The following is a 57671-nucleotide window of genomic DNA, read 5'->3' as shown; positions in this document are numbered from 1 at the left end:
TGTAAAAGCCGGACTTGTTTCTTATACGATGATCATCGTTGTAGCTTTAACTGCAATCTCATCTTTTCTCGTTCCATCAAACGATATGAGTTCAGCAGTTCGCATCCTTCGTTTTCCATTAATGATTCTTGCTGCTATATTCGGATATGTCGGAATATCATTCGGTCTAATTATAACTTTCGTTCATTTATGTCAGTTACATTCATTTCATACACCATATCTTTCTCCCATTGCCCCAATGCGGATAAAAGATATGAAAGATTCTTTTGTAAGATTCCCAATTTGGTCATTTTGGGAACGACCTCATGATCCAAAGCCGAAAAAAATGCAACGACAACATGTAACGAGAGAGGATGAGAACGGTGACAAACACGCAAAGTAAAATTTCACTTGTTCAATTTACTTTTTTCGTTATTCAATGCCAAATCGGGGTTGGTATCCTTTCTCTACCAAATCGTCTTCACCCGATAGCGAAAGGTGGTGGCTGGATTTCTGTTCTCATCGCTGGGCTTGCCATTCAACTTATCATTTTACTTATGTGGCTTTTCTTAAAACGATTTCCTGATGCTGATATGTATGAAAGTGTTTGTATGCTATTTGGTAATAAATTTGGAAAACTATTAGGTTTTGCTTATGTTTTTTATTTTACCCTTATCGGTATGACGGTTATGTTAAATGCTTGTAATGTCATTAAAGTTTGGATATTACAAGCAACTCCTTGGTCTGCCATTCTCATACTATTTACAATAGCTTGTTGCTATGTAGCCTATAACACATTTAAAGTCATCGTACGGTTTTATGTCATGGCTTCTATTCTTATTTTCCCAATGGCACTGTTAATTGGACTTGGACTCTCACGGGCTGACTTTTCTTATATTTTTCCCATTACAGAAGCTGGATGGTGGAATATTATTCAAGCATCCAAAGAAACAATTACAGCTATGTATGGTTTTGAAATTATTCTTATCGCTTTCCCAAAAGTAAATGGGACTGCTGTGGCAAAACTAAAGGCAATTTCTATCGCTAATGGATTTGTGACTCTCTTTTATACTTTTACTGTTTGGATTTGCTTTATCGTATTTAGTCCAAAGCAAGTTGAGCTTATTCCAGAACCAGTTGCTTACTTATTGCGCTCTTTACATATCGGGATTATAGACCGAACTGATTTACTATTCATACCAATTTGGATGATAACAGTTGTAGCTTCTATTGCTAGTTATTATTGCGCTGCTTCTATCGGAATTGGACATATATTCAATCTTGCTAATCATAAACAAGCTGTTCCAATCGTTGGAATTATTGCGTTTAGTGTAGCCTTATTTATAGATACACCTGAAGAATTAAAAGTAATTTCAACTTTCACTGATAAGTTCACCTATATTTTCATCGTAGTCCTCCCTCTTTTATTTCTACTTTATTCAGTAATAAGAAAGAAGAAAGGAGAACAGTATGTTCAAAAAAAGGGTTAAATTATTTTTTATATTATGTACTAGTTCATTCCTTTCTGGCTGTTGGGATCAAGAACCATTAAGAGAAGCGAGATTAGCTTATAGTATTGGATATGATATTACGGAAGAGAATAAACTACAGCAAACGCTTGAACTCGTAAAAAGTTCAAGCGGAGAGCAATCTTCATTCGAGAATGAAATACATTCAGCAAACGGGTATAACATACGGGATACAAGCGATGCCCTAAAAAAAAATGTGACTGGTAATATTCGCTACTTCAAATATGGTGTTCAATTACTAGGAACCAAAATTCTAAAAAAGGGTATACTACCCTATTTAGATGTCAGCTTTCGGGACCCCACAAACCCAACTGCTTTAGTAAAACTTATTGCAGTAGAGGGTGAAACATCCGAGATACTAGAAAAAAAGAAAGTAGGAAATTTACTAATTGGAGATTTTCTAAAGAAAAAAGTGAAAAGCTTAGAAGATATGAGTGTATTTCCAAAAGAAACTTTAGAAACAGCTGCTACAAAAATGTTAGATCCCGGTAAAGACTTTACCCTCCCTTCTATAAAAATAAAAGGAAAAGAAGTAATTACAAACGGGTTAGCTTTATTTAACAATGATAAATTAACTGGGCATTTACCTTTGAAACAATCTGTTTTATTCGTATTATTAACCGGAAAAATGGGAACAAGCGCTCGTATAACCCAAAAACTTACTAGCGATGAATCAGAGAAAACATCTGATTATTTAACAATGGAAATTAGCAATCGAAAGTTAAAACGAGACTTAAAAATAACAACAGATAAAAAAGGAAATGTTTATGCTCACATTAAGCTCCAACTAAAAGTAATAGCACTTGAAGCCCCAAGAGATAATATTTATAAAATGGGAGAACGAAAAAAACTAAATAAAGACTTATCGAAACAACTTACGAAAGAAGCGAAAAAAATAACAAACAAACTACAAAAAGCAAATTGTGATGCTTTCGGTATTGGAAGACATCTTATCGCATATCATCCTGACTTATGGAAGAAAAAAAATTGGAATAAAGATTATGCAAAAGTAAAATTCAAACCAGAAGTAGACGTAAATATTTTGTATAGTGGTGTCTTAAAATAAAAAGGTTGTATGCCGCGTGGGCATACAACCTTTTATTTCGTATATCGATATATAATTGATTCATATGGTCTTAAGTTAAGTTTTGTAATATCCTTGCTGGAATCTTTATAATTCGACAGTAGTACTTCTTGTTTCATTCCATCTAATTGAACATGGGCTGGTACAGAATACGTTATTTCTTCTCCATAGAAGTTATTAATAATAAGTAATACTTCATTATTTACAGTACGTGTATATGCCCAAATCTTAGGGTGATTTTCATCTAAAATAGCATATTCTCCTTCTGTAATAACATCGTAAGTTTTTCTAAGTTCAATTAACTTTTTATAATGATAAAATACAGACTCCTCATCTTGTAATGCTTTCTCTACGTTTATTTCTTTAAAGGTTTCAGCTACTGAAATCCAAGGGGTACTTGTTGTAAAACCACTATTCACCTCTTCATTCCACTGCATCGGAGTACGAGAATTGTCACGAGATTTTTGTTTTAAAATCCCTATAATCTCTTCTTTTAATAAGCCTTCTTCCTGCTTTATATCATATATATTTAACGATTCCACATCCCGATACTGCTCGATGGATTCGAATTTAGGATTCGTCATACCTATTTCTTCTCCTTGATAAATGTAAGGCGTTCCTTGCAGCATGTGCATAGCTGTCGCTAACATTTTCGCAGATTCATTTCGGTACTTCCCATCATCACCGAAGCGTGACACGATGCGAGGCTGGTCATGGTTACACCAGAATAATGCATTCCATCCCCCGCCCTTTTGCATTTCAATTTGCCAGTTAGACATAATTTCTTTTAATTTAATAAAATCAAAATCAGCTTTCGTCCACTTATCACCATTCGGATAATCTACTTTCAAATGATGGAAACTAAACGTCATACTCAGTTCATTGCGCTCAGGGTTTGAGTATTTAATACAATTATCAATTGTCGTCGATGACATTTCTCCAACTGTAATTACCTCTTTCTCTTCAAATACATTTCTATTCATCTCTTGTAAATATTCATGAACACGCGGACCATCCGTATAATATTTACGTCCATCACTTGTCGCGGTACTTCCGTCATCGCTTAAGAAACGTTGGTCTTTTGAAATTAAGTTAATAACATCAAGGCGGAATCCAGTTACCCCTTTATCAAGCCAAAAGCGCATCATATCGTACACTTCTTCACGAAGCTTTTCATTTTCCCAATTTAAATCTGCCTGTGTCTCATCAAATAAATGTAAAAAATATTGCTTAGTCTTTTCATCGTACTTCCAAGCGGATCCACCAAACTTAGACTGCCAATTATTTTTTTCATCACGCCAAATGTAATAATTGCGATATGGACTATTTTTATCTTCTTTTGCTTCCTTAAACCACTTATGCTCCGTCGAACTATGGTTTACAACGATATCAAGCATAATTTCAATGTCACGTTCTTTCGCTTTTTCTAGAAGCTCTTCAAACTCTTCCATCGTTCCGTAAGATGGATCAATGCTATAATAATCACTTACATCGTACCCATTATCATTTTGTGGTGATTGGTATATCGGTGTTAACCAAATATAATCCACTCCGAGTTTTTTTAAATAATCTAGTTTCTCTGTAACCCCTTTTATATCACCGGTTTCTTTATTGTAATAACTATTAAAGCTCTTCGGATAAATTTGATAGACTACACTTTTATGCCAATCCTTCATGTTTAACTTCCTCCTACTTCTGTTTAACTCTTTTCGCAAATAACCATGTTAACGTAAATGGGATTACAACTGCGATAATCATTCCTACAATAAACATTGGAATCGATTTCGGAATGATCGAAATAAATGCTGGCAATCCGCCAATTCCGATAGCAGGTGCTAATACACCATTTAATGTAATGAATATCGCTGCCACAGCAGATCCTATAATTGCTGCATAAAACGGAAACTTATTTCGTAAATTCACACCAAACATCGCTGGCTCTGTAATACCGAAGTACGCGGAAATTGCTGATGTCGATGCCATACTTTTATCATTTTGATTTTTAGAAATCCAGAACATTGCAAGTGCCGCACTACCTTGCGCAATGTTAGAAAGAGCGATCATCGGCCAAATAAATGTACCGCCGTGTTGTGCAATCAATTGTAGATCAATAGCAATAAACATATGATGCATACCTGTAATTACAAGTGGTGCATACAATGCTCCAAATAATACTGCTCCAACTACTGGTACTGTTTCATATACGCCTACTAATCCAGCTGTTAATAAATCTCCGATATGACGTGTAACTGGACCGATAATTCCTAATGCTAATACACCTGTTACAACGATTGTTGTAATTGGTACAACTAATAATTGAATTGCATTTGGTACATGTTTCTTTAAGAAAATCTCTACTTTACTCAATACAAATGCTGCTACTAACACCGGTAAAATTTGACCTTGATATCCTACCTTTTCAATTTGGAACAATCCTAAAATATTGAAGTACTCAATCTTTTGACCCTCTAAACCAGTCGCTGCTTTTCCATAATCCCAGGCGTTTAATAAGGCCGGATGCACAAGCATTAAGCCCATAACAATACCTAGTATTGGACTACCACCAAAACGCTTCGTTGCTGACCAACCGACAAGTGCTGGTAAGAATACGAATGCTGTATTGGCCATCATATTAATTAAATCCCAAAGCCCACCTAAATTCGGATAAACATCTAATAAATTTTTACCATCAAAAAATAAGTCCTTTGCCCCTAATAAATTGTTAATCCCCATTAGTAAACCAGCTGTTACGATTGCTGGTAATATCGGCATAAATACATCTGAAAATACTTTTACAAACTTTTGAGCTGGATTTAACTTTTGATTTCCAGAATCTTTCACGTCAGCCACTGTCGCTTCCTTCATACCTGCAAGCGTTATCAATTCAGCGTAAACACGATCTACATCCCCTGGACCAATTACAATTTGAAATATCCCAGCATTATGAAACGCCCCCTTTACTAATGAAACAGACTGTAATTTACCATTATCTATTTTACTTTCATCTTTTAAAGCGATACGGAGCCTCGTTACACAGTGCGCAGCTTGTTCAATATTGTCTTTCCCACCAATATACTGCAACACTTCCTCTGCTGTTTTACGATAGTCTTTCCCCATATTCCCGTCCCTCTTTTCTTTTTTTGATACCGTTTACACTTACATATTAACTCGTATATATAAGTTAGTCAACACTCGTATATACGAGTTGATGTTTTTTTTATAAAAAAAGATGAAACGTTATTTCGTTTCACCTCTTTACTTTCTTCGCGCCACATCCGAAAAGTGAAAAATATCTAAGCGGTGACGTGATTCCGTATATTCGAACTGACTCCCATCATATAAATGAGTAAAGTTTTTCACAACGACAACATAATCTGTGCCATTTAAATCTAAATACTTTCGGTCATCATCTGTACACGGCTGCACTTCAATTACCCTCTGCGAATAACTAATATGTAGCCCTAATTCTTTCTCAATGTATTTATAAATTGATGCCATTGCAATTTCTCTCGTTAATCCTGGAATAAACTCAGATACAAAATGATTTATATCTAAAATTACTTTTTCTCCATCAATATTTCGTACACGTTTAATATGATCTATTTCTGTTTTTTCTTTCACGTTTAATAATTTTGCAACCTCTTTTGTCGCTTCTTCTTTCTCCATTTCCACGACTTCTGTAATACAATGACGTCCTAGACGCTCATTTTCTTCTTGAAAACTTACAATGCCACCGAAGTTAAACTCAATATTTTTTCGCTTTAATACAAAAACACCTTTTCCATGAATTTTTTGCACATATCCACGCTCTTGTAATAAATCTACTGCTTTTCTTACAGTACCTCGGCTTGCCTCATACTGCTTCATTAATTCTGTTTCTGATGGGATTTTGCATCCCTCTTTTAAGTGCTTATTATCAATAGACTTACTGATTTCTATATAAATTTGCTCATACTTACTCATCATCTACAATAGCCCCTTGTCACCTTCTGATTCTATATGTATTATACCATGCTACACTCTTCTGCCAATCTCTCACTTATTTTCCAGTACAAGAAAAATATAGGTAAATATTTAATCTCTAAAACGTATTTTTATAAAAGTTTTTATATTTTTCTTTTCATTCAAAAAAACATGTAGTATACTAACTTCAAAATCAGAGGAGAAAGGGAGCAAAGAACTATGCTTACTTATACAACAATTGTAGTTACATTTGCACAAAAACATCATCATCATACGTAACCCTTGAAACCTAGCGGAAAATTTACGCGTAGGTACAAGGGTTATTCCCGTTGTACCTACGCTTTGGCGAAGAGCCATGTAGGTATTTTTTATCTACATGGCTCTTTTTTTATTGCCAAAAAGCTAGTAAAAAATGATGTTTAAGCAAATCTTACTACAAAGGAGTTAACAAAAATGGAAACGAAAAAATGGGGATTATGGGTTTTAACAGCTTTTGTTATCGGGAATATGGTTGGCGGTGGCGTATTTATGCTCCCAGCAAATTTAGCACAAGTATCAGGTCCAATGGGTTCTACACTCGCATGGAGTATTACAGGACTTGGCGTATTTATGATTGCACTCGTATTTGGAAATTTAGCAATTCGAAAACCAGAATTAAAAGCAGGACCACAAAGTTACGCTCAAGCGATGTTTCCTTCAAAAAAAGCAGGTAAAGTTGCAGGGTATAGTATGGCGTGGGGATATTGGGCTGCGAACTGGGCAGCAACAGCATCTGTTATTATTTCCTTTGCTGGATATTTATCAACATTTTTTCCAGTTTTACAAAGTAAGCAAATTCTCTTTTCAATAAATGGATTTTCACTAGAACTAGGAAAAGGGTTAACTTTTTTAGTATGTAGCCTTATGTTATGGGGAATTCAATATATTCTTTCTCAAAATATTGATCGAGCTGGAAATATGAATCTTCTTGCTACCATTGCAAAAATTATCGGATTTACAATGTTTATTGTGATTACATTATTCATTTTCAACGCCTCTAATTTCGGAGACGGTCAAACATTTATGAATGAAGCTGGACAATCCATCTCGTTAGGTGGACAAATCAATTCAGCTGCTATTGCAACACTTTGGGCGTTTATCGGCATCGAATCAGCAGTTATGCTTTCTAACCGCGCAAAATCACAGCGTGATGTAAAAAAAGCTACAATTTTCGGCCTAATTATTGCTCTTATTATTTACATGTCAATTACTTTACTTACAATGGGAGCTCTCTCGCAAGAAGCTTTAAAAGAGTCTCAAAAACCATTAGTAGACGCATTAAATTTAGCAATCGGCAATAAAGGCGCATATATAATGGCGTTACTAGCACTTGTATCTTTATTTGGATCTACTGTTGGCTGGATTGTTGTTAGTTCAGAAGTACCTTACCAGGCTGCCAAAAATGGACTTTTCCCTAAGTTTTTCAGTAAAACAAATAAAAAGGGTAGTCCTTCAAAATCATTATTTATTACAAATATGATGACACAAATCTTCTTATTCTCAACGATTTCTGGCACTGTTTCAGAAGCATATAATTTCGCTATCGTTGTAGCAACATTAGCTTATTTAATTCCATACCTTGTTTCTACTCTGTACCAATTTAAATTGGTTATTACAGGAGAAACGTATGATATAATGCCAGGATCTCGAATAAAAGACGGGGTTATTACTACATTAGCATTTGTATACTCTATTTGGGTTATCAAAACGGGAACTGCTGATTTAAAAACGTTCTTCTTAGGAATTGGATTGTTTATATTAGGTCTTATTCTTTATCCCGTATTAATGAAAAACTCACAAAAAACGAATTAAAAAAAGAGAAGCTTTTAGCTTCTCTTTTCTATTAAAAATCCGTAATTAACTTTTCTTTTAACTCTCCTACGGATAAAGGTTTTGCATAATAAAATCCTTGTACATAGTCACAGCCCATGGATTGTAATAAACTTTCTTGTTCTACCGTTTCTACCCCTTCAGCAACTACTGCTAAATTTAAACTATGGGCAATTTCAATAACAGATTTTACAATCGTTCTTTCTGGCTGTGCATGATCATAATGAAATTCACGAATAAAATTACGATCAATTTTTACGATATCAAGTGGCAATTGTTTTAAATAATACAATGAGGAATAGCCAGTTCCAAAATCGTCTAAAGCAATTAATACGCCCATACTTCTTAATTCTTGTAATGTAGCGATAATATAATCAAAATGGCGAACAGCAATACTTTCCGTTATTTCTAAAATTAAACGATTCGGAGGAAAACCAGTTCTCCTTAAGATGCTACGTACAGACAAAATAAAACGCTTCTGCATTAATTGTTGTATGGATAAATTCACAGATAACCTTAATCCTTCTTGGTAATCCGGTAATGTTTTAAACAGGCGACACGATTTTTCTAATACCCAATCTCCTAATTTTATAATAAGTCCAGATTCTTCAGCTACTGGAATAAATTCGCTTGGTGAAATAGGCCCTTCTTCTGTCATACAGCGCACTAAAGCCTCAATGCCAGTATATTTCTTCGTTTTCAAATCAATGATAGGTTGTAATACTACATCTAATTCTTCATCACGAATTGCCTTTTGCAAAGCAAACTCGATTTTCATTCTACGATTTATTTTTGCACGTAACTCATCTGTAAAGAAACACGCCGCATTTCTTCCCTGTTCTTTCGCACTATACATAGCTAAATCCGAATTTTTCAATAGTGTTTCCACGTCTTGTCCATCTTGTGGATATGAACAAAGTCCTAGACTAGCTGAAATGTATACTTCATGACCTTCAAGCATAAATGGTGCCTGAAAACATGACAATACCGATGTCGCTAACTGCCGCATCTCATCTTGTGTATGTTCATTTGTTAACAGCACAAATTCGTCGCCACCTAGCCTAGCCAGAACATCCTTCTCTCCTAACACATAATGCAACCGTGAAGCAACTTCGCTTAAAAGTAAATCTCCTATCATATGACCTAACGTATCATTTACTAATTTAAAACGATCTAAGTCAAAGTATATTATGCCAAATTCCTTTTTCCCTGCAATCAGTTCATTAACAGTCGTTATTAGCTGTAATCGGTTCGGTAAACTCGTTAAAGCATCATGATATGCAAGTTCCCTATAACGGCTTTCACTCAATCGTAATCTCTGTTCTGCTTCTTTTCTACTACTAATGTCATTTCGGATCGCGATAAATTGATACGGCTCTCCTTTTTCGTTTAAAAATGGAACAATTGTGGTTTTAACCCAATAATATGTACCATCTTTTGCTTGATTTTGGATTTCACCTCTCCATACTTTCCCATTCAAAATACGCTTCCATAAGTTTTGAAAAAAAGTTTTCGGATGATATCCTGAATTTAAAATACGATGATCTTTTCCTATTAACTCTTCTCTTTTATATTTGGAGATTTCACAAAACTTATCATTTACATATGTAATAAGACCTTTTCGGTCTGTAATTGCAACAATTGAAGACTCATCTAATGCTAACTTTAAATCTCGCAATGAAGAGTCATATAATGCATGACCTCTTTGTTCTAGCATGCGCATCTCTCCTTGCTTCCTATCTAACTAAAACACAACTTGTTTCTTTTCATAGAAATAGAGATATTTCATTTTCTAATAATAACCCTTTACATACATCACATTTTGAATTATGCCGATTAAAATAACATAATATTATTTGTAAAAAAAAGCAATATAATACCGTTCCAATTATAATTAGTAGCTTCTCATCTCCCTAATTAGCTTGCCTTATTATACCGCATTCCTTTAACTTGCTCTATGCAACCCTTGTTCCTACTCATTCCACTCGCGTCTAACCTCTATGCTTTTTAATAGCAAAATAGACATTAGAACATACTATATAACTATTCACGAATAATAATATAAAAGTTTAAATTGGTATATATGTTTTTGAATTACAATAATAAAATATTAACATATTTTTACCTTTATTTTGGAAGTATTTTATAAATAAATATAGTATTAAACAAAAAAGAGGATAACCTCTTTTTTGTTTAATACTGATATGGTATTTGCTGATAACCTGGGTATGGAACTGGATATGGTGCTGGATATGTTACTGGGTACGGTGCTGGATAATAACCTCCACTTGCTGCACCCGTTAATGCACCTGCTGTAAGCCCACCTAACATACCTCCCGCAAAACTTCCTGGGAAAAATCCGCCGCCCCATGAGCCGCCTCCACCCCAGCCCCATCCACCACCGTGATGATGATGATGATGGTGATGATCATAATGGTTGTGTCCTCCATGATGATTATGTCCGCCATTATGATGGTGTCCTCCATGATGATTGCGATAATACACTCCGTTATTTTCTATATAATTCATTATTCACCTCTCCCTTTCAATTTCCTCACTTTAATATTGTATGAATAATACGGATCTTGTTGGTAATCTGGATAATAAGCATAATTCGAGTAATATGGATAACCATATCCGCCATGACCAAATCCTCCAATTGGACGACCATACATTTTATTCATCCCTTTTGCTATATAAAGTGAAATTTTAATCGGCGCGGGCTTTGTCCCTCCCCCACTGATTATTAGCCCAAATCAATCGGGCATTTATGGACAATCATTTCCCGCCTAACTTCCTTGCACTCATCGAATTTTGAGATGGGATTTTTACTACCCAGCAAATAACGGGATAACAACGTAACAATATACTGTATGTAGGACAAATGCGGAAAGTATAGGACAAATGTCTATATTTTGTAAAAAAAACAAAACACTTTATAATAAGGATGTCAGATTATATCTTCTATTTAAGAAGTCTATATTTAAGAAAGATTAGAGGAATTATATAGAAATGAAGAAACCTATCGTTCAATTATTATTAATATTTACAATCGTATCTATCGTTCTTTTCCTATTAAATACATCGGTTATTTCGTTATATACGTTTGTCGGTGCTCTATGGTCCATCACAATCGTAGGAATTTCATTCGTTATTTTTATAGAAAATAGATCTCCCCAAAGTACTTTAGCTTGGTTTTTAGTATTAGCACTTCTTCCCGTTGTAGGTGTACTTTTATACTCTATTTTCGGGCGTAGCCGTTGGAGAAGAAAAAAACATCTCCATCGTTCAGAAGAACAAAGAAAATTATTCCGCGAAATATTAGAAGGAAGACGACTAGAATTATCACTCACAGTCCCATTACATGAACGTTCCATACATTTAACAGAAGTCGTACAAAAATTTGGAGGCGGGCCTGCCGCAGATAGAACGACGACAAAACTTTTAACAAACGGCGATCAAACCTTTTCAGAAATTTTGCAAGCAATCGAGAATGCAAAACATCACATACATATTCAATACTATATTTATAAATCTGATGAGATTGGTACAAAAGTACGAGATGCTTTAATACAAAAGGCAAGCGAGGGTGTTATTGTACGCTTCCTTTATGATGGACTCGGAAGTAATACGTTAAGACGACGATTTTTACAACCTATGAAAAAAGCTGGAATTGAAATTGTCGAATTTGACCCTATTTTTTCAGCTTGGTTACTGGAGACAGTTAATTATCGTAATCATCGTAAAATCGTCATTGTAGATGGAGAAATTGGTTTTACCGGAGGGCTTAACGTAGGTGATGAATATCTTGGTCGCTCAAAAAAATTCCCTGTTTGGCGTGATAGTCATTTAAAAATAGAAGGAAAAGCATTGTATAAATTACAAGCCATCTTTCTAGAAGATTGGCTTTATGCGTCTAGTGGATTGAATACTTATTCTTGGGATCAATTTATGAATAGACAATACTTCCCAGGAAAAGAAATTCTGGATGCAACAGGTGCGGTGCAAATTGTAGCAAGTGGACCAAGCTCAGATGATAAAAGCATTCGTAATACATTACTAGCTGTTATGGGCTCAGCCAAAAAATCTATTTGGATCGCTACACCATACTTTATTCCGGATCAAGAAACTTTAACATTATTACGCTTAAGTGCAATATCTGGCATAGATGTACGCATTTTATATCCTGGTAAGAGTGATAGTATTATTAGCGATCAAGCATCTCAATCCTATTTCACTCCACTTTTAAAAGCCGGTGCTTCTATTTACAGTTATAAAGATGGATTTATGCACGCAAAGATTGTACTCGTTGACGATAAAATTGCAACAATCGGAACAGCAAATATGGATGTACGTAGCTTTGAATTAAATTATGAAATTATTAGCGTACTCTATGAATCGGAAACCGTTCATGATATTAAACGCGATTTTGAAGAAGACTTTAAACACTCTACTGAAATTAAATGGAACTCATTCCAAAAAAGAAGTATCAAAAAAAGAATATTAGAGTCCTTTATGCGACTGATTTCTCCTTTACTATAAGCAATCAATGTGATATTGATTGCTTTTTCTTTTATATTTCCCCCTTCTCCTTTTCTTTGCATACCATATTAAAACAAGTTATCATAAGATGTATTACTTTATGAAAATAATGTTAGGTGGGAAATACATGTTAGAACAATTTCATATACATTCTGATTTAAAACAGCAGCTTTCTACAATTCATGAAAAGAATAAACAAGAAGCTGGTGAAAATGCTCATTTAATCGGTACTAAAATATATAAAGCATCTGATAACAGCATTATCGAAGATGCTATTACGGCACTTCTTCTTGGCAAAAATATTCTATTAAAAGGACCAACTGGTAGTGGTAAAACGGTACTAGCGGAAACTCTTTCTTCTTTATTCCAAAAACCAATGCATAGCATTAACTGTTCTGTCGATTTAGATGTGGAAGGTATTTTAGGATACAACACATTACAAACGAAAGACGGGGCATCTGAAGTTACGTTCGTTAACGGTCCTCTTATGAAAGCAATGAAGAACGGTCACTTCCTATATATTGATGAAATCAATATGGCAAAACCTGAAACGTTACCACTTCTTCACGGTGCACTAGATTACCGTAAAATGATTACAAACCCATTTACACAAGAAGTTGTATACGGTGATGACGAATATCGCGTAATTGCTGCGATTAACGAAGGTTACGTTGGGACAAGTGAACTAAACGAAGCATTAAAAAACCGTTTTGTTATTATTGAAGTTCCTTATATTCAAGGTGACACATTAAAAGAACTATTACTATCTGAATCAAAATTAAATGATGTTGCAACAATTGAAAAGTTCGTTGCATTTGCAAGCGACCTTATGCCTTTAGCTCGTGATGGCCGTGTAAGTGAAGAAGCAGCAAGTATTCGTGGTATTATCGACGCATGCGATTTAGGTGTATATATTCCTGTTATGCGCGCTATTGAGCGAAGCATTATTGCGAAATTAAATGATGAAACAGAACAAATGACTGTCCGTGAATTAGCAGAAAGTTATTTCTTTGAGGGATAATTCATGAGACAAATTTTTAGTGACAAAAAAATTGATGCGTCGCTGTTTCTACAAATGGAAAACTTAATGTATGCCCTTCTAAAAGAAGACGATGCCTATCTTGAATATGGCTATAAAGCATACTACGACGAAATTGAAAAAAAGGTTGTCATTAGTCACTTTTGGGATGATCGAAAAGAAGAAGATACAGTAATCGGATTAAAAAGCGAAGTGTTCTTAAAAGCACTTGGTAATAAACATTACTCGGACATGGCTTTAATTCGTTCTTACGCGATTGAATTACAAGAATCGCCCCTAAAGAAGTTCTTAACACAATTATTTGTTCTATTAGAAGATTTACGTGTCGAGGAAATCGTAAAAAACTTACGACCTGGCACGAAACATATTTTTAAACGCCGAAAAGAAATGTACCGCAATTACTTCGGCTCACAAAATGAAATAAACCGCGTTCGTAACTATCACGGTGATCGTCTATTTTGTCTATGTTACCTTTCATTAACGAGCGATAAATATGAAATGTTTACTAATGAATATTTCGAGCAAATTGAAGTAATTTTGCATGAGACATTCCAAGCCCGTAATACGGAAGATATTATGTATATCGTTGAGAAAATTCGCTACCGCTTAGAGGAGCTTCTTGAAAATGATATGCTTAACAATTATTTCGGACATGCTCCGCTTTATTTATCTGTCATTGCAGATGAAAAGAACTGCCGCGTTGAAGATTTAGCAAATGATGATACACAGCTCATAGATGACGATGACAATAAAAACAAAATGGATGAAAGCTTCTCCACATGGCATCGTGAAAATAAAAATAACGAAAACGAGAACTTTTTACGCTTTGAATTAGAAAGCGGAACAAAAACAAACATGATGGGTGATACTGCTCGTGAATCAGAAGATGGCGATCAAGCACTTGGTTCTGTACAAGGTACTTCTCAAAAAAGTACACAATCCAACTTTGATGGTGCTGATACAGAAGAAGCAAGAGCTTCACACGCTTCTAGCCAAAGCGAGGGTGCATATGGTAAGTATAATGTAGGTGCCTCTCATACATTTAAAGAAGCTCGCAAATCAAATCCTGACGAGAAAAAAGATTACCAAGCTATCAAATCAGTCGTTAATAAAGATGTAAAAGAATTAAAGAAAATTATCGAAAAAACGATTGAAAATAAAACGAATGCAAATAGTGATAAATACTACGGAAGACTTCGGAAGAAATTCCTTCGTATTTATACTGAAAAGCAGCCGCGCATGTTTTATAAAAAAGGACAAGAATCGCAAGAGCTCGACGTTGCATTCCAACTATTAGTGGATTGTTCTGGTTCTATGTATAACAAAATGGAAGAAACGAAGAAGAGTGTTGTCTTATTCCATGAAGCGTTGAAATCTTTAAAAATCCCGCACGCTATTAGCGGATTTTGGGAAGATGCTTCTAGTGCTAAACCTGAAGATAAACCGAACGTTATCCATGAGGTTGTAAATTACAAAAACTCAACGTTACCAAACGTTGGTCCAGAAATTATGCAACTTCGTGAAGAAGAAGATAACCGCGACGGATATATTATTCGTATCGTTTCTGAAAAGCTTGCGAAAAGACCAGAAAAACATAAATTTCTATTAGTCTTCACAGACGGTGAACCTTCTGCCCTAGACTATCAACAAGACGGAATTTTAGATACGCATGAAGCTGTGAAACTCGCTCGTAAAAGTGGTATGGAAGTAATCGGTATCTTCATCGAAGAAGGCGAAGTGAAAGAAGCAACTTATCAATTAATGAAAAACATTTATAATCATCACTTCTTAGTTGCAAATCATGCTGAAGATTTACGATTGAAGATTAAACCATTGCTGAAAAAACTATTACTGAAGACGATTGAATAGAAAAAGGAGCCTTTTGGCTCCTTTTTCTCGTTCAATTACTTTTTTTCTGGTTGAAACTTGTATGGAATAGCTACTTCTAACAATGACTCGAATCCTCCATCGTAGAATGGGAATCGTTCAGTTGCGATTGTTCGCTCCACCCACTCTATCGCAGAAATTTCTCCCTCATCTTCTGCATGTACCTCGCCCGTTAGTACTTTCGCTCGAAATGTAAAAAGTAGTGCGTGATTCCCGGATTCTTCAAAGAATTTTTCATTGATTGCAACAAGTCCACCTGCCATAGCAGTTAAACCTGTCTCTTCTTTTACTTCCCTTACTAGAGCTTCCTCTAACGTCTCACGCTTTTCAACAGCCCCGCCTGGCAATGACCAAACGTTTTGTTCTACATTATGTACCATTAATATTTTATCTGTTTCTTCGTCATGTATTAGTGCATATACGACATCAACTCTTTGCATGTTATTTTCACCCTCTCAAAAAGAATGAAGAGCCGATTCCTAAGAATCGACCCTTCCTATTAATTCATCACTAACTCAGCTGTGAGCTTTTTTTTTAACTTAGCCAACATGTCCGTTGTCATTTTGTCTAAATCGTATTCTGCTTTAAAGCCCCACTCTTTCATTGCTGCTGTTGCATCAATAGAGTTTGGCCAGCTATCAGCGATTGTTTGACGAGCTGGATCTACTGCGTAATCCATTGTAAACGTCGGGATGTGTTTACGAATTGATGCTGCAATTTGCTCTGGCTCGAAGCTCATTGCTGTAATGTTGAACGCATTTCTATGCACTAGCTTACTTGAATCAGCTTCCATTAATGAAATGATCGCTTGTAAAGCATCTGGCATATACATCATATCCATGTACGTTCCTTCAGCAATGTATGAGGTGTATGCACCTTTTTTAATCGCCTCATAATAAATTTCAACTGCATAGTCAGTTGTTCCGCCTCCTGGAGGAGCTACGTAAGAAATTAAGCCTGGGAAACGTACACCGCGCGTATCAACGCCAAACTTTTGATGATAATAATCACATAGTAATTCTCCTGCTACTTTGTTTACCCCATACATCGTAGTAGGACGCTGAATTGTATCTTGTGGCGTATTATCTTTCGGCGTTGATGGACCGAATGCACCGATAGAACTTGGCGTGAAAAACTTACAGTTTAATTCACGAGCTGCTTCTAATGCATTTACAAGTCCACCCATATTTAAATTCCAAGCAAATAACGGATTTTTTTCTGCTGTTGCTGAAAGTAAAGCTGCTAAATGAATAATTGTATCTACTTCATTACGCTTTGCAATATCATGTAGTTTTTGCCCATCTGTTACATCTAACGTTTCAAATGGACCAGACGTTACTACTTCACTATCTGTTTCACGAATATCTGTTGCAATAACGTTTGATGCGCCGTATACATCACGAAGTTTCATTACTAGTTCAGAACCAATTTGCCCTAAAGAACCGGTTACTAGAATTTTTTTCATTTTCCCCACTCCTCATTTGCAAGCTATTCAAAAGATGTCGTTACTTAAATGATGCCCATTTCTTTCCCTACTTTTTCATATTTAAGAATTGCTTCATCTAGCATTTCCTTCGTATGAGCTGCTGTAGGCATATTACGAACGCGTCCTGTTCCTTTAGCTACAGTTGGGAACACGATAGATTTTGCGTATACGCCTTCTTCATTTAGACGTCTACTAAATTCTTGTGTTAATACTTCATCACCAATAATACAAGGTGTAATTGGCGTTTCACTTTCTCCGATGTTAAAGCCAAGTTCTTTTAACCCTTGTTTTAAATAGCGACCATTTTCCCATAAACGATCGTGTAACTCTGTGCTTTCCATTAAGATTTCAATTGATCTCATGCAAGCTGCTGCATCAGCTGGTGTTAATGCTGTAGAGAATAAGAATGGACGTGAACGAACTTTTAACCAATCAATTAAGTTTTGTTTCCCTGCTACATATCCACCAATTACCCCAATTGCTTTTGATAATGTACCAATTTGGAAATCAACTCTATCAGAAAGACCGAAGTGCTTCACAGTACCTGCACCTTTTCCAAGTACCCCTGAACCATGTGCATCATCTACATATGTCATTAAATCTAGCTCTTCTGCAATCTCAACAATTTCTGGTAATTTTGCAATATCTCCATCCATTGAGAAAACACCGTCTGTAATAACCATTAATTTATTGTAAAGACCTGATTCTTTCGCCGCGATTGCTTTTTGGCGTAAATCTTCCATATCAGAATGTTTATAAACGATGATTTTCGCTCTTGATAGACGACTACCATCAATAATAGATGCATGATTTAATTCATCTGAAAGAATCGCATCATTTTTATCCATAACAGCTGAAATCGCTGCCATATTACAATTAAATCCTGATTGATAAGCAATTGCTGCTTCTGTATGTTTAAACTTTGCAATTATTTCTTCTAATTTAATATGCAAATCTAAAGTACCGTTAATTGTACGAACAGCTCCTGCTCCAACACCGTACTTATGAATTGCACCAATCGCTGCTTCTTGTAAGCGATTATCAGTCGCTAATCCAAGATAGTTGTTTGAAGATAAGTTAATATATTCTTTGCCGCCAATTGTAATAATCGGTCCATTTGGACTTTCAAGCGGATCAATTACGTTATAAAGCCCCTTTGATTTTAAATCCTCTAAATTTTCTTCTAAAAATTTCGCAAGTGTTTTACTAGACATCGTGAAGCCTCCCATCGTTCATGTAAGCGGATTATTATCTTAATAGTTCTAATAATCCCTCTACTAGCTTAACACGTTTTCAGAATTTATTATAGAAAAATAGTTTAAAGAAACCGCTTACAAATTTTAATTATATATGATTCATTACAAGAAATCTATCATTTACATTCCATATTTGATAGAATTAAAAAAATATTTAGGGAGGCTTCAAACATGGCATTTACAGAATCCGATGTATATAATAACGAAGCTTTTTTTGAGCAATATATGAAACGAAGATACCGCGAAAATAGCCCCAATGAATCCATTGAAAAGCCAGCATTCTTTCAACTCATTGGTGATGTAAAAGGAAAACAAATTCTCGATTTAGGTTGTGGCGATGCTAAGTTTGGCGAGGAATTATTAGAAAACGGATGCCACTCTTACACCGGCATTGAAGGCTCTCAGCTTATGTATGAAAAAGCTAAAAAACAACTAGAAAATAAAAATGGATCTGTTCATTTGATAAACCTCAAAGATTATACATACTCCCCATCTACTTTTGATTTAGTCACATCTAGACTCGCTTTACATTATATTGAACATCTTCATATCATTTTTCAAAATGTGTACAAAACTTTAAAAACAAATGGAACCTTCATCTTTAGCGTTCAACATCCTGTTATTACCTCTTCATTTGAAAGCTTGCAAACGAGTGGTAAAAGAACGAACTGGTTCGTCGATGATTATTTTAAACTAGGTAAACGGGTTGAACCATGGATTGACCAAGAAGTTATTAAATATCATCGTACAACGGAAGAGTATTTCACATTATTACAGCAAGCCGGATTTACCATTATAAATCTAAAAGAAGCTACACCAAATCAAACCTATTTTCAAAGTGAAGAGGAATATGAACAACGTTTACGAATTCCCCTCTTTCTATTATTTTCTTGTAAAAAATAAAAAGACGATGAATCCCCATCGTCTTTTTTCGTTATCTCATTGCTTGAGCAACTTCTTTAACTAATCGTCTTCCTCTTCCGTGCGGGATACATAGTGGTGTTCCAAACAACGGATCCGTACTGATTTGACACTCCATACGGAATACATCCCGAACTAACTTCTGGTCAATAACTTCTTCTGGTTTACCTTGTGCATATATTCGTTTATCTTGAATAGCTACAATGTTGTCTGCATAACGGCATGCCAAATTCAAATCGTGTAATACCATAACAATTGTTCGTTGCTCTGTTTCATTTAATTCAAATAATAAATCTAGCACTTCAATTTGGTGAGTCATATCTAAATATGTAGTTGGCTCATCTAGTAAAATAATGTCTGTATCTTGTGCAAGCGTCATTGCAATCCAAGCACGTTGACGTTGCCCACCTGAAAGAGCATGCACATCCCGTTCAGCAAATTCTGTCATACCTGTTGCTGCAAGTGCCTTCTGTACCATTTCCTCGTCTTTTTCTGACCATTGCTTTAACCAAGTTTGATATGGATAACGTCCTTGCTTTACAAGTTGCAATACTGTAAGCCCTTCTGGTGCTTGGGGTCCTTGCGGTAAGATTGCCATTTGACGAGCAATTTGCTTCGTTTGCATACTTTGTAACGCTTGATTATCTAACAAAATATTACCATTTGTTGGCTTTAATAATCTAGCTAGTGAACGTAATAAAGTTGATTTTCCACAACCGTTAGAACCGATGAAGATTGTAATTTCACCTTTTGGAATTTCTAAATCCAACTCCTCGATAATAATTGTTTCACCATAGGACAGCGTCAAACGTTTTGTCTCCAATGCTTTTTGCATATTCATCTCCCTTTATGAATTCCGACTTTTATAAAGTAAATAAATAAAATAAGGTGCACCAATTGCTGATGTAAATACCCCTGCTGGAATTTCAAGTGGTGTGAAAATTGTGCGCCCAATTAAATCCGCAGCGAGTACTAAAATTGCACCGACAATAGCTGCAACTGGGAGTAATGCACCGTATAAAGAACCAACTAATCTTCGCGAAATATGAGGTGCCATTAAACCAACAAACCCAATCCCTCCGGCAAAGGCAACCGCCCCACCAATTAAAGCTGTACTAAGTAATAACATAAATACACGCGACTTCGTTAAAGGAACACCAAGTCCTACCGCTATATCATCCCCTAGCTCTTGTGCATTTAAATGTCTAGCAGCGATAAAAGATATTACCGTTAAAATGAGAACCCAAGGCGCAAGTACCATCACATTTTGCCATGAAGAGCCGTAAACAGTACCTGTAATCCATACATTTGCTTGGCTCGCTTGATAAATTGGTGCTAGTAACATAAATAACGTTGTTGCCGCTTTCGTTAACGCCCAAAATCCAACACCAATTAAAACAAGACTAATCGGTGATAAGCCATCATTTTTCCATGCAAATAAATATACAAAAAGCGCTACAATCGTCGCTCCAGCAAAAGCTGCGAGCGGCATATAATGAATGCTTACTGTTAGCGCATTGTTTTTATCACTAAATATAGCTAAAAAGAGTACAACTGCTACGCTTGCACCACCTGTAATTCCAATGATATCAGGGGAAGCAAGCGGATTTCTAACGAGCCCTTGTAAAATACAACCTGCTACAGCAAGTGCAATTCCTACAAGGATCGCAATTAAAATACGCGGCATACGAAACTTATTTACAACCATATTTGACATCGCATCGCCATTTCCAGTAATCGCTTGCCATACGTCATAAGGAGCAATTTTCATATCTCCCATACCTGCACTTGCAAAAAATAATCCTATTAAAATTACTAATAAACTCACCAAGACGAGACTAGCTCGTTTATACATTAAAAACGAGAATCCATCTTTTCCTATACGAAACGGGATATACTTCTTCATTTGCTAAGCCCTCTCTTACGTGCAATATAAATAAAGAATGGGGCCCCGATAAATGCTGTCATAACCCCTACTGGTACTTCTTGTGGCATAATGACATATCTTGCGGCTATATCCGCTAAGATTAATAGTATTGCACCTAACAATCCGCTATAGGGCACTCTCCATCTGTGGTCAACTCCAACAAGAAATCTGGCAAAATGCGGAGTTACAATTCCTATAAATCCTATTGGGCCAGCAACCGCAACTGAACCACCCGACAACAATACAATAATGAGTAGTACGAATGATTTCATTAAAATTGTTCGTTGTCCGAGACCTTTTGCAACATCTTCTCCCATCATCAATGTATTTACTTTCCCTGCCATCATAAGAGAGGCAATCCATCCTACTAATAAATACGGAAATACAGATTGTAAAATTTCTATTTTTCTTCCTTGTACAGATCCGGCAAGCCAAAACAATACTTCTTCCATTGCCTTTTCATTCAAAACAAGCAACCCTTGTGTTAATGATGAAAATAAAGCACTTATCGCGACACCTGCTAATGTTAACTTAAGAGGAGTCGTCCCTTCTTTTCCTAAAGAACTAGAAGCAAATACAAGTACAGCTGCAATTGCCGCTCCTAAAAAGGCAATCCACGTGAAAGCCGATAATGACGTCACGGAAAAGATAACAATTGCTACAACTATGAAGAACGCAGCGCCTGAATTTAATCCAATAAAATCTGGTGAAGCAAGTGGATTCTTAGTTAAAGTTTGCATAAGACAGCCTGCAATGGCTAAACTAGCACCAACACTAGCTGCAATTAACGCCCTAGGCAGACGTACATTTTGAATAATAATATGTTCATTGGAACCATTAAAATGGAAAAAAGCATCCAATGCTAGTTTCCAACTCGTATTTGTATATCCGAAAATAATACTTCCCCAAATACAAATAACGACTGCAATGATTCCAACAAATAATCCAATCCATTTTGCTCGATTTGTTTTTAATAACATGCAGCGTTTCCCCTTCAATGTATAATGATACGTTGTTAGTGTATTTCAACTTAATTCTTATTGTCAACGGAAATGAGAATTATTTTCATCCATATGTATTGACAATCAAAAGATAAAGGCTTAATATCATGCTTGCTATTGAAAAATATTCTCAACATGTAGGGGGTACATAATGAATTTCATGCGGAAGAAATCGTTTACAGTATTTGTATTTTTACTAGCATTTTCAATGCTTTTAAGTGCTTGTGGAAAATCAAATAACAAAGAAGAATCTACAAAAGAAGATAATAAAAAAGAAGTGGTTACTGTAGAACATGCAATGGGTAAAACAGAAGTTCCTGCTAATCCAAAACGTGTAGTTATCTTAACAAATGAAGGAACTGAAGCTTTACTTGAATTAGGTGTGAAACCAGTTGGTGCTGTAAAGTCTTGGACTGGTGACCCATGGTATCCACATATTAAGGATAAAATGACAGATGTAAAAGTTGTTGGTGATGAAGGACAAGTTAACGTTGAAACAATTGCTTCTTTAAAACCGGACTTAATTATTGGTAACAAAATGCGCCACGAAAAAGTGTACGAACAACTAAAAGCAATTGCACCTACTGTGTTCTCAGAAACATTACGTGGTGAATGGAAAGATAACTTCAAATTTTATGCAAAAGCATTAAATAAAGAAAAAGAAGGCCAAAAGGTTTTAGCTGATTACGAAACACGTATGAAAGATTTAAAAGGCAAACTTGGTGATAAAGTAAATCAAGAAATTTCTATGGTACGCTTTATGCCTGGTGATGTTCGTATTTATCACGGTGATACATTCTCTGGTGTTATTTTAAAAGAACTTGGATTTAAACGTCCTGGTGATCAAAATAAAGATGATTTTGCAGAGCGTAACGTATCTAAAGAACGTATTTCGGCAATGGATGGCGATGTATTATTCTACTTCACATTCGATAAAGGCAATGAGAAAAAAGGTTCTGAACTAGAAAAAGAATATATAAACGATCCTCTATTTAAAAACTTAAATGCAGTAAAGAACGGAAAAGCATACAAAGTTGACGACGTTATTTGGAATACAGCTGGCGGTGTAATGGCTGCTAACTTGCTACTAGACGACATTGAAAAACGCTTCGTTAAATAAATTTATTCTAACCAGCTCCCCTCTTTTATGGAGCTGGTTTTTTCATTTCACTGAAGTGTCACATTATTTCATTTTGTATTTTTATTCCCAATATGTTATATTATAAAAGTAAATAGAATATATTTTCTCTATATCAGAATAAATATTTTAATCTAAATTTTCTGATTAATCACTATTTTAAATTCGTTTAGAATTCAATTACTACATTTGAAAACGCTTATTATCAAGTTTTCAGGGCAAAATACAATAACGGTTGAAGAAAATAGAACTTTTTTAGAAATTTTCTTTCTATTTCCATATAATTCTATTGACTTCTAAATATTTTGTAAATTAAAATGATTACATAAATATCCGTTATACAGGATTAGGGGGAAACAAAAATGGATGCAGCTTTAAAATTAGACAAAGCTGGAGAGCAACAATCACCAAAAAAACATCCACCAGGGTTATACTTGTTGTTCTTTACAGAAGCATGGGAAAGATTTAGTTATTACGGAATGCGTGGCTTATTAGTTCTTTATTTAACAACGAGCTTAGTAAGCGGCGGTTTAGGCTTTGATAAAGCAGTTGCAGTTCAAATTTACGGTATTTTCACAATGCTTGTATATTTCACACCTATTATTGGTGGCTGGTTAACTGACCACTTCATTACGAAACGACACGCCATTACTATTGGCGGTATCATTATGGCGATTGGTAACTTCGTACTATTTTCAATGAATACGAAAACTGGACTATTTTTAGGATTAGGATTATTAGTTATCGGTAACGGATTCTTCAAACCAAATATTTCGACTTTACTAGGTCAATTATATAGCGACAACGATTCTCGTCGTGATAGTGCCTTCACTATCTTCTACATGGGAATCAACTTAGGAGCTCTTATCGCTCCATTCATTTGCGGTTACTTCGCAGATTACAGATACGGTTTCTTAACAGCTTGTATCGGTATGATTATTGGGCAGATTGCATTTAACTTATTAGCACCTCGTTACTTAGGATCAGCTGGAACAACAGTTGTGGGTAAAAAATCTAAAGAACAAAATGCAAAAGCTGTTGAGAAAAAACCTTTAACACCACAAGAGAAAAAACGTACTGTTGCAATTTTAATTTTAACTTGTTTCGTTGTATTCTTCTGGGCAGGATTTGAACAAGCTGGTAGTTCTTTAACACTTTACACAGATAAGTTCGTAGATCGTACAATTGGTGGATTTACAATTCCAACACCTTGGTTCCAATCTGTAAACCCATTATTCATTATCTTATTAGCATTACCAGTTTCTGCATTATGGATTAAACTTTCAAAAACAAAAAATGGTGATTTAAAAATCCCTACAAAAATGGCTTTTGGTATGATTTTACTAGGAGTCGGGTACTTAGTTTTAACTTTAGCTGTTCTAAAAACTGGTAGCGATGAAGGTAACATTACAATGAAAGCAAACTTACTATTCATTGTATTCACTTACATGTTCCACACAATCGGTGAACTATTCTTATCACCAATTGGATTATCTATGGTAAGTGCGATCGCTCCTGTTAAATTAGCATCATTATTAATGGGTGTATGGTTAGCTGGTACTGGCTTTGCAAACTTATTAGCAGGACAATTAGCTGCTTTCACTCAATCTTTAGGATATTTAGAAGTATTTGCAAGCATCGGTGTTATCGTAATCGTACTAGGATTAGTACTTCTTATGTTCTCTAAGAAAATTGCACATATGATGGAATAACAAAAAGACGCTTCTAAAATTAGAAGCGTCTTTTTTATTATTTTTCCTCTAAAGCCGTCACGTCCACATGAACGCTCTCACCAGGATTAGATACGTCATACACTTGGGCACTCCCCTTCTGCTCATCACAGCTCTCAATCCATACTGGTACGCCCTCATATGTAACGTCAATTCTACTTGAAGAAGATAAGATTTGTTTCACACGTTGCACATCCATACTACTATCCCTCCTTTTGCTTACTACACTCCTTTGTATTTTTTCTTTTCCTTTTAGAATATATTCCGTAAGGCAGCATGTTGATTGATAGTCATTTCTTCCTCACATGTTAATATTTACTCTATCGCTACCTTTCTGACAAATAAAAAAAGACGTATATTCCACACGTCTTTTTCCATAATATTCAAATTTTAAGAAAATAATGTTTTTACTACTGCACTTACTTTATCATTATGGATTTGATAATACACTTCTAATCCTCGTCTCTCAAAGCGTACTACCTTATTTTGCTTTAACTTCGTTAAATGTTGTGAAACCGTTGATTGCGGAATTTCTAATACTTCCTGTAGTTGTGTTACATTACACGTTCCACGTTGCATTAGTTCCATTACTAGGCGTAGACGCAACGGATGCGCTAACGCTCTTAACATTTGTACATCTTCTTCTGAAATACGACATTCGAATTGATTTTGGCTCATAAAGTTCCCCTCATTTTCGTTTTTATTTTCTTTTTATTTATTTATATATCTGTTCTTATATTTCCTGTTACGACATAACTTTATCAACCTATAACGCTGAAAATTTTTTCCACCTTCATCAGCATAGAATTCAGGAAAAAATCCTTACTGATTTTGAATATTATACTATATGATATAACGAAAAAGCAAAACAAAGGGCTACAAATACTTTGCTTGCAAACGTTGTTTTATCAGGCTTTTTGTTATATTTTCACCTCATTGAAATGCAAAGTAATGATATTGTAAAATACCGTCTATAATTGATAAACTTCCGTAAAGTAGTTGGAGTATACTTAACCTCTTTGTTACACTAAAAGGAATTTTCAGTAAAAAGAGATGCTCTAGTATTAAGAATTTGCTTCTTATTTTTTATTCATATTACATTTGGCTGGAATGTTATTTAAAACCTCATAATGAAATAAACCACTCCTTCCCCCACTAGATCAAACAGGACAGATAAGTGCAATATATCAAACTTTATATTCGATACAAAAGACGGCATCTACTATACACCTATTGGGACAATGACATATGAACAAAATACTCACTGAATAAAGTTTCACTTTAAAAAACGCACTCAAATACATTTAAGTGCGCTTTTTTGTCTACTTTATGAACAAAGCTTTCTTTTAACACTATTATGGAATAATTATACTTTTTTACGTTGACAATAGTGTTGAAGGAGAATATACTAAGCATGTAAGTTGATTGTGAATTGTTTCACAAATAATGTGAATTTCTTCACATAAAATAGATAGGAGTTGTCATTATTATGAGTACTTGGACACAAATTTATGACCCATTAAACAATATTTGGCTATCTGCACTAATCGCAGCACTTCCAATTTTTTGCTTCATTATTTGTTTAGTGGGATTCAAAATGAAAGGTTACATGGCTGGGCTTTACAGTGTAATTGTTGCTATTATTCTTGCTATATTTGTTTATAAAATGCCTACAACTGCAGCAGTAGCATCTGCCGGATTTGGTGTTTTATCTGGATTTTATCCAATTTGTACTATCGTTATCGCAGCTATCTTCCTTTACAAATTAACTGTTAAAACAGAACAATTCAATGTCATTCGTGATAGCATTTCAAGTATTACAAATGATCAACGTTTACAAGTATTATTAATCGCTTATTCTTTCGGCGCTTTCTTAGAAGGCGCAGCTGGTTTCGGTGTTCCGGTTGCTATTACAGCTGCATTACTTGTAGGTATGGGCTTTAATCCATTAAAAGCAGCGGGCATTTGCTTAGTAGCTAATATCGCTGGTGGTGCTATGGGGGCTATGGGTATTCCAGTTACAGTACCTGCACAATTAACTGGAATAGATGCATTAACTGTCGGTCGTCAAGCAGTTTACATTTTGCCATTCATTAGCATTGTTTTACCGTTCTTACTTGTTTCAATGGTAGATGGATTTAAAGGCATTAAAGAAACTTGGCAAGGTATTCTTGTAAGTGGTGTTTCTTTCGCAATTACTCAGTTCGTTGTAACTTACTTCTTAGGCGCTGAACTTACTAATATTTTCGCAGCAGTCATAAGTATGGTCGCTCTTGCATTATTCTTACGTGTTTGGCAACCAAAGTCTTCTGCTAAAGAAGAAAAACAAGAAGAAAAAGAATCTCATACATTCAATCAAATTTTATATGCTTGGTCTCCATTCGTATTCTTAACTGCATTTGTAACAATCTTTAATTTAAAACCAATTAAAGCTTTATTTGCTCCGGATGGTCCATTGGCAAACTTAGTATTTAACATTCAATTCCCTGGTCTTCATAATCAAGTTATAAAAACTGCACCAATCACAAAAGCTGATACACCTTTCGCAGCGATTTTCAAACTAGATGTATTCTCTTCTACAACTACTGCGATTGTATTAGCAATTATCGTTTCACTTATCGTTTACCGCGTAAAAGGTAAAATGGTTAAAGAATTAATGATTGAAACAATAAAAGAATTAAAGGTTCCAGTATATACAATTTGTAGCGTTATCGCTTTAGCTTACGTAGAAAACTACTCTGGTATGTCATCTACACTTGGACTTGCATTCTCTTCTACTGGAAATGCATTCCCTATTCTTTCTCCAATCTTAGGATGGATTGGCGTATTCATTACTGGTTCAGTAGTATCTAGTGGTTCACTATTCGCACCACTTCAAGCAGTAACTGCCGATCAATTAAATATCGTCCCATCTACTCTCGTTTCATTAAACGTAGTTGGTGGCACAATAGCAAAAATGGTTTCACCACAATCCATAGCAGTTGCTTGTGCGGCAGTTGGACTAGTTGGTAAAGAATCTGCTCTATTTAAAACAGTGATGAAATATAGTTTAATCTTCTTAGCTATTATTAGCTTACTTCAATTAAATGCTGTATTTAATATCTTTTAAAAATAAAACACCGATCCAAATGGATCGGTGTTTTTTCACATTACATCTTCTTATTCTTTAATAAAGAAGCACCAGCAATTTCAGGATGCGTCATTTCGAATGGATCTAAAATAATATCCAATTCTTCTTCTGTCAGTACACCATGTTCTAAGCATAACTCCCTAACAGATTTTCCTGTTTCAATTGCTTCACGTGCAATACGAGATGCTGCTTCATAACCAATGTGAGGGTTAACTGCTGTAATAATTCCAACACTTTTCTCAACATATTGCTTCAGCAATTCTTCATTTGCTGTAATTCCTTTAATACAGTATTCACGGAATACACGGAATCCGTTATTCATAATACTAATAGATTGAATTAAATTAAATACAAGCACAGGCTCCATTACGTTTAATTCTAATTGTCCTGCTTCTGATGCCAAGCAAATTGTATGATCATTACCAATTACTTGGAAAGCAACTTGATTAATTACTTCTGCCATAACTGGATTTACTTTACCTGGCATAATAGATGAACCTGGTTGGCGTGCAGGCAATTGAATCTCTGCTAATCCGACACGTGGCCCAGACGCCATAATACGAAGATCGTTTGCAATTTTAGACATATTCATCATACATACTTTTAATGCCGCAGATACTTCTGTGTATGCGTCTGTGTTTTGCGTTGCATCAACTAAATGCTCTGCGCCGACAAGTGGGAATCCGCTAAATGTTCGTAAATGTTTTACCACTTGTTCAATGTACGTAGGATTTGCATTTAATCCCGTACCAACAGCTGTCGCCCCCATATTCACTTCATATAAATGTTGACGAGACTGTTTAATTCTTTTTATATCACGCGCAAGCACGCGGCTATACGCTTCAAATTCTTGTCCAAGGCGAATTGGCACTGCATCTTGTAAATGTGTGCGTCCCATTTTAATGACGTGATCGAACTCTTTTGCCTTTGTACGGAAAGCAGCATGAAGTTCTTCCATTGTAATAAGAAGCTCTTCTAACATCATAAGAGTTGCAATATGAATTCCCGTTGGAAACGCATCATTTGTTGATTGAGCCATGTTCACATGCGTATTTGGACTAATTTTCGCATACTCACCTTTTTCGTATCCCATACGTTCTAATGCTCTATTCGCAATTACTTCATTTGTATTCATATTAATGGAAGTTCCAGCACCACCTTGAATCGGATCTACAATAAATTGATCATGGAACTTTCCGTCAACAATTTCTTGTGCTGCTTCCGCAATTTCTTGCCCAATATCTTTAGCTAAATAACCAGTATCCATATTCGCATGTGCCGCCGCTTTTTTCACAATTGCCATTGCCGTAATGAGTGACGGATGAATGCGATATCCTGTAATTGGAAAGTTTTCTACGGCACGTAATGTTTGTACACCATAATAAGCTACACTTGGTACTTCCTTTTCACCTAAAAAGTCTTTTTCTATACGTATATCCTTCGTTGCTATCATTTGCATCACCTATACTTTTTTCATTCTAAATCCTTATCTAAAAAAATCCGCCATCTCAAAATACGAGTATTATTCAGAAGAATTTTTCAGGATCCACCTTCACTATATAGCACCTCTTTTGAAAGCGCAAACATTTAATTTTCTATATATCCTTTTTATTAAAGTTTATAGAAAATCATTCTTCTACTTTCTTTATCTCCACTCGTTTAATTTGATGCATATCCTTTTCAAGGACTTTAAAATAAAAGCCATGTTTCTCAATAACATCCCCTTCAGCAACGACTTGTTTTTGTACCATGATCCAACCACCAATTGTATCTACATCATCAGCAACCAAATGTATGCCAAATAAATCATTTACTTCACTAATAAGCACTTTTCCCTCTACAATTTTACATCCTTCGCTTATGTGTTCGATAGGCGGGTGTTCATCTTCATCGTATTCATCTCGAATTTCTCCAACAATTTCTTCTAAAATATCTTCTAGCGTGACAATGCCTGCTGTACCACCATATTCATCATATAATACAGCTAACGGAATTCGCCTTCTTTGCATTTGTAATAGCAAATCATGAATTGGGATATTTTCTAATACTTCAATAACTGGCCTTGTATATGGTGTAATCGAGCACTCTTCCTCTCGATTACCATCCATATAACGAATAAATAAATCTTTTACATTAACCATTCCGATAATCTCATCTTTATCTTCACCAAATACAGGATATCTCGTATATTTTTCTTGCGCAATTACTGTAATATGTGTTTCAAACGGCTCGTCCTCATATAATCCTACAACTTCCGTACGAGGTACCATAATTTCCTTTGCTACTCTATTATCGAATTCAAAAATATTATTTACGTATTTAAATTCCCTTTGATTAATCTCTCCGCTCTCATAGCTCTCCGATAAGATTAACCTTAATTCTTCTTCTGAATGAGCTACTTCATGTTCAGAAGCTGGATGTAATCCAAATAAACCTGTTACAAGCCTTGCCGAACCATTTAAAGCCCAAATAAACGGATACATAACTCGGTAAAAATAAATAAGTGGCTTCGATAATAATAAGCTAACTTGCTCTGACCTTTGTATAGCTAATGTTTTTGGGGCAAGTTCCCCAATAACAACATGTAAAAATGTAATCACTGCAAAGGCAATAATAAATGAAATTGTACTAGCAATGGCAGGAGATAATTGTAACTTTAAGAACAATGGCTCGAGTAAATGTTTTATAGTTGGCTCTCCTAACCACCCGAGCCCTAACGCAGTAATCGTAATACCTAACTGACATGCTGATAAATACTCATCTAAATTTGCAGTTACTTTTTTAGCAGCCAATGCACCTCGTCGTTTTTCAGTAACGAGTTGATCAATGCGACTGCTACGCACCTTAATAATTGCAAACTCAACAGCCACAAAAAAAGCTGTTAATGCAATAAGAATGGCTACCATCAATAATTTTAAAATATCCACGTATGTCCTTTAGCTTTCTTAGCTAAAGTTACACCTCCTTTTAAAAAGAAGTTTCACTTTAGTTTCTTCAATTATTAGAAAGCAACCCTATATAAAATTCACCAATTTTCAAACCTCATATAATTCTAAAGGTAAACCGTCAGGATCTTGGAAAAAGACGAATTTCTTCCCCGTTATTTCATCAATACGTATCGATTCCGTCTCAACACCACATTGATTTAAATGCGTCACAGCTTCTTCTATATTTATAACTGCAAATGCTAAATGTCTAAGACCAGCTGCTTCTGGAAAACTTGGGCGCTCAGGCGGACTTGGAAATGAAAATAATTCTATTTGATACTCTTCTCCTACACATAAATCCAACTTATAAGAATCGCGTTCCTTTCTATATACTTCATTTATCACTTTAAAACCTAATATTCTAGTATAGAAATCCTTTGACACTTCATAATTCGAACAAATAATTGCAACGTGATGCACTTTACATATATTCATGATTTCTCTATTCCTTTCTTTACCAAAGATGCATATTCTCCCTTGAAATGAAAAACATATATAGCAGAACATCTCTTTTAGGGGGCTTACTATGAAATTTATCACTTTTTTTGTCGGACTTATCGTCGTTTTCTTCCTTGCTTATATTGCTAGCAATAATAAGAAACACATTAAATTCAAACCTATTTTCATCATGCTTATTATACAGTTAATTTTAACCTATTTATTATTAAATACAGAAATTGGTCTCATACTTATCCGGTTCATTTCCAGCCTTTTCACAAAGCTACTCGAGTATGCTGCTGATGGTATAAACTTTGTGTTTGGCGGTCTTGCAAATAAAGGTGAGATGTCGTTTTTCCTTACTGTATTATTACCGATTGTCTTTATTTCCGTCTTAATTGGTATATTACAACATTTCAAAATACTACCATTTTTTATTCATTGGATTGGTTTCTTTCTTAGCAAGATAAATGGTCTTGGGAAATTAGAATCTTACAATGCCATCGCTTCCGCTATTGTCGGCCAATCAGAAGTGTTTATTACGGTAAAAAAGCAATTAGCACAAATTCCAAAACACCGTCTTTATACACTTTGTGCATCAGCCATGTCAACAGTATCTATGTCTATCGTAGGTGCCTATATGACGATGATTGAACCTAAATATGTAGTAACTGCACTCGTTCTCAATTTATTTAGCGGTTTTATTATCATACTCATCATTAACCCTTACGACGTTAAAGATGAAGAAGATATTTTGGAAATAAAAGGTGAAAAGCAAAGTTTCTTTGAAATGCTTGGCGAATATATTCTTGATGGTTTCCGGGTAGCCATTGTCGTTGGCGCCATGCTCATCGGATTCGTAGCATTGATTAGCTGCATTAATGACCTATTCCTCATTATATTCGGCATTACTTTTCAGCAATTAATCGGCTACGTATTTGCACCTATTGCATTTCTTATCGGTGTACCAAGTTCTGAAATTGTCGCAGCTGGTAGCATTATGGCAACGAAGCTTGTAACGAATGAATTTGTAGCAATGATGGATCTTAGTAAAATTTCCAATAGCCTTTCTCCCCGTACAGTTGGTATCATTTCTGTTTTCCTCGTTTCTTTTGCCAACTTTTCTTCTATTGGAATTATTTCCGGTGCAGTAAAAGGGTTAAACGAAGACCAAGGAAATGTTGTGGCAAGGTTTGGGCTTAAATTACTATATGGAGCTACTCTCGTTAGTATTTTATCTGCAATTATCGTAAGTATTATGTTGTAATTAGGTAAAATTTTATCATTTTCTTATCCCTATCTTTTGTATACAATAACGAATAGGTGTCTTATAAAGTGAAACTTTACTCAGAGGGGGCTATCCCCCTTTGAGTATTAGCCTTCACCAATCGGGCTTTTACGGGCAGTTAACTCCCACCTAACTTCCTTGCATTCGCTGGACTTTGAGGTGGGAGTTTTACTGCCCGTTAATGCGGGATAAATAATCAAGACATCTATTTTTTATACATGTACAATCGCTTTTATTTAGCGTAAAATATTTTTTATGTGTTTTAATACACCTAGATGTATACACTTTGATAGTTTTAAAGGAGAAAAAATGATGAAATCCGACACAAACAACAATATGCGAGCCAAAAAAGGACGCTCAAAGAAAAAACGCCTACTTTGGTTCCTTCTTATTCCATTACTAATTGTAGCACTTGGAGCAGGAGGTTACTCCTTCCATATATACAGTAAAGCAAAATCCATTTTAAATAACGCTTATTCTGAACTAGGTCGAGGAGATAAATCCAACAAACGTGAAAAAGCAGTTAAACCTATGACTGATAACATTTCCGTACTTATTATGGGTGTTGATGAAAGTGATATTAGAGAAAAAAATTATGGAAAAGCAACTCGTACGGATGCGCTATTACTTGCAACAATTAATAAAAACGATAAATCCGTTAAACTTGTAAGCATTCCACGTGACTCACGCGTCTACATTAAGTCACGTGATAAATACGATAAAATTACACATGCACACGTATTCGGCGGTGTAGACAGCACGATTGATACAGTAGAGAACTTTTTAGACGTTCCTGTTGACTACTACGTAAAATTTAACTTTAAATCCTTTATCAAAATCGTTGATTCCCTTGGCGGTATTACTGTCGATGTTCCTGTTGAGTTTTCAGAACAAAATAGTAAAGACGAAGCAAATGCAATTCATCTTAAAAAAGGACGTCAACATTTAAACGGAGAAGAGGCACTTGCACTAGCTAGAACTCGTCACATCGATAGCGATTATATGCGCGGTCAACGACAACAACTTGTTTTAGAAGCTATTGCCGAAAAAGCACTATCTCTTAATTCCATTAATAAAATCGGTGGCCTACTAGATGCTGTCGATAATGATTTAAAAACAAATTTAACTTTTGATGATATGATGACAATTGCAAAAAATTCAATGGATTCAAGTTTAAAAATGGACAAATTTCAAGTGGAAGGTACAGATAAATATATAGATGGTATTTATTATTACGTTCCAAACGAAAAAAGCGTGAATAATATATCGACAACACTTCAAGAACATCTCGGTGTTACGAATAAAAATGAGCATAAAAAATTATAATAAAAAGGCTGCTAGATTTTTCTAGACAGCCTTTTTATTATAATTTTCAACAAATTTTTCATGCATATTGTGACAAAAAGAGACAATTATTACAACAGTGTAACATTTTTTATAAAAACATTACACATACAATGGAAATAATAGTATACTAGAACTTACATACTGTTATTTCCATCATTTTTATACAAAAAATGTAATACATATATTTATACACAAATTTCTGGGGGGAAATAAATGAAGCTAAGTAAAATACTGATCGGTTCTGCAATTGCAGGGGGCATATTACTTTGTGTAGGCGGTATTGGTGGATATCAATATGTATCCAAATTAAATAATCAATTAAATAACACCGCATTACCAAATACTACGTTTGAAGGTATTTCTCTTGCTGGAAAAAATAAAGCAGATATTCAAGCAATTATTAATCAAAAAATAAATGAATTAGATCAAAAATCTCTTACCTACATATTCCAAGATGATAAACAAACTTACATATGGAAAAATTTAGGTATAAATTATAAAGAGAAAGATATCGTAAACAAAATCTTTAAAGAACAAGAAGGAAACGTAATGAGTCGTTACAAAATGCGGAAGCAAGCTGAAAACGATGAATTAAAACGTGACTATAAATTAACACCACAATTAAATACACCAGCTTATGAAACCTTTATAAAAGATAAATATAATGAAACATTAAAAAATCCTGTTAATGCAGAATTAAGTATTGAAGGCTCTACTGTAAATGTTAGTCAAAGTCAAAACGGAGAAAAAATTGATAAAGGCAAACTACGCGATTTAACAAACGAAGCTATTACTACTGGTAAATCAGATGTTACATTACCGGTTACATTAATAAAACCAGAACGTTCTACAGAAGATATACAGAAAATGGGGATTAAAGAAGTAATTGCTGAGTACTCTACTCCAATGGCTGGCCGTAATGGTAATCAATCCTTTAACGTAAATAAATCAGCTAATACTTTAAGTGGAGTTATTGTAGCACCTGATGAAACGTTTAGTTTTAATGGCCGTGTTGGTGTAACTGATGCTGCACATGGTTATAAATCTGCCGCAGTATATTCACAAGGTAAAGTTATACAAAGTGCAGGCGGAGGCGTTTGCCAAGTCAGTAGTACTTTATATAGCGCAGCTTTAAGGGCAGATTTAGGAATTGTTTCTCGAAGTAATCATTCTATGCCCGTAAATTATTTACCACTTGGGCAAGATGCAGCAGTGGCAGACTATGGTCCGGATTTAAAATTTAAAAACAATACAGGTAATCATATTTATATTCAAGCATTTTCAAATGGAGGTAGTATTACTACACGCATTTTCGGTACAAATACTGGTAAAAATGTTGAAGTTTCTTCTCAAGTAATTAGTAGAACTAATGATAAAATAACAGCGGTTACGTATAAAAAAGTAACACAAAACGGCGAAGTACTATCAAATGGACAAATTTCAAAAAGCGTATATAAAAGTGCCCCAAAACAATGAGATACTATCAAACGGACAAATTTCAAAAAGCATAAAGAAAAAGGCGTGATCTACTCACGCCTTTTTCTTTTGCAGTAATAGTAAAAAAGTTTCAAGATGATCCTTCGTTTCTTCTAAAGACCATATACGATTCCCTTGCTTCGCAGCTAGTACGCACGCTTCTTCCCACGCGTTCTTGTTCTTCATATATACTAATTCATCGCGTAATTTCAAAACAATTTCTTCATCTTCTTGCTCTATAAACTCTGCCATCACGCTTACTATTTCATCCTCATGAATACTTAACGTACAGTATGATTTAAGAAAGTATTGTAATGTCGTATACATATGTACTCCCCCTTCTTATTTGTCAGATGGATAAGAAGTAATAATCTTATATCCTAAATCTCCTGACTTATCTCTCGCTAAAACAGTAACAGTTTTTACTAACTTATCTTTTACATTCATATTTTTCTTTATTACCGTTTTCCCGACCGGGAATGAATGAGTTGTATTTAATACGAGACGAGCCTCTTTAGAATTTTTTAACCAATCTTGAATTTCTTTATCATGTTGCTTCAAACTATCTTTTACAGCTTTCGTCGCTGTTTCTTTATCATAGTATGTACTTGCCGCTGATACTTTATCTGTCTTCAAACGATTCTTCAAATCCTCTTCTGATTTTCCTACATGCCTTTCAATCGTATGACCATTTTTAGGCGGCCCTTCCATTTCATCTAAAATATTATCACTAATTTTTTCTACTGACGTACCTTGATTCCCTGTTTGTTTCTCAGTTTTTTGTTCTTTTCCTGCACATCCACTTAAGATCAGCATCAATGCCAGTAAACTACTGAAGAAAAGACTATTTATTCGTTTCATCATATCACCTCTTCCATGATTATTATCGTAACTTCACTAAAAGTCAATTTCACAACGAAAAAACACATACATTTTTTAAACCCTTCAGCTATTTTGCTATATTTACCACTCTATCTTCATCAAACCACTGTTTTTCACCTACTTTAAAATATACCCCTATGATTTTATAATTATTTCCCGAATTAAAACACCATTTAAAACACTGCATAAACCCTTTAAAAACAAGGTTTATGCAGTGTTTTTCAATAAATTATAATATACCCCCATTTTCATATACCTAATACCCATATACGGTATACAAACGCCGTTCTGTCAACGTTTTCTACATTATGTAAATTTCTCCTTGCCTATCCATTCGAAATATGGTGTAATGCAAAAAAAGATAAAGGATTTTATAATATGGCAGAAACGATTCAAAATTTCCTAACAGAATACTATTCAATTGCAATTCCACTTAGTATCTTAATCAATATCATCATCAGTCTTTTAGGTTTTATCCCTAGCATCTTTTTAACCGCCATTAATATACAGCTATTTGGCGTTACAAATGGCACACTCATTTCGATCGCAGGCGAAGCATTAGGGGCTATTATCTCGTTTTATATTTATCGCATAGGCCTTCAAAAGTTCACTCACGATAAAGTAAATAAGTATCCAAAGGTAGAGCGTCTTCTTTATGTAGAAGGTAGAGAGGCCTTTCTACTCGTTCTATCGTTTCGATTGATACCTTTCATCCCATCAAGTATCGTGACTTTATTTGCAGCTCTAGGGAAAATGTCATTACTCTCCTTCAGTATTGCCAGTACAATAGGTAAAATACCGGCCTTATTGATTGAAGTATATTCGGCATATCATGTTATGAATGGAACAAATGAAGCGAAGTGGATTGTAACAATCGCAGGTTGCATTGGATTGTTCTATTTGTGGAAAAAATGGAGAAAAAAATAAAGAAGGAGCCTATGCTCCTTCTTTATTTTTGAAGTATTTTATTAATATCTATCCCTTAAATCCTTAGTTTACACCAACAGCACTAAATGATTGCTTCACTGCATTTACTTCTGCAGAGCTAGCACCATATAAATCCGCTGCAGCTTGTACTGCACCAGCACGAGCTTGACTAAATGTAGTAGATTGCGTGAAATACTGTGTATTTGCACGGTAGTAAATCGCACCTAATTTATCTTTACCAATACCAGTTACAGTTACACCAGAATGCGTACCGCCATTTGCTAATAAATAAGCTTGCTTGTTAATAATACCACTGTTCGTATGAACCCCACCGTTATCACTAGTACCAGTGTAACGCTTAGAATAATGGTCTGGGTCACCATATTTCGCTGGATCACTCATAGAGCGAAGTGCATCTCCTGCTTTACCAGGCGTGTAAATATCTTCACCAATTTCCCAATCTGGATTACGATTATCATAGTATTCTACTAAAGTACCAAAGATATCAGAAATTGCTTCATTTAGCGCTCCTGATTCATTTTGATAAATTAAATCCGAGCTATTTTCCGTAACAGCATGCGTTAATTCGTGACCAATTACATCAATTCCACCAGATAATGAAGTGAATGTTACACCATCACCATCTCCGTATACCATTTGTGAACCGTTCCAGAATGCATTATTATACTTACTTCCGTAATGAACTGTTGATTTTAATGGTGCTCCTGCATCATTAATAGAGTTTCTATTAAATGTAGCTTTATAATAATCATATGTTCTACCAGCATAGAAATGAGCATCTACTGCCGCTGCATCATACGCTGCATTGAAAACATTATCTGCATCTACCCATAATGTTCCCGGTAATGTAGTACGATTTTTCGCATCATATGTGAAAATTGTTGCCCCGCGCGTATTATCTTGCAAGTAGTAAGATGATCCAGATAACGTTGTATTAAGCGATTTCGTATCTCCTAATACACCTTTACCAGTTCCCACTTTATTCGTTCCTGTTACTGGCTTTGCAGCAGCTTTTGCTTCCTGTTTAGGAGCATCTTGCTTAACTGGTGACTTATCTTCATTTGTTACATGATCAAGTTTATTATATTTATTTAACACTTTACCGCTGTCTGCTTCAATGAAATAGTAGTAGTTTCCTGGGCTTGGATCTAAGAAGTTTAGATTTACAACGTATGCATATGTTGTTTCTTCACCGTTTTGATATACATATAAGTCCGCTTTTGGTTCTACCTCATATTTCGGTGTTACACCTAAATCTTGCTGCGCGATTGCAATCGCTTTTGCGCCTTCAATCTTATTTTTATTTTTCAACTTTTCTTTCTTGTCTAAATCAGGTGCAACTGTTCCAGACAATACTTTTAAAGAACCATCTTTACTTACGTGAGCTACTTGAGTAGAACCCCATACAGGTACTCCTTCGTAAACTTGTTGCATACGTACTACTGTTGAATCAGTTACAGCATCTTTTTTCACTTGTTTCACTTTGAAAGAATCTTGCGCACTCTTTTCCCCTAGCTTATAATCACCTTTTGCTGCATTTAAATAATCAAACACAACAGATTCCGCTTTCTTGCCAGTTGCTCCAGTTAGATCACCAGAAATAAACTCAGGCGACTTCACTGTCTCATTGTACTTCTTCGTAGAGAGCACATTTTTTGAATCTGCAAACGCAGAGCCTGTCCCTCCAAATGTAGTAACTGCCATTCCTGCCGCTAACACTAACGCTAAACTTTTCTTTTTCATGAACCTTCCCCCTAATAAAAATTTTTTTGAAAAAGAGTAGTTTCATATTAGCATTATGTTTCCACTATTAATATACTAAAAATTCAAATAATTATTTTCTCAAGTTTTGTAGAATTTTGAGGAACAAATATTGAAAAAAAAGACCTCCTGAATTTGCATACTTAGTATGCAAATTCAACGGTACAGAATCAGTAGTATTCCCTCATCGATCGGAGCTTCAATTCAAAGCTTCAGCACCAAATGAAAAGTGGTTTATCGATATGACGTATCTATTATTTGAAGAGCGTACATTGTATTTATCAACGATTATGGATGCCTTTAATCGCGAAATTATTAGTTATGTCATAAGCGAATCACAAACACTGACATTAGCGATGAAGACATTAAAACAAGCAATGGGAGGGCAAAAAGTAAAAGATGTCATCCTTCACTCTGATCAAGGAAGTATTTATACAGCGAAGGAATTTCAAGCATATATTAAAGAAAAAGGCAATATCACCAGCATGTCCCGGAGAGGAAATTGCCATGATAATGCCGTCATGGAAAGCTTCTTTAGTCATTTAAAAAGTGAAGCTTTTTACTCACAAAAGATAACAAGAGTATCCAACACAACTTTGCGAAAGATTGCGCTAGAATACATTCATTACTACAATTGTGCGCGAATTCAAGAAAAATTAAACCACCTATCGCCTAAAGAATTTAGGCGATAGGTGGTTTAGATGTTTTGATATGTGTCCCACTTTCGAGGTTCACTTCAGTTTTTTATTAAGAGTTTACCACTTCAACTACATTCTCTCCTTGGCCATAGATATCCGATGTCCAAGCATACTGAGGTTCCAATACCACCAATACAGCTATCAAAGCTAAAGCACCAATAATTATTTTCTTCATATTATTTTCCTCCCTTTTCTTCTAATAAATTAATTGCTAATTTATAATAGTTATTACTTTCTCGAAACTCTAATAATTCTTCATGATACCCTGCCAGTTCTAAATACACCATTTTTAAATCCTTTTTATTCTCTGCACCCCTAAAAAATGGGATCGCCTCAACTTCTAAAAATCTTTTATAAACATCTTTAGTTTCAAAGTATTTATACTTAAGTACCAATAGTATATATAGCATACTTTTATACTTTTCATCCCTCTTCGCGACATCTATCCCTTTACTGATCCACTCTTTTGCCTCTTCAAATTCTTTTAATTCTATACACTGTAAAGCAATCTCATACACTGCATCAATATAATTTAAATCCTCTTCCTTCTTATACTGTAAGCATTGCAAATAATAATCTTTAGCCTTTGCATAGTCTTTTAAGTTATAGTACAAAAATCCTAAGTTATTTAAAGCAATAGCTGTTATGCTTTCTTTATCAGCAAAAGAATTTGCCTCTCTCAAAATATTATTATAAATAGAAAGCGCTTCATTATATTGCCTTTTCTGTATATAACTCAATGCAATAAGCAATTGACAATTTATTACATGCCGAAACTTATATTCATTCTTAAATCCTTCCATTGCTAAATTAGCAAAATGTAAAGTCATATGTTCAACTTCTAATTCATTGTAAACAAGAGCTAAATTGAAATATATTCCATTTTCGCGATACCCTTGCTCCTTCGCCATTACTTCCGTTCGAGCCAAGTACTCCAACGCTGTCTTATATTTATGTTGTAAGAAATAATATAACCCTTTGCTATACGTATATAATAATTTCTGGAATGGTGAATACTTTTTATACATCTTCTTTAAGCTTTCTAACTCTTCTTCAACAGCAGGAAAATCCCTTTTCATAATTAAATAACGTGTATACAGCAGTTTATAATAATTTATAATTTCAAAATCCAAAACATGCTTCATTTCACCTTGCAACTCTTCATATATGCGTTCTACTTGTTGCTTGTCCAAATGAACTAGTGCATTCAACCATTCATCCAGCTTCCCCTTCACATCTTCTTCTACATCTCTTAAATCCGTTACAGCAATCTCTAATCTTGCGCAGAGCAATTGTAGAATTTCTTCTGATGCTTCGATCTTTCCATTTTCGATCTTACTTAAGTATGAGACAGAACAAATGCCCTGACATAATTCTTCTTGTGTCATTTTTTGCTGTAGCCGTTTATAAAAGACTTGTTTGCCTATTTTTTCTAATGTTTGTTGCATTGTCCTCCTCCATTCTCATTACCCCCATTACTCTAATAATACATAAAATCTAGAGAAATATAAATTGATAAATGTTAATTTTCTAAAAAATATGCATTATTTCATTTTTTTCTCTCTTGACTTCGCATCAATATCTCTTCTTTGCTACGAACGTCGTAAAATTGGTATACTATAACCAAATTACGGAGGTGTTTTCGCAATGAATTATTATAAAGACGATAGTTATGCCTTACATACAGATTTATATCAAATCAACATGGCTTATACATATTGGAAAGATGGTATTCATAATCGCCGTTCTGTTTTTGATTTATATTTTCGAAAGCTTCCATTTGAGAATGGCTACGCTGTTTTTGCTGGTCTTGAAAAAATTGTAGAGTACATAGAAAATTTCAGTTTTACCGAGAGCGATATCGCTTATTTAGCAGAATTACAATTTGAAGAAGAATTCCTTCATTATTTACAAAATATGAAATTCACTGGGGTTATTCGTAGTATGCAAGAAGGTGAAGTTGTATTCAATAACGAGCCTTTATTACGTGTTGATGCACCACTCGGTGAAGCACAAATTATTGAAACTGCCCTTTTAAACATTGTGAATTACCAAACATTAATTGCAACAAAAGCTGCTCGTATGAAGCATGCTGCAAATAACGATGAACTTTTAGAGTTTGGCACAAGACGTGCTCATGAATTTGATGCTGCCCTTTGGGGAACACGCGCTGCCTTTATTGGCGGTTTCTCATCTACAAGCAACGTTCGTGCTGGAAAACGCTTCGGGATACCTGTAGCCGGCACACATGCTCACTCTTTCGTTCAAGCGTATCGCGATGAATATGTCGCGTTTAAAAAATACGCTGAAACTCATAAAAAATGTGTCTTTCTCGTCGATACATATGACACATTAAAATCTGGTGTTCCAAATGCGATTCGTGTTGCAAAAGAATTTGGAGATCGTATTGATTTCTATGGCATTCGTCTTGATAGTGGTGATATGGCTTATTTGTCTAAAAAGGCAAGAATATTACTAGATGAGGCTGGGTTTACAAATACAAAAATTATCGCTTCTAGCGATTTAGATGAATACACAATTATGCACCTTAAATCTCAAGGAGCAAAAATTGACGTATGGGGTGTTGGAACAAAATTAATTACATCCTTTGAACAACCAGCATTAGGGGCTGTTTACAAACTAGTTGCGATTGAAGATACTGACGGGAAATTAAATGACACGATTAAAATTTCATCTAACCCTGAAAAGATTACAACTCCAGGGCTTAAACGAATTTATCGTATAGTCAACAGGGTTAATAATCATGCTGAAGGCGATTATATTGCGTTAGATTCTGAAGAGCCTGAAAAAGAAGAACGCTTAAAAATGTTCCACCCTGTTCACACATATATAAGTAAATTCGTAACAAACTTTGAAGCACGTGAACTGCATAAAGACATTTTCGTTAACGGTGAAAGAACATACGAACTACCAAGTATATTAGATATTCAAAAGTATAACGAACAGAGTCTCGCTCTATTTTGGGAAGAATACATGCGAACTTTAAACCCCGAAGAGTATCCTGTGGATTTAAGCCAAGAATGCTGGGATCATAAAATGAATTATATTCAAACTGTTCGTGAACAAGTTGAAAAAAACATCCAAAAATAAACAGAGAAGTTTCCTCCTTCTCTGTTTTTTCAATACTATATGGATATTTGTAAAAAATATATTAAAATAACAAGGTGAATATTTTTTATTTGCAAAATTTAATATTACGTTATTAAAAACTAAAATAATATTTGATATTATTTTATTGAGTCACTTTCAACAAAATAACCGATAAAAAAGAGGACGCAATTGCGTCCTCTTTTTTATAAATCTTTCACTCTTAGTACACGCATTGCATTTAATACTGCAATTAACGTCACACCCACATCTGAGAAAACAGCTTCCCACATTGTCGCTATACCAAAAGCACCAAGTAATAAAACTAATCCTTTTACACCTAATGCAAATATAATATTTTGCCATACAATGCTTCTTGTGCGTTTTGCAATTTTAACAGCTGTTGCAATTTTTGAAGGTTCATCAGTCATTATAACGATATCTGCAGCTTCAATCGCTGCATCCGATCCTAAGCCACCCATAGCAATACCAACGTCCGCTCGTGCTAATACTGGCGTGTCGTTAATACCATCACCAACGAAAGCAACTTTTTCTTTTCCACGCTTAGCCGCATCAATTTTTTCAATCTCTTCTACTTTTTGTTGTGGTAGTAGTTCTGCGTGAACTTCATCTAAACCTAATTCTTTTCCAACAGCTTCACCAACTGCTTTTGCATCCCCAGTTAACATCACTGTCTTCTTGATGCCTAGTTCTTTTAACTTTTGAATCGCTTGTTTTGAATCCTCTTTTACCTCATCTGAGATAACAATATAACCTGCGTATTTACCATCTACAGCAACGTGAACTAATGTACCTACTGTTTCTGGTTGCTTAAATTCAATATTTTCTTTTCTCATTAATTTAGCATTACCCGCGAAAATTTCTTTTCCTTGCACTTTTACAACTGTACCATGACCAGAAATTTCACTATAGTCTTCAATAGCATTTTCATCGATTGATTTTCCATATGCATTTCGAATAGATTGTGCAATTGGATGGTTTGAATATACTTCTGCAAACGCTGCATACTCTAACAGTTCTTCACTAGTAGTACCTTCACTTGGCTCCATTTTTGTAACTTTAAAGACACCTTTTGTTAATGTACCTGTTTTATCAAAGACGATATATTTCACATCATTCAATGCTTCTAAATAGTTACTTCCTTTTACTAAAATCCCACTTTTGGATGCACCACCGATACCTCCAAAGAATCCAAGAGGAATGGATACGACTAACGCACATGGACAAGAAATAACTAAGAATACTAACGCTCTATAAATCCACTCGGAGAATGTAGCACCTTCTAAAATAAGCGGTGGAATAAACGCCATGATCGCTGCTGTAATAACTACAACAGGAGTATAGTAGCGCGCAAATTTCGTAATAAAGTTTTCTGTCGGTGCTTTTTTACTACTTGCATTTTGAACTAAATCTAAAATTTTTGATACAGTAGATTCACCAAATTCTTTTGTAACTTCAATTGTTAATACACCATTTTGGTTTACAAAACCACTTAATACGTCATTACCAACTTCTACTTCACGCGGTACAGATTCACCTGTAAGTGCTGAAGTATCCATCATTGATGTTCCCTCGACTACTTTTCCGTCTAATGGTACTTTCTCACCCGGTTTTACGATAATATAATCGCCGATTTGTACATCTTCCGGTGATACTTGTTTCGTTTCATTTCCAACCTTTACATTCGCATAATCAGGGCGAATATCCATTAATGAAGTAATTGATTTTCGAGAGCGATTTACTGCAATACTTTGGAATAGTTCCCCTACTTGATAAAATAGCATTACCGCAACAGCTTCTGAATATTGTTGAATTGCAAAAGCTCCTACAGTTGCAATTGCCATTAAAAAGTTTTCATCGAATACTTGGCCGCGAGTTATGTTTCTTACCGCTCTCCAAACGATATCTCCACCTATTAATAAATACGCAAGGACGAATAATGGAATTGTTATCATTTGTGGTAAATCAGCTAAGGCAGCAATTCCTGTCAAAATTCCACCGACTACTAATCGCCCTATCATCTTTTTCACATTTGCTTCACCATGGTCGTGACTATGTCCGTGGTCATGGCCGCTCTTTTCTTCACGAACAACTTTCACATCTGGTTCTAACTTTTGAACGACATTCTTTATATCTTCTACAGTCGATTCTAACTCTCTTTTATTCGCAACTTCTACTCGTAATTTCTTTGATACGAAATCAACAGTTGCTTCTGAAACTGTCGGCATTTCCTTAACTTTATTTTCAATCTTCATTGCACAGTTCGCGCAATCTAAACCTTCTAATATAAAAACTTCTTTTGCAACTTTATTTTTTTGCTCTTCTTGCACTTTAATATGTGGTTCTAACTTTGTAACAAGCTGTTTTGCTTCTGTCACAACTTCATTTTCTTTATTTTGTGCTGTTTCTAAAACCATCGTCTTTGTTGCAAAGTTTACAGAGCAAGAATTTACTCCTTCTATATTCCCAACGCCTTTTTCAATTTTCATTGCACAGTTCGCACAATCTAAACCTTCTAACATCAGTTTCTTTTTCACTAATGCTTCTGCCATCGTTCTCCCTCCTCGCGTTTTTATTCTTCCTCGTTTACGTGTTCAAACGCTTGCTCGAAGATATGAATTACGTGCTGGTCAGCTAACGAATAATAAACGACCTTTCCTTCTTTACGATTCTTTACAAGTTTCGCTTGCTTTAACACACGTAGCTGATGTGAAATAGACGATTGTGTCATTCCTAATAAATAAGCTAAATCACAAACGCACATTTCAGCTTCAAATAATGCATGTAATATTCTCGTACGCGTACGGTCACCTAATACTTTAAATAGTTCTGCTACTTTACTTAAACTTTCATCAGTCGGAATTGTTTGCTTCACTTGATCCACGACTTCCTCATGAATTACCGTTTGAGAACAAGTTTCCTGCGGTGTTTCTACTTTATTTTCAGCCATTATAGCTCACCTCTTTAATTGAACATATGAACAACTGTTCATATATCTTATACTTTTATTATATGAGCGCCTACTCATATGTGTCAATAAAATCCGAAAGATTTTTTTGACAATTCCATTCATATTTCAACATATACATATCAATATTCTCCGCACCTATCATACTCTTCATACAAAAAGGATACACGAAAACTATTGTGCATCCTTCTCTTATTTCCCCTACATTAGCTACCCGTAAAAGCCCGATTGTTGAAGGCTAATAATCAACAGGAGATGAAGAACCCCCACTGATTAAAGTTTCACTGCATCCACAATTAACGAAGCAAATTCTAATGTACCATCTTGATTTCTATGATCAAAACGTTTCGAGCGATAAATAAAACCATCTTTCTCATTCCAATCATTATAATGAAACTTACCATTCTCATCACAGTATTCTAAAATCCTAACTTGAAAACCTGCCGATTCAAACATGGACGTGATTGTTTTATAGTTATGAACGATTTTATGACTTGCTGCTGGATGATCTAATGGCCCTGGTCCACCTACTTGTACACCTTGCTGATATTCTTCATCTGGGAAAAATGCATCTGGCACTGCACAACGAATATATCCACCCTCCGTTAAAAACTCATAACAAATTTTTGCAGCTTCGATTCCTTCTTCGTACGATAAATGCTCCCATACATGTTCCGCTAAAATTGCTGATAAAGAATTAGGTTGAAATTTATCAAGCCAAGTTTCTCTTCGCAATAAATTTAATTCTTCTTCATTCGTATGTAACCAACCAGGGTTATTATTATACTCCTCTGCTCCAACAACCACTTTCGTTTCTAGCATTCCTCTTCTCCCCTTTTTTCATATTCCGACATAAAAATTCGACAATTTAACATTTATTTCCTTCCTTATCCAAAAGAAAAAGCCTTGTGCGCTCCCTAGACGCACAAGGCTTACTATTTTATATCCCTTTAATTAGCTTGATCTAAATTATCCTGCGAACTTCCATCTTCTTTTAAATGACTATGTTTTTTCGAATAAACAAAGTATACAACTACTCCGATTGCTAACCAAACACCGAAGTATATCCATGTTTTTAATGGTAAATTTACCATTAAGAATAGACAACATGCAACTGAAATAATCGGTAAGATCGGTACAAGTGGTACCATAAATCCACGTTGTAATTTCGGATGCGTTTTACGAAGAATGATAACAGTTACACCCACCATGGCGAATGTTAATAACGCTCCAATATTCGCTAAATTCGACAATTCTTTTAAATCGATAAATCCAGCAATTAAAGCACTACCAATTCCCGTTAACCACACTGAAAATGTTGGCGCTTCAGTCTTCTTGTTAATTTTCGCAAAAGATTTTGGTAATAAACCGTCACGGCTCATTGCGAAGAATACACGCGTTGTCGCATAAATGTAAGCGAAAATTACAGCCATAATACCGATTACAGCTCCAATAGCAATTACACCAGCCACTTTATCTTGTCCTACAACTTCTAACACATATGCCATAGCTTCAGGTACATCTAATTCCTTATAAGAAACCATACCTGTCATAACGAGACAAACTACAACATAAATGATTGTACAAATAACTAACGAGGCAATAATACCAATTGGTAGATCACGTTGCGGATTTTTTACTTCTTCAGCAGAAGTTGCTAATGCATCAAATCCTAAGAAAGCAAAGAATACTGCTGCTCCCCCTGCGAACACTCCACTTAAACCGTAAGGTGCAAATGGTATCCAGTTTTCTGGTTTCACGTAGAATACACCAACTGCAATGAATAAAACAACAATACCAATTTTAATTAATACCATTATGTTATTCACACGCTTACTTTCTTTCGTACCTCGTGATAATAACCAAGTTATCACTAACGTAACGATAACTGCTGGTAAGTTTACCATACCACCTTGCGCTGGAATCGTTAGCAATGCTTTTGGAATTTCAAGTCCCAATCCACTCACTAAGTTATGGAAATAACCCGTCCATCCACCAGCTACTGCGGCAGTCGTTACGACATATACGGATAACAATGTCCATCCCATTAAATGGGCAACAAACTCACCAATTGTTGCATACGAATATGTGTACACACTACCTGAAACAGGAAGTGTAGACGCAACTTCCGCATAACATAAAGCTGCAAATCCACAAACAATTGCTGCAATCATAAATGAAAAAATAACCGCCGGACCAGCATCTCTTGCTGCTACTAATCCAGTTAATACTAGAACTCCTGTACCAATTATCGCACCAATCCCTAGCATTGTTAGGTCAAATGCCCCTAGCGTTTTCGTTAAAGTTTTACTTTTACTTTCCCCTAACAATTGCGTAACGGATTTCTTTTTAAATAGGTTGGCCACGATGAATGCCCCCTTTTGCCAAGAAGAGCTAAGAGGTATTATCTCTTAGCTCTTATCATGTTGTTTTATATATTGTTCGATTTTGTTTTGTATAATGCTTCTATTAGCAAGATACTGTTTCTGCTTCTAATAATTCTTTAGCACCTTTGTACTCTACACCGTGAGCTTCTGCAACAGCTTCAAATGTTACATAGCCATCCAATGTGTTAATACCTTTTAATAATGCAGTGTTGCCTAGGCAAGCAGCTTTGTAGCCTTTGTTAGCAATTTGTACTGCATATGGTACTGTTACGTTTGTTAATGCAAGAGTTGATGTACGTGGAACCGCACCTGGCATGTTTGCAACTGCATAATGAACAACACCGTGTTTTTCGTAAGTTGGGTTATCATGAGTTGTAATACGGTCAGTTGTTTCGAAAATACCACCTTGGTCAATCGCGATATCTACAACAACAGAACCTGGTTCCATTGATTGAATCATTTCTTCTGTTACAAGTTTTGGCGCTTTTGCACCTGGGATTAATACTGCACCAATTACAAGATCAGACTCTTTTACAGCTTCTGCAATATTGTAAGGATTAGACATTAAAGTTTTTACTTGGTTTCCGAAAATGTCATCTAATTGACGAAGACGTTCTGCACTTAAGTCGATGATTGTTACATCCGCACCTAGTCCAACTGCAATTTTAGCAGCATTTGTACCAGCTTGTCCACCACCGATAATTGTTACTTTACCACGTTTAACCCCTGGAACACCTGCAAGTAAGATACCTTTACCGCCTTTGTTTTTCTCAAGGAACTGTGCACCAATTTGTGCAGCCATACGACCAGCTACTTCACTCATAGGTGCAAGTAATGGTAATGAACGGTTTTCTAATTGTACTGTTTCGTACGCAATAGCTACTACTTTCTTCTCGATTAAAGCTTTTGTTAATTCTGGTTCTGGAGCTAAGTGTAAGTATGTGAATAAGATTAAACCTTCACTGAAGTGTTTGTATTCGCTTTCAATTGGTTCCTTAACTTTCATAACCATTTCCATGTTCCAAGCTTCTTCAGCTGTATCAACAATTTTTGCTCCCGCTTCAACATACTGAGCATCTGTGAAACCAGATCCTAAACCTGCACCCTTTTGAATAAATACTTCGTGATTGTTACGAATTAAATGTACAACACCAGCTGGTGTCATTGCCACACGGTTTTCGTTGTTTTTAATTTCTGCTGGTACCCCAATACGCATAATGAAATGCCCCCTTATAATTAACAGAAAAAAGAAAGTCTTTTTTCTTTTTGTAATAATTAATAACTTATGTCCTTATTCTAGCATAACTTAAAAGTTATGAAAACGCTAACATATCATTTTTCTAAAGTTTATATATTTAGAATAGTGTAAATATATAAAACATTGATTCTATTAGGAAGTTCGTTCTATTTCATTATCTATTACTCTATTTTTATTATATCCCTTCAAAATAAGCAGTAATCATTTATTATTTGACAATAATATAACAATGTAAAAACTCCAAATGAAGACGTATACATATACAGTTATTACTTTACACAATACTTTAGAAATATATTCTTTTTACAAAAAAAACAGCTGCTGGCATTTAGCCAGCAGCTGGATAACTTATAAATAACTTTGAAAACAAATCATCTGTTGTTTCAGTAATTTTATCAAACAGATCACTTTCTTCCGCTTCTTGCTCTTTTAACTCCTTAATTGTTTCACGTGCATCTTCAGGATAATCGGTAATGATACCATCTACGTTTAACTTATAATATGCCTTTAAACTCTCCATATCATTTACTGTCCATACGTAAATTGGCTTATTTAACTTCCTTGCTTCTTTTACTAATTTCTTATTTAACATGTATTCTTCTGCTACATAAAAGTCAGCTTTTACATTCTTTAAGTTAGCTCTACTTGCATACAGTATATATCCTACTTTTATATCTGAATTTGCACGCTTAAACTCTTTAATGAGTGGATAGTGTAACGTTTGAATTACACATTGCTTCTCAAATTCATTATCTTTAATCGCTTTTAATACTTTATTTACAAAGTCTTTTTCGCCCCCATGAAGCTTCACTTCAATATTGAGTTTGATTTTCCCCTTTGCAAGCTTAATGATTTCATCAAGTGTACTTATTTGTCCTGAAAATCCATCTTGACTAAGAGTAAGCTGTCTTAATTCATCCATCGTTAAATCTGACACATGCACATTGGCATTTGCAAGACGTTTTAACTTCAAGTCATGTATAACCGCTAGCTCACCGTCTTTCGTTTGTAATACATCTATTTCAGCGTAGTCTGCTTTTGCATCAATAGCACCTTGCACAGCTTCTTTCGTATTTTCTACCCCTTTTGATATATATCCGCGGTGCGCCATAATAATCGGTTCTTTATACGAATTTGAAATAAACGTTACAATGAAGGCAACGACCATTCCGGCCGTAATAATCCCTACAATATATACACTAATAAATTTCCAGCGATGTTTTTGAAAGAAACATTTATCCGCTTTCGTTTTCGAATAATCTAATCCTTCTTCTAATAAAACATCTTCAACCGGAACCTTTTGTAAGTACAATCTTGTTATAGCCATAATATAAAATGGTGTAACGATAAAGCTAAATAAATACAATGTACTTGTTAGGAATACAGAAATCGTTGATTCAGCTAATAAAGCAAATGTTCCTTCTGGGTTTGTAAATTCATACACACCCCATAGACACAATAAATATATTCCAAAAAACACAATATAAACAATTCCTATTGAAATAAAAAACCCTACTAAAAAGAATAGTACTTTAAAAAAGCTTTCTTTTACTAAAGCTGCACTTTTGCGTGCTGCTGTGCGAAACGGCTTTTGTTCTAAAACGACAATAGGTAGAACGAAAATCCAGCGAAGGTTCAAATACGCAACTACGGCAAAGAACGTGTAATAACCTACTTGTCCCATCGTCGTCTTAAACAGTTCTCCTGTAATAAAATTAGGAATTTGAATTTGCGGAATTAATGCCGTTTCATATCCCATATTTAAAAGAGGTAACAATACGACAGCATATAAAATAAATCCCGGTAAGCAATATGTGAAAAGCGTAGGTAAGTACGTTACTGTTTTATATAAAATCGGACGTAATTTCACCTTTTGTCTTTTATGAGCGAAATACGAAATAATAATAAGCACCGCAAATTCCGTAAAGATAAGAAACAGTGCTAACAATGATAAAATTACGATTGCCAAAATGCCGTATGGTGTTTTCAAAAATGCCAATAATTCATCATTTGTCGCATTTGCGTAACCACCAAAATACAATAATTTATTAAAAATGATCCCAAACAGTGGAACAAATACAATCGCTGCTAACAATTTATAAGCAAGTTGAAAGGTTAATACATTCCAAAAAGCAAATTTTACTGTTTGAAAGGAATGGCTCATTACTCCTGGTATAGATAGTCTTTTACGGTGTTGCATATATTCCTCCACATTCTAAAACGATATTTGAGATGGATTCCACATTTCCATTTCTAATCCATCTTTTTAATAATAATATATTCCGCTTAACATGAACACTCTTATACATATAATGAAAAAAGTGATGGCTACTTCCCATCACTTTTTTCATCTACTCTATTTTTTCTCTAATCCTTGCCCAAATGCTTTCAAAAAGCTAAAACCGAATGTGATTGCTCTATTGATATCTGGATCTTTTAATACTTTAAAGAAATCCATCACTTTTGTTTTTTTACCACTATTTAATTCATCTGTTGCAAATTGCAATCCAGTAACTAAGCTCGATGTGATTTGTTTTGTTACCTCTGGGTCAACTGAAGATAAAGCCTCTCCTGCCCCCATCATATTGTTCAGTGCATTTTTCACTGGTTCACGATTTAATTGCTCAACAGCAATTTTCGAAACATCTTCTTTCGCAGCAAGTAAACTAATCGCCGCATCTAAAATACCAGCTTTCTGTAATTGCGCTAGTAATTGCATCGTTTCCTCAACTGCTTCACGGTTATTCGCTAATTCCGTGAACAGTTCCTCTGCTAATTGCTGTTTCTTCTCTTCTTCTGTTACAACTTTCTTTTTAATTAACGTAATTTCTTTTGCCACTATCTCCGCCCCCTAGTCCACCAGTGATACGTATTGTTTTCTTTGCCATTTTTGCTGAATTTCAACACCATTTTGTGGATGGCGTTTTTTATCTCGTGGGTTTGAAGATGGTAATGGACGATTTCCTTTTTCACGTAATACGCGCAGTTTCACCATCGTTTGTTTATAAGCTGGTGTACACGTATAAATGTCTGTCGCTGTTCCTGTTAAAATATTAATAGCCTCTTCATTTACTGTCGCATGCATTGGTAAATATAACTCATTTCCCGTTACACGGTCTGTAACAAGTGCTTGTACTTTAATCTTACCAAACGGCGATGCTAATTCTACAAGACCACCATCTTTCACATTACGCTCTTTAGCAAGTTCAGGTGAAATTTCAACGAATACTTCAGATACTTTAGATAAAATACCAGCCGACTTATTCGTCATATTCCCTTCATGGAAATGCTCTAGCATACGACCATTATTTAATAGTAAATCATACTCATCCGGCGCCACAACTGGTGGTACCCATTCATCTAATGATAAACGAGCAAGTTTATCTGGGAAGTTAAATCCATCTACATATAATAGCGGTGTATCGCTACCATCATGGCTACCCCAACATAAACTATTCCATCCTTCTAAACGATCATATGTTGCCTGAGAATATAACGGTGCAAGCGATGCTATTTCATCCATAATCTCACTTGGGTTTTCATAATTCCAATCTCCGCCTAGTGCACGAGCTACTTTTTGTAAAATCCACCAGTCTGGTTTTGAATCACCAAGCGGCTTCAATACTTCATATAATCTTTGAATACGACGTTCTGTATTCGTAAACGTCCCTTCTTTTTCTAAGCTCGGTGCTGCCGGTAAAATAACATCAGCAAAACGAGCTGTTTTTGATAAGAACATATCTTGAACAACAAGGAAATCTAAATTCGCTAAAATATGTTGCACATGGTTCGCATTTGAATCTACTAAAGCCATTTCTTCACCCATAACATACATACCGCGCAGTTTTCCTTCTTCCGCCGCAAGTAACATTGCAATATTATTTAATCCTGGCTCTTTCGGAATCGTCGTACCGTACGCTTTTTCAAATTTAGCACGGAGCGTATCATCAGATACCGCTTGATAACCTGGAAGCCAATTCGGTAAGGTCGCCATATCACAAGCGCCTTGCACGTTATTATGTCCTCTTAATGGGTATGCACCTGCACCGGGACGACGGTAGTTACCCGTAACAAGTAATAAATTTGAAATTGCAGCTGAAGTTGTACTACCTCCTGTATTTTGAGTTACACCCATTCCCCAAAGTACGCAAGTACCATCTGCTTCATATACCATACGAGCCATTGCTTTCAGGTTTTCTTTAGAAATCCCCGTAATTTCTTCTGTGTAATCAAGCGAATACTTTTCTAACATTTTGCTATATTCATCAAAGTTCTTTACATTTTCAGCTAAGAATTTTTTATCATGCCAGTCTTGATCGATAATATATTTCGTAATACCAGCAAGCCATACATAATCAGTTCCTTGACTCGGATGAACAAATATATCCGCACGCTCAGCCATTTCATGTTTACGAAGGTCTGCTACAATTAATTTTTGTTCGTGTAATTTATGAGCACGTTTCACACGCGTCGCAAGTACAGGATGTCCCTCTGTTGGATTCGCACCAACGATAATAACAAGACCTGCTTCAGCGATATCTTTCACTGTTCCAGCATCCCCACCCATACCGACAGTTTTAAATAAGCCGTCTGTTGCTGGAGATTGACAATAACGGGAACAGTTATCTACATTATTTGTTCCATATATTTGACGAGCTAGTTTTTGCATAAGATAATTCTCTTCATTCGTTACTTTCGAAGAAGAAATAAACCCAAATGCATCGCTGCCGTATTCTGATTTAATATGCTGCATGTTAGATGCAACAACTTCAAGAGCTTCTTCCCAAGAAGCTTCAACAAACATATCTCCTTGGCGAATTAATGGCTTTGTAATGCGATCTTCACTATTTACAAAGTCCCATCCAAATTTACCTTTTACACATGTAGAGATACCATTAACCGGTGCATCTGAAACAGGTTGTACTTTTAAAATATGACGGTCTTTCGTCCACACTTCAAACGAGCAACCGACACCGCAAAATGTACAAACTGTTTTCGTTTTTTTAACCTTCGTCTTGCGCATCGCAGATTCCACTTCTGAAACTGCTAAAATACTGCTATATCCTGGCTCTACATCTTTTACAAAATCAATCATCGGATCTAACACATCTGGTTTTAATCCTGTCATAAACCCAGCTTCACCTAGCATTGTTTTTTCCATTAACGCATTACATGGACAAACTGTTACACATTGCCCACAACTCACACAAGACGAGTCATTTATACTTACACCATTGTCCCAAATAACACGCGGGCGGTCTAAATTCCAATCTATCGATATAGTTTCATTGACCTGTAAGTTTTGACATACTTCTACACACTGTCCACAAGCAATACATTGATTTGGATCATACCGGTAAAACGGATGTGACATGTCCACTTCACACGCACTTACTTTCGGTTCATACGGGTATTTCTGTTCTTCAATTTCCATCATATGCACTGTATTATGCACTTTACAGTTACCATTATTGTTATCACAAACAGTACAATACAATAAATGGTTCTCTAATATTCGATCCATCGCCTCAGTCTGCGCCTCTTTTGCGCGCTGCGACTGTCTTTCAATATGCATACCGTTCTCTATTTGCGTTGAACAAGCACGCATTAACTTCCCATCTACTTCTACAATACATGTATCACAAGTTTGAATTGGATCTACTTCTGGTACATGACAAATTTGAGGATGTTCCAAGTTACTCTCGTTAAATAATTGTAGTATCGTCTTTTCACCTGATGCAGCAAATTCTTTACCATCAACGGTTACACGGACTGTCTGTTCTGCCATAGTTTCCCCACTCCTTACAACCAACTGTACAACACGTTTATGAATCCGTTTTCAAAAAAACGAGTTACTGTACATATTTTTGAAACGCTCTGCTGAAATCCTTTTCTTATGAAGTCGATTCTTGATGTTATAAGGTATAACTACGAAAGCTTGAAAATGTCACTATTCTACAGTTCTATTATATCGTACATATACAATAATAACCAAAATAATCTGTGATTTCCCTGCTAATAGGTGTTTTTATTTTTTCAATGTTTTATGATAAATGTGGGAGAAAAATACATATAAAAGGGGAATTTAATATGGAGTTTACGCAAGAGACATATACGATTGTACGCTATCAATCTGGCTCATTTTCAAAACAAGTTGATGAGATTGTTACAGAATCTCCTATTACTATTAAATTAAATGGTGAAGAATACGTAACAGTTGTATGCACACCAAATTACATTGAAGATATGGTAGTTGGTTTTTTAATTTCTGAAGGAATTATTTCTTCCTATAAAGATGTTGAAGAAATATGGGTTCAAGAAGAGAACGGAATTGTCCATGTAAAATCATCAAAAGTGAATCCACTCTATCAAACTTTATATAACAAACGATACATCACTTCTTGCTGCGGAAAAGGTAGACAAGGTTTTATTTTCGTAAACGACGCCGCAAAAGCAAAAGATTTACATGATATACATGTAAAAATTACTCCTGAAGAATGCTTTTACTTAATGAATGCCTTACAACAATCTTCCACTACATTTCGCCAAACCGGCGGTGTTCACAATACTGCGCTATGTGATCGAAACAATATCCTTATATCAAGAATGGATATCGGAAGACATAACGCATTAGATAAAATATACGGCTATTGTTTACGTAATGATATATCTGTTAAAGGAAAAATTATCGCATTTAGCGGACGTATTTCATCTGAAATTTTACTCAAAGTTTCAAAAATCGGCTGTGAAATTGTTCTATCTAAATCCGCTCCAACAAAACTAGCCTTGCAACTTGCTCATGACTTAGGCATTACAGTCGTAGGATTTATTAGAAATGACTCTTGTAATATTTACACACATCCAAAACGAATTGATGGCTATCAATTGAATGTTTAAAAAATAACTCCTCGATCGAGGAGTTATTTTAGTTATAAAAATGTAATATATTAAAGACTTGAATAGTTAATAAAGTTAATATATAATTTCATTACACAATTAAATCAAAACATTGTAGCATATATCTTTTCATTCTTTTACAAATTAAAAGAGACTGCTAAAAAACGCATACTCAATCTTATAAAAGTAATGGATTTATTTGAAATCCACCAAGGAGGTTACAACTATGGAAATTCGCTTATTAACAACAGAGGACGCAGAAATATATTTAAAAGTTTGTATGGAAGGTTTAACGAAGAACCCGGAAGCTTTTAGCTCTTCTTATGAAGATGTTCTTAAACATGAAAATCCTGTAGCTGCTATGGCAAAAAGATTAAGCAATCCGGATAAGTATACTCTAGGTGTCTTCAACGATAACGATTTGATTGGTATTGCTACTTTAGAAACAAAACCATTCATTAAACAAGAACATAAAGCAAAAATCGGCTCCGTTTTTGTTTCCCCAAAAGCACGTGGCCTTGGGGCAGGACGAGCTCTAATTAAAGCCATTATTGAAAATGCCGATAAATTACATGTAGAACAACTTATGCTCGATGTTGTAGCTGGTAACGATGCCGCAAAAAAACTATATGAGTCATTAGGTTTCCAAACTTACGGCGTGCAAGAACGTTCATTAAAGCACAACGGTCAATATTGGGACGAAGAACATATGGTTTTATTCTTAAA

48 protein-coding genes and 1 pseudogene (2 of these 49 cut by a window edge) are annotated in these 57671 nt (G+C 35.2%); 19 read left to right on the top strand and 30 right to left on the bottom strand.

Going from position 1 to position 57671, the window contains the following annotated elements; genetic code table 11:
* The 3 genes in view from gerKA to gerKC are tightly spaced (each overlapping or abutting the next) and all read left to right on the top strand, a layout consistent with a single transcriptional unit that may run on beyond the window.
* A protein-coding gene (gene gerKA / locus DPQ31_RS03395) for a spore germination protein GerKA (RefSeq protein ID WP_087969018.1) crosses the window boundary here: on the top strand, positions 1-382 show its final stretch. 1121 nt of this gene lie to the left of the window's left edge; 382 of the gene's 1503 nt are visible here — the last part of the coding sequence; its start codon lies beyond the left edge, outside the window; the stop codon is at positions 380-382.
* Positions 363-1469: a GerAB/ArcD/ProY family transporter gene (locus tag DPQ31_RS03390; protein WP_098210280.1), complete on the top strand. Its 1107-nt coding sequence runs from the start codon at positions 363-365 to the stop codon at positions 1467-1469. The genes gerKA and DPQ31_RS03390 overlap by 20 nt, the downstream gene beginning before the upstream one ends.
* Positions 1450-2574, top strand: coding sequence for a spore germination protein GerKC (gerKC, locus tag DPQ31_RS03385; protein WP_000474021.1), 1125 nt, complete (start codon positions 1450-1452; stop codon positions 2572-2574). The genes DPQ31_RS03390 and gerKC overlap by 20 nt, the downstream gene beginning before the upstream one ends.
* Positions 2575-2606: 32 nt before the next feature.
* Here gerKC and treC read toward each other — a convergent pair whose 3' ends face one another.
* From treC to treR, 3 genes are all read right to left on the bottom strand, one after another.
* Entirely contained in the window at positions 2607-4268 is a 1662-nt protein-coding gene (gene treC, locus DPQ31_RS03380) for an alpha,alpha-phosphotrehalase (RefSeq protein WP_098711025.1), read from the bottom strand.
* Positions 4269-4281: 13 nt separating this feature from the next.
* Entirely contained in the window at positions 4282-5709 is a 1428-nt protein-coding gene (gene treP, locus DPQ31_RS03375) for a PTS system trehalose-specific EIIBC component (RefSeq protein WP_097959026.1), read from the bottom strand.
* A 138-nt stretch (positions 5710-5847) separates the two neighbouring features.
* Positions 5848-6558 (bottom strand): trehalose operon repressor, encoded by a 711-nt coding sequence (treR, locus tag DPQ31_RS03370; protein WP_000987222.1) that lies wholly within the window; start codon positions 6556-6558, stop codon positions 5848-5850.
* Positions 6559-7008: 450 nt separating this feature from the next.
* On the opposite strand from treR, the gene DPQ31_RS03365 reads away from it, so the two are divergent.
* On the top strand, positions 7009-8406 hold the full coding sequence (locus tag DPQ31_RS03365; protein WP_208731545.1) for an amino acid permease: 1398 nt from the start codon (positions 7009-7011) through the stop codon (positions 8404-8406).
* Positions 8407-8437: 31 nt separating this feature from the next.
* Here DPQ31_RS03365 and DPQ31_RS03360 read toward each other — a convergent pair whose 3' ends face one another.
* From DPQ31_RS03360 to DPQ31_RS03350, 3 genes are all read right to left on the bottom strand, one after another.
* A complete protein-coding gene (locus tag DPQ31_RS03360) occupies positions 8438-10141 on the bottom strand; it encodes a putative bifunctional diguanylate cyclase/phosphodiesterase (RefSeq protein WP_000893352.1) in 1704 nt (567 codons plus the stop codon).
* A 476-nt stretch (positions 10142-10617) separates the two neighbouring features.
* On the bottom strand, positions 10618-10953 hold the full coding sequence (locus tag DPQ31_RS03355; protein WP_098132678.1) for a cobalt transporter: 336 nt from the start codon (positions 10951-10953) through the stop codon (positions 10618-10620).
* Positions 10953-11099 carry a hypothetical protein gene (locus DPQ31_RS03350; protein WP_000274355.1) on the bottom strand — a complete coding sequence of 49 codons (147 nt, stop codon included), beginning with the start codon at positions 11097-11099 and terminating at the stop codon, positions 10953-10955. The genes DPQ31_RS03355 and DPQ31_RS03350 overlap by 1 nt, the downstream gene beginning before the upstream one ends.
* 337 nt (positions 11100-11436) lie before the next feature.
* On the opposite strand from DPQ31_RS03350, the gene DPQ31_RS03345 reads away from it, so the two are divergent.
* The 3 genes from DPQ31_RS03345 (at position 11437) to DPQ31_RS03335 (ending at position 15874) form a co-directional block, all read left to right on the top strand.
* On the top strand, positions 11437-12966 hold the full coding sequence (locus tag DPQ31_RS03345) for a cardiolipin synthase (RefSeq protein ID WP_000743024.1): 1530 nt from the start codon (positions 11437-11439) through the stop codon (positions 12964-12966).
* Positions 12967-13093: 127 nt separating this feature from the next.
* On the top strand, positions 13094-13987 hold the full coding sequence (locus DPQ31_RS03340; RefSeq protein WP_000892990.1) for an ATP-binding protein: 894 nt from the start codon (positions 13094-13096) through the stop codon (positions 13985-13987).
* Between the two features lie 3 nt (positions 13988-13990).
* Complete coding sequence (locus tag DPQ31_RS03335) at positions 13991-15874, top strand: vWA domain-containing protein (protein ID WP_098711634.1); 1884 nt, start codon at positions 13991-13993, stop codon at positions 15872-15874.
* 35 nt (positions 15875-15909) lie between these two features.
* On the opposite strand, the gene DPQ31_RS03330 is transcribed toward DPQ31_RS03335, so the two are convergent.
* Genes DPQ31_RS03330 through DPQ31_RS03320 form a run of 3 tightly spaced genes read right to left on the bottom strand, consistent with a single transcriptional unit; the run spans position 15910 to position 18592 of the window.
* Positions 15910-16332 (bottom strand): NUDIX hydrolase, encoded by a 423-nt coding sequence (locus tag DPQ31_RS03330; protein WP_098711633.1) that lies wholly within the window; start codon positions 16330-16332, stop codon positions 15910-15912.
* 59 nt (positions 16333-16391) lie between these two features.
* Positions 16392-17357, bottom strand: a complete 966-nt coding sequence (locus DPQ31_RS03325) for an L-threonine 3-dehydrogenase (protein ID WP_000723133.1) — start codon at positions 17355-17357, stop codon at positions 16392-16394.
* A 44-nt stretch (positions 17358-17401) separates the two neighbouring features.
* Positions 17402-18592: a glycine C-acetyltransferase gene (locus tag DPQ31_RS03320; protein WP_000095896.1), complete on the bottom strand. Its 1191-nt coding sequence runs from the start codon at positions 18590-18592 to the stop codon at positions 17402-17404.
* A 213-nt stretch (positions 18593-18805) separates the two neighbouring features.
* Between DPQ31_RS03320 and DPQ31_RS03315 the strand changes: the two genes are divergently transcribed.
* The gene (locus DPQ31_RS03315; protein ID WP_208731544.1) at positions 18806-19537 is read left to right on the top strand and encodes a class I SAM-dependent methyltransferase; all 732 of its coding nucleotides are present in this window, start codon (positions 18806-18808) and stop codon (positions 19535-19537) included.
* Between the two features lie 31 nt (positions 19538-19568).
* Here the strand turns inward: DPQ31_RS03315 and DPQ31_RS03310 are convergent, their stop codons facing one another.
* Genes DPQ31_RS03310 through DPQ31_RS03300 form a run of 3 tightly spaced genes read right to left on the bottom strand, consistent with a single transcriptional unit; the run spans position 19569 to position 22462 of the window.
* A complete protein-coding gene (locus tag DPQ31_RS03310) occupies positions 19569-20390 on the bottom strand; it encodes an ABC transporter ATP-binding protein (RefSeq protein WP_001167971.1) in 822 nt (273 codons plus the stop codon).
* 12 nt (positions 20391-20402) lie between these two features.
* On the bottom strand, positions 20403-21461 hold the full coding sequence (locus DPQ31_RS03305; RefSeq protein ID WP_000760041.1) for a FecCD family ABC transporter permease: 1059 nt from the start codon (positions 21459-21461) through the stop codon (positions 20403-20405).
* Positions 21458-22462, bottom strand: a complete 1005-nt coding sequence (locus DPQ31_RS03300) for a FecCD family ABC transporter permease (protein ID WP_000925228.1) — start codon at positions 22460-22462, stop codon at positions 21458-21460. Before DPQ31_RS03300 ends, DPQ31_RS03305 begins: the two co-directional genes overlap by 4 nt.
* Before the next feature lie 172 nt (positions 22463-22634).
* Here DPQ31_RS03300 and DPQ31_RS03295 point away from each other — a divergent pair, with 172 nt between their 5' ends.
* Complete coding sequence (locus tag DPQ31_RS03295; protein ID WP_208731543.1) at positions 22635-23603, top strand: ABC transporter substrate-binding protein; 969 nt, start codon at positions 22635-22637, stop codon at positions 23601-23603.
* Between the two features lie 380 nt (positions 23604-23983).
* Positions 23984-25333, top strand: a complete 1350-nt coding sequence (locus DPQ31_RS03290; RefSeq protein WP_000338302.1) for a peptide MFS transporter — start codon at positions 23984-23986, stop codon at positions 25331-25333.
* 37 nt (positions 25334-25370) lie between these two features.
* Here the strand turns inward: DPQ31_RS03290 and DPQ31_RS03285 are convergent, their stop codons facing one another.
* Together DPQ31_RS03285 and DPQ31_RS03280 are read right to left on the bottom strand one after the other, a co-directional pair.
* A complete protein-coding gene (locus tag DPQ31_RS03285) occupies positions 25371-25550 on the bottom strand; it encodes an acid-soluble spore protein H (protein ID WP_000383125.1) in 180 nt (59 codons plus the stop codon).
* Positions 25551-25741: 191 nt separating this feature from the next.
* Positions 25742-26029, bottom strand: a complete 288-nt coding sequence (locus tag DPQ31_RS03280; protein WP_000081428.1) for an ArsR/SmtB family transcription factor — start codon at positions 26027-26029, stop codon at positions 25742-25744.
* An 811-nt stretch (positions 26030-26840) separates the two neighbouring features.
* On the opposite strand from DPQ31_RS03280, the gene DPQ31_RS03275 reads away from it, so the two are divergent.
* The gene (locus DPQ31_RS03275) at positions 26841-28460 is read left to right on the top strand and encodes a lactate permease LctP family transporter (protein WP_087969010.1); all 1620 of its coding nucleotides are present in this window, start codon (positions 26841-26843) and stop codon (positions 28458-28460) included.
* Positions 28461-28500: 40 nt separating this feature from the next.
* Here the strand turns inward: DPQ31_RS03275 and aspA are convergent, their stop codons facing one another.
* The 3 genes from aspA to DPQ31_RS03260 all read right to left on the bottom strand — a co-directional run bounded on the left by aspA (position 28501) and on the right by DPQ31_RS03260 (position 31903).
* Entirely contained in the window at positions 28501-29934 is a 1434-nt protein-coding gene (aspA, locus tag DPQ31_RS03270) for an aspartate ammonia-lyase (protein ID WP_098711630.1), read from the bottom strand.
* Between the two features lie 175 nt (positions 29935-30109).
* Positions 30110-31408, bottom strand: a complete 1299-nt coding sequence (locus tag DPQ31_RS03265) for a hemolysin family protein (RefSeq protein ID WP_000353290.1) — start codon at positions 31406-31408, stop codon at positions 30110-30112.
* Positions 31409-31516: 108 nt separating this feature from the next.
* Positions 31517-31903, bottom strand: a complete 387-nt coding sequence (locus DPQ31_RS03260) for an SMU1112c/YaeR family gloxylase I-like metalloprotein (RefSeq protein WP_098226552.1) — start codon at positions 31901-31903, stop codon at positions 31517-31519.
* A gap of 91 nt (positions 31904-31994) precedes the next feature.
* On the opposite strand from DPQ31_RS03260, the gene DPQ31_RS03255 reads away from it, so the two are divergent.
* The 3 genes from DPQ31_RS03255 (at position 31995) to DPQ31_RS03245 (ending at position 36017) form a co-directional block, all read left to right on the top strand.
* On the top strand, positions 31995-33173 hold the full coding sequence (locus DPQ31_RS03255) for a NupC/NupG family nucleoside CNT transporter (protein WP_000668851.1): 1179 nt from the start codon (positions 31995-31997) through the stop codon (positions 33171-33173).
* Positions 33174-33503: 330 nt separating this feature from the next.
* On the top strand, positions 33504-34520 hold the full coding sequence (locus tag DPQ31_RS03250; protein WP_142345873.1) for an LCP family protein: 1017 nt from the start codon (positions 33504-33506) through the stop codon (positions 34518-34520).
* A gap of 234 nt (positions 34521-34754) precedes the next feature.
* On the top strand, positions 34755-36017 hold the full coding sequence (locus DPQ31_RS03245; protein WP_098911597.1) for a VanW family protein: 1263 nt from the start codon (positions 34755-34757) through the stop codon (positions 36015-36017).
* A 54-nt stretch (positions 36018-36071) separates the two neighbouring features.
* On the opposite strand, the gene DPQ31_RS03240 is transcribed toward DPQ31_RS03245, so the two are convergent.
* Positions 36072-36344 (bottom strand): hypothetical protein, encoded by a 273-nt coding sequence (locus tag DPQ31_RS03240; RefSeq protein ID WP_000288801.1) that lies wholly within the window; start codon positions 36342-36344, stop codon positions 36072-36074.
* 15 nt (positions 36345-36359) lie between these two features.
* Positions 36360-36878: an RNase A-like domain-containing lipoprotein gene (locus DPQ31_RS03235; RefSeq protein WP_000822375.1), complete on the bottom strand. Its 519-nt coding sequence runs from the start codon at positions 36876-36878 to the stop codon at positions 36360-36362.
* A gap of 399 nt (positions 36879-37277) precedes the next feature.
* Between DPQ31_RS03235 and DPQ31_RS03230 the strand changes: the two genes are divergently transcribed.
* The gene (locus tag DPQ31_RS03230; RefSeq protein WP_000852219.1) at positions 37278-37826 is read left to right on the top strand and encodes a TVP38/TMEM64 family protein; all 549 of its coding nucleotides are present in this window, start codon (positions 37278-37280) and stop codon (positions 37824-37826) included.
* A 63-nt stretch (positions 37827-37889) separates the two neighbouring features.
* On the opposite strand, the gene DPQ31_RS03225 is transcribed toward DPQ31_RS03230, so the two are convergent.
* Complete coding sequence (locus tag DPQ31_RS03225; RefSeq protein WP_087969006.1) at positions 37890-39590, bottom strand: M4 family metallopeptidase; 1701 nt, start codon at positions 39588-39590, stop codon at positions 37890-37892.
* Positions 39591-39766: 176 nt separating this feature from the next.
* Between DPQ31_RS03225 and DPQ31_RS03220 the strand changes: the two are divergent.
* Positions 39767-40300, top strand: a pseudogene (locus DPQ31_RS03220) (IS3 family transposase); the annotation flags it as partial.
* A gap of 55 nt (positions 40301-40355) precedes the next feature.
* On the opposite strand, the gene DPQ31_RS03215 reads toward DPQ31_RS03220, so the two are convergent.
* Positions 40356-40481: an NprX family peptide pheromone gene (locus tag DPQ31_RS03215; RefSeq protein ID WP_000720171.1), complete on the bottom strand. Its 126-nt coding sequence runs from the start codon at positions 40479-40481 to the stop codon at positions 40356-40358.
* A gap of 1 nt (position 40482) precedes the next feature.
* Complete coding sequence (locus DPQ31_RS03210; RefSeq protein ID WP_001187935.1) at positions 40483-41754, bottom strand: tetratricopeptide repeat protein; 1272 nt, start codon at positions 41752-41754, stop codon at positions 40483-40485.
* 199 nt (positions 41755-41953) lie between these two features.
* Here DPQ31_RS03210 and DPQ31_RS03205 point away from each other — a divergent pair, with 199 nt between their 5' ends.
* Complete coding sequence (locus tag DPQ31_RS03205; RefSeq protein ID WP_001110357.1) at positions 41954-43417, top strand: nicotinate phosphoribosyltransferase; 1464 nt, start codon at positions 41954-41956, stop codon at positions 43415-43417.
* Positions 43418-43620: 203 nt separating this feature from the next.
* Here DPQ31_RS03205 and DPQ31_RS03200 read toward each other — a convergent pair whose 3' ends face one another.
* The 8 genes from DPQ31_RS03200 to fdhF all read right to left on the bottom strand — a co-directional run bounded on the left by DPQ31_RS03200 (position 43621) and on the right by fdhF (position 55836).
* On the bottom strand, positions 43621-45987 hold the full coding sequence (locus DPQ31_RS03200; protein WP_199632316.1) for a heavy metal translocating P-type ATPase: 2367 nt from the start codon (positions 45985-45987) through the stop codon (positions 43621-43623).
* A 20-nt stretch (positions 45988-46007) separates the two neighbouring features.
* On the bottom strand, positions 46008-46385 hold the full coding sequence (locus DPQ31_RS03195; protein WP_000829679.1) for an ArsR/SmtB family transcription factor: 378 nt from the start codon (positions 46383-46385) through the stop codon (positions 46008-46010).
* 291 nt (positions 46386-46676) lie between these two features.
* Positions 46677-47225, bottom strand: coding sequence for a class I SAM-dependent methyltransferase (locus tag DPQ31_RS03190; RefSeq protein WP_000894486.1), 549 nt, complete (start codon positions 47223-47225; stop codon positions 46677-46679).
* 128 nt (positions 47226-47353) lie between these two features.
* Positions 47354-48769, bottom strand: coding sequence for an amino acid permease (locus tag DPQ31_RS03185; RefSeq protein WP_208731542.1), 1416 nt, complete (start codon positions 48767-48769; stop codon positions 47354-47356).
* A gap of 103 nt (positions 48770-48872) precedes the next feature.
* A complete protein-coding gene (gene ald, locus DPQ31_RS03180; RefSeq protein WP_208731541.1) occupies positions 48873-50006 on the bottom strand; it encodes an alanine dehydrogenase in 1134 nt (377 codons plus the stop codon).
* A 370-nt stretch (positions 50007-50376) separates the two neighbouring features.
* A complete protein-coding gene (locus tag DPQ31_RS03175) occupies positions 50377-52248 on the bottom strand; it encodes a glycerophosphoryl diester phosphodiesterase membrane domain-containing protein (protein WP_087969864.1) in 1872 nt (623 codons plus the stop codon).
* A gap of 156 nt (positions 52249-52404) precedes the next feature.
* Positions 52405-52887, bottom strand: a complete 483-nt coding sequence (locus tag DPQ31_RS03170; RefSeq protein ID WP_001040512.1) for a helical membrane plugin domain-containing protein — start codon at positions 52885-52887, stop codon at positions 52405-52407.
* Positions 52888-52899: 12 nt separating this feature from the next.
* Positions 52900-55836 (bottom strand): formate dehydrogenase subunit alpha, encoded by a 2937-nt coding sequence (fdhF, locus tag DPQ31_RS03165; RefSeq protein ID WP_208731540.1) that lies wholly within the window; start codon positions 55834-55836, stop codon positions 52900-52902.
* A 302-nt stretch (positions 55837-56138) separates the two neighbouring features.
* On the opposite strand from fdhF, the gene fdhD reads away from it, so the two are divergent.
* A complete protein-coding gene (fdhD, locus tag DPQ31_RS03160; protein ID WP_208731539.1) occupies positions 56139-56945 on the top strand; it encodes a formate dehydrogenase accessory sulfurtransferase FdhD in 807 nt (268 codons plus the stop codon).
* A gap of 226 nt (positions 56946-57171) precedes the next feature.
* On the top strand, positions 57172-57671 hold the 5' portion of the coding sequence (locus DPQ31_RS03155) for a GNAT family N-acetyltransferase (RefSeq protein WP_087949286.1). 7 nt of this gene lie beyond the right edge of the window; 500 of the gene's 507 nt are visible here — the first part of the coding sequence; the start codon lies at positions 57172-57174; the stop codon falls past the right edge of the window.

Origin of the sequence: Bacillus sp. COPE52 (assembly GCF_003355115.1) — a bacterium.
Lineage (GTDB): Bacteria > Bacillota > Bacilli > Bacillales > Bacillaceae_G > Bacillus_A > Bacillus_A toyonensis.
Note: the sequence above shows the minus strand (reverse complement) of the source record. Positions and strands in the feature narration are given on the sequence as shown.

Excerpts from the sequence above, each read along its gene's own strand:
- gerKC (WP_000474021.1), top strand. The coding sequence starts at position 1,450 with ATGTTCAAAAAAAGGGTTAAATTATTTTTTATATTATGTACTAGTTCA.
- DPQ31_RS03240 (WP_000288801.1), bottom strand. The coding sequence starts at position 36,344 with ATGTATACGACATTACAATACTTTCTTAAATCATACTGTACGTTAAGT.
- treC (WP_098711025.1), bottom strand. The coding sequence starts at position 4,268 with ATGAAGGATTGGCATAAAAGTGTAGTCTATCAAATTTATCCGAAGAGC.
- DPQ31_RS03320 (WP_000095896.1), bottom strand. The coding sequence starts at position 18,592 with ATGTCTAGTAAAACACTTGCGAAATTTTTAGAAGAAAATTTAGAGGAT.
- treP (WP_097959026.1), bottom strand. The coding sequence starts at position 5,709 with ATGGGGAAAGACTATCGTAAAACAGCAGAGGAAGTGTTGCAGTATATT.
- DPQ31_RS03175 (WP_087969864.1), bottom strand. The coding sequence starts at position 52,248 with ATGCAACACCGTAAAAGACTATCTATACCAGGAGTAATGAGCCATTCC.
- DPQ31_RS03305 (WP_000760041.1), bottom strand. The coding sequence starts at position 21,461 with ATGAAGAAGTATATCCCGTTTCGTATAGGAAAAGATGGATTCTCGTTT.
- DPQ31_RS03315 (WP_208731544.1), top strand. The coding sequence starts at position 18,806 with ATGGCATTTACAGAATCCGATGTATATAATAACGAAGCTTTTTTTGAG.
- DPQ31_RS03310 (WP_001167971.1), bottom strand. The coding sequence starts at position 20,390 with ATGCAAAAAGCATTGGAGACAAAACGTTTGACGCTGTCCTATGGTGAA.
- DPQ31_RS03260 (WP_098226552.1), bottom strand. The coding sequence starts at position 31,903 with ATGAATATATGTAAAGTGCATCACGTTGCAATTATTTGTTCGAATTAT.
- DPQ31_RS03255 (WP_000668851.1), top strand. The coding sequence starts at position 31,995 with ATGAAATTTATCACTTTTTTTGTCGGACTTATCGTCGTTTTCTTCCTT.
- DPQ31_RS03280 (WP_000081428.1), bottom strand. The coding sequence starts at position 26,029 with ATGAGCCAAAATCAATTCGAATGTCGTATTTCAGAAGAAGATGTACAA.
- DPQ31_RS03195 (WP_000829679.1), bottom strand. The coding sequence starts at position 46,385 with ATGGCTGAAAATAAAGTAGAAACACCGCAGGAAACTTGTTCTCAAACG.
- DPQ31_RS03340 (WP_000892990.1), top strand. The coding sequence starts at position 13,094 with ATGTTAGAACAATTTCATATACATTCTGATTTAAAACAGCAGCTTTCT.
- DPQ31_RS03210 (WP_001187935.1), bottom strand. The coding sequence starts at position 41,754 with ATGCAACAAACATTAGAAAAAATAGGCAAACAAGTCTTTTATAAACGG.
- DPQ31_RS03345 (WP_000743024.1), top strand. The coding sequence starts at position 11,437 with ATGAAGAAACCTATCGTTCAATTATTATTAATATTTACAATCGTATCT.
- DPQ31_RS03225 (WP_087969006.1), bottom strand. The coding sequence starts at position 39,590 with ATGAAAAAGAAAAGTTTAGCGTTAGTGTTAGCGGCAGGAATGGCAGTT.
- DPQ31_RS03330 (WP_098711633.1), bottom strand. The coding sequence starts at position 16,332 with ATGCAAAGAGTTGATGTCGTATATGCACTAATACATGACGAAGAAACA.
- ald (WP_208731541.1), bottom strand. The coding sequence starts at position 50,006 with ATGCGTATTGGGGTACCAGCAGAAATTAAAAACAACGAAAACCGTGTG.
- DPQ31_RS03295 (WP_208731543.1), top strand. The coding sequence starts at position 22,635 with ATGAATTTCATGCGGAAGAAATCGTTTACAGTATTTGTATTTTTACTA.
- DPQ31_RS03360 (WP_000893352.1), bottom strand. The coding sequence starts at position 10,141 with ATGCTAGAACAAAGAGGTCATGCATTATATGACTCTTCATTGCGAGAT.
- fdhD (WP_208731539.1), top strand. The coding sequence starts at position 56,139 with ATGGAGTTTACGCAAGAGACATATACGATTGTACGCTATCAATCTGGC.
- DPQ31_RS03275 (WP_087969010.1), top strand. The coding sequence starts at position 26,841 with ATGAGTACTTGGACACAAATTTATGACCCATTAAACAATATTTGGCTA.
- DPQ31_RS03190 (WP_000894486.1), bottom strand. The coding sequence starts at position 47,225 with ATGCTAGAAACGAAAGTGGTTGTTGGAGCAGAGGAGTATAATAATAAC.
- DPQ31_RS03250 (WP_142345873.1), top strand. The coding sequence starts at position 33,504 with ATGATGAAATCCGACACAAACAACAATATGCGAGCCAAAAAAGGACGC.
- DPQ31_RS03205 (WP_001110357.1), top strand. The coding sequence starts at position 41,954 with ATGAATTATTATAAAGACGATAGTTATGCCTTACATACAGATTTATAT.
- DPQ31_RS03365 (WP_208731545.1), top strand. The coding sequence starts at position 7,009 with ATGGAAACGAAAAAATGGGGATTATGGGTTTTAACAGCTTTTGTTATC.
- DPQ31_RS03285 (WP_000383125.1), bottom strand. The coding sequence starts at position 25,550 with ATGGATGTGCAACGTGTGAAACAAATCTTATCTTCTTCAAGTAGAATT.
- fdhF (WP_208731540.1), bottom strand. The coding sequence starts at position 55,836 with ATGGCAGAACAGACAGTCCGTGTAACCGTTGATGGTAAAGAATTTGCT.
- DPQ31_RS03355 (WP_098132678.1), bottom strand. The coding sequence starts at position 10,953 with ATGAATTATATAGAAAATAACGGAGTGTATTATCGCAATCATCATGGA.
- DPQ31_RS03290 (WP_000338302.1), top strand. The coding sequence starts at position 23,984 with ATGGATGCAGCTTTAAAATTAGACAAAGCTGGAGAGCAACAATCACCA.
- DPQ31_RS03325 (WP_000723133.1), bottom strand. The coding sequence starts at position 17,357 with ATGAAAAAAATTCTAGTAACCGGTTCTTTAGGGCAAATTGGTTCTGAA.
- DPQ31_RS03215 (WP_000720171.1), bottom strand. The coding sequence starts at position 40,481 with ATGAAGAAAATAATTATTGGTGCTTTAGCTTTGATAGCTGTATTGGTG.
- DPQ31_RS03335 (WP_098711634.1), top strand. The coding sequence starts at position 13,991 with ATGAGACAAATTTTTAGTGACAAAAAAATTGATGCGTCGCTGTTTCTA.
- DPQ31_RS03245 (WP_098911597.1), top strand. The coding sequence starts at position 34,755 with ATGAAGCTAAGTAAAATACTGATCGGTTCTGCAATTGCAGGGGGCATA.
- DPQ31_RS03200 (WP_199632316.1), bottom strand. The coding sequence starts at position 45,987 with ATGGCAGAAGCATTAGTGAAAAAGAAACTGATGTTAGAAGGTTTAGAT.
- DPQ31_RS03350 (WP_000274355.1), bottom strand. The coding sequence starts at position 11,099 with ATGTATGGTCGTCCAATTGGAGGATTTGGTCATGGCGGATATGGTTAT.
- DPQ31_RS03300 (WP_000925228.1), bottom strand. The coding sequence starts at position 22,462 with ATGTTATTAAAAACAAATCGAGCAAAATGGATTGGATTATTTGTTGGA.
- treR (WP_000987222.1), bottom strand. The coding sequence starts at position 6,558 with ATGATGAGTAAGTATGAGCAAATTTATATAGAAATCAGTAAGTCTATT.
- DPQ31_RS03235 (WP_000822375.1), bottom strand. The coding sequence starts at position 36,878 with ATGAAACGAATAAATAGTCTTTTCTTCAGTAGTTTACTGGCATTGATG.
- aspA (WP_098711630.1), bottom strand. The coding sequence starts at position 29,934 with ATGATAGCAACGAAGGATATACGTATAGAAAAAGACTTTTTAGGTGAA.
- DPQ31_RS03230 (WP_000852219.1), top strand. The coding sequence starts at position 37,278 with ATGGCAGAAACGATTCAAAATTTCCTAACAGAATACTATTCAATTGCA.